Here is a 55,736-nt window from a genome sequence, read left to right as displayed (position 1 = left end):
GACATCGCCATCCCCGGCGATGTCGCCACCGGCCTGCGGACCCTGAGCGCGGCCCGCAGCACCTGCGAGGAGTGGCGCAAGCGCTGCGCCGGCAACCGCGAGCGGCATGGCTTCCGCTATGACGCACCGGGCAGCGACATCTATGCGCCGGCCCTGCTGAAGCGGCTGACCGAAGTGGCGCCCGCCGACACCATCGTCGCCTGCGACGTCGGCCAGCACCAGATGTGGGTCGCCCAGCACTGCAAGTTCGGCCACCCGCGCAACCACCTGACCAGCGGCGCGCTGGGCACCATGGGCTTCGGACTGCCGGCGGCGATGGGCGCGCAGTTCGCCTGCCCGGATCGCACCGTGGTGCTGGTCAGCGGCGACGGCAGCTTCATGATGAACGTGCAGGAACTGGCGACCATCGCCCGCTGCAAACTGCCGGTGAAGATCGTGCTGCTGGACAACAGCGCGCTGGGCATGGTCCGGCAGTGGCAGGAACTGTTCTTCGCCGAGCGCTACAGCGAAATCGATCTGTCCGACAACCCCGACTTCGCCGCGCTGGCGCAGGTGTTCGGGATTCCCGCCCGCCGCATCGAACTGCGCAACCAGGTCGACGACGCGCTGGCGGAACTGCTGGCCCAGCCCGGTCCAGCGCTGCTGCACGTCGCCATCGACATCAAGGCCAATGTGTGGCCGCTGGTGCCGCCCAACCATGCCAACAGCTCGATGCTGGACAGCAATCCCGCCAAGCAGAGCCCGGAGCCCTCCCCCCATGCGATACCGGCTTGACCTGGTGCTGAAACCGGCCGAAGGCGCGTTGACGCGCGTGATCGGCATGGCCGAGCGGCGCGGCTTCGCGCCGCGCGCCATCAGCGGCGAGCCCGCGCCCTCCGACGGGCGCTGGCGCGTGCAGTTGGTGGTCGATGGCCAGCGCCCGCCCGAAACCCTGCGCCTGCAGATGCAGAAGATCTACGACTGCGAATCGGTCGAGATCACCGCCGTCGACTCCGGGGAGGCCGCGTGATGAACACGTTGTCCGTCCACGCCGTCGACACCCACGTACGGAGGCGTCTTCTTCAACATCAGCCGCTCGCGTGCCGCAATGCCTGACGCCGGCCGCGCCGCCAGCAGCGAAGACCCGGACGTCGGTGACGTCCGGGTCAGCGTGGCCGATGTGCTGGCGGCACAGGCGCGCCTGCGCCGCTACCTGCCGCCGACGCCGCTGCATCACGCCGAACGCTTCGGGGTGATGCTGAAACTGGAAAACCTGCAGCGCACCGGCTCCTACAAGGTCCGTGGCGCGTTGAATGCCCTGCTGGCCGCGCGCGAGCGCGGCGACAGCCGTCCCGTCATCTGCGCCTCCGCCGGCAATCATGCCCAGGGCGTCGCCTGGGCCGCCTATCGCCTGGGCGTGCAGGCCATCACGGTGATGCCGCACGGCGCACCGGAAACCAAGATCGCCGGGGTCGCCCACTGGGGCGCGACCGTGCGCCAGCACGGCGCCAGCTACGACGAGGCCTTCGCCTTCGCCCGCGAGCTGGCCGAACAGAACGGCTACCGTTTCCTGTCCGCGTTCGACGACCCGGACGTGATCGCCGGCCAGGGCACGGTCGGCATCGAAATCGCCCCGCACGCGCCGGACGTGGTCATCGTCCCGATCGGCGGTGGCGGGCTGGCGTCGGGCGTCGCCCTGGCGCTGAAATCGCAGGGCGTGCGCGTGATCGGCGCGCAGGTCGAAGGCGTGGACTCGATGGCGCGCGCGATTCGCGGCGACACCGTCGCGCGCGATCCCGTCGCCTCGCTGGCCGACGGCGTGCGGGTCAAGATCCCCGGCTTCATCACCCGCCGGCTGTGCGCGAACCTGCTGGACGACGTGGTGATCGTGCGCGAAGCCGAACTGCGCGAAACCCTGGTGCGGCTGGCGCTGGAGGAACACGTCATCGCCGAGGGCGCCGGCGCGCTGGCGCTGGCCGCCGGCCGGCGCGTGGCCGGCAAGCGCAAATGCGCGGTGGTGTCCGGCGGCAACATCGACGCCACCGTCCTGGCCCGGTTGCTTTCCGAGGTGCGGCCACGGCCGCCGCGCAAGCCGCGTCGACGCAACCGCGAAGGCGAGCCTTCGCTTACCGGCGCGTCCCGCGGCTCCAACACCCCCCTTTCCATCGCAGTGCCGTCCCCGTCACGTCAACGCCGCACTGCCGCCGTCGCAGAGGAATCCAGCTGGTGAACACGAACATTCCCCAATCCCCCCCGTCCGATCACGTCCGCATCTTCGACACCACCCTGCGCGACGGCGAGCAGTCGCCCGGCTGCAGCATGACCCCGCAGCAGAAGCTGGTGATGGCGCGTGGCCTGGCCGATCTGGGCGTGGACATCATCGAGACCGGCTTCCCGGCCAGTTCGCAATCGGACCGCGAGGCGCACGCGCTGATCGCCCGCGAGCTGCGCGAGCCCACCCTGGCGGTGCTGTCGCGCTGCCTGGCCGCCGACATCGAAACCTCGCTGCGCACCGTGCAGGCCGCCGCCCGTCCGCGCCTGCACCTGTTCCTGTCGACCAGTCCGCTGCACCGCGAGCACAAGCTGCGCATGAGCCGCGAACAGGTGCTGGAATCGGTGCACAGGCATGTGACCCTGGCGCGCGCGCACATCGACGACGTCGAGTTCTCCGCTGAGGATGCGACCCGCACCGAGGAGGACTTCCTGCACGAAGTGGTCGCCGTCGCGATCGCCGCCGGCGCCCGCACCATCAACCTGCCCGACACGGTCGGCTTCACCACCCCGGAGGAAATCCGCGGCATGTTCCAGCGCGTGATCGCGCAGGTGCCCGGCGCGGACAAGGTGGTGTTCAGCACCCACTGCCACAACGATCTGGGCCTGGCCGTGGCCAACTCGCTGGCGGCCATCGAAGGCGGCGCGCGCCAGGTCGAGGGTTCCATCAACGGCATCGGCGAGCGTGCCGGCAACTGCGCCATCGAGGAAATCGTGATGGCGCTGAAGGTGCGCAACGCGTTCTACAACCTGGACACGCGGGTGGACACCCGCCGCATCGTGCCGACCTCGCAGCTGCTGTCGCGGCTGGTCGGCATGCCGGTCCAGCGCAACAAGGCGATCGTCGGCGCCAACGCCTTCGCCCACGAGTCAGGCATCCACCAGCACGGCATGCTGCGCCATCGCGGTACCTACGAAATCATGCAGCCGCAGGATGTCGGCTGGCCGTCCTCGCAGATGGTGCTGGGTCGCCACAGCGGCCGCGCCGCGGTCGAACAGCGCCTGCGCGCGCTGGGCTACTGGCTGGACGAGGAAGAGCTGAAGCTGGTGTTCGAGCAGTTCAAGGCGCTGTGCGAGAAGCAGCGCGTGGTCGGCGACGCCGACCTGCAGGCCCTGATGCAGGACGCCGCCGTCAGCGACGGCTACCGCCTGGCCTCGATGACCATCAGCGACGTCGGCAGCCGCGCCAACGCCCTGGTCGAACTGTCGGATCCCGACGGCAACCGGGTCGCCGAGACCGCGCAGGGCAATGGCCCGGTCGACGCGCTGTTTGGCGCACTGTCCGCCGCCACCGGCGTGCAGCTGCAGCTGGAAAGCTACCAGGTGCACAGTGTCGGCATCGGCGCCGACGCCCGTGGCGAAGCCAGCCTGTCGGTGCGTTGCGAAGGCGAGGAATACGAGGGCACCGGCACCAGCAAGGACATCATCGAAGCCTCCGCGCTGGCCTGGCTGGACGTGGCCAACCGCCTGCTGCGCCACCGCCGCGTCACCCGCCAGGAGGTGGCGGCCGCGTGAGCGCCGACCACGACATGAACTCTTCCAACCCATCGACCATGACCACCCAACCGCCTCGTACCCTGTTCGACAAACTGTGGGATGCGCACGTCGTCAGCCCCGAAAGCGACGCCGCGCCCGCCGTGCTGTACATCGACCTGCATCTGATCCACGAAGTCACCTCGCCCCAGGCCTTCACCGAACTGAAATCGCGCGGGCTGAAGCCGCGTCGCCCCGATCGCACCAAGGCGACGATGGATCACTCCACGCCCACCCTGCCCGCCGGCGCGGACGGCAAGCTGCCGTACTACACCGCCGCCGCGGAAACCCAGGTCGATACGCTGGCACGCAACTGCGCCGAGCACGGCATCGAACTGTTCGACATGGGTTCGGATCAACGCGGCATCGTCCATGTCATCGCCCCGGAGCTGGGCTTCACCCAGCCGGGCATGACCATTGTCTGCGGCGACAGCCATACCTCCACCCACGGCGCCTTCGGCGCGCTGGCGTTCGGCATCGGCACCAGCGAGGTCGGCCACGTGCTGGCCACCCAGTGCCTGCTGCAGCGCAAACCGAAATCCATGGCGATCACGATCGAAGGTGAGCTGGCGCCGGGCGTCGGCGCCAAGGACGTCATCCTGCACATCATCGGCGTGATTGGCGTCAACGGCGGTACCGGCCACGTGATCGAGTATCGCGGCTCGACCATCCGCGCGATGGACATGGAGCAGCGCATGACCCTGTGCAACATGTCGATCGAGGCCGGCGCGCGCGCCGGCATGGTAGCGCCGGACGACACCACCTTCGCCTGGCTGGCACGGGCGCCGCGCGCGCCCAAGGGCGCCGATTTCGAGCGGGCGAAACGCGACTGGTCGTCGCTGCGCGGCGACGACGGCGCGACCTACGACGCCGAGGTCCGGATCAACGCCGCCGACATCCGGCCGACGCTGACCTGGGGCACCCATCCCGGCACGGCGATCGCGATCGACGCCCCGATTCCCGCCGCCAACGACGCCGCCGCGCGCAAGGCGCTGGACTACATGGCGCTGGAGGCGGGACATGCCCTGGCCGGCACGCCGGTGGACGTGGTGTTCGTCGGCTCCTGCACCAACGGCCGCCTGAGCGACATGCGCGAGGTCGCCTCGGTGCTGCGCGATCGCACCATCGACCCGCGCGTGCGCATGCTGGTCGTGCCCGGCTCGGAGCAGGTTAAGCGCCAGGCCGAAGCCGAGGGCATCGACCTGGTCGTGCGCGCCGCCGGCGCGGAATGGCGCGAACCGGGCTGCTCGATGTGCATCGCCATGAACGGCGATCTGGTCGCGCCCGGCCAACTGGCGGTGAGCACCAGCAACCGCAATTTCGAGGGCCGCCAGGGTCCCGGTTCGCGCACCCTGCTGGCTTCGCCGTTGAGCGCGGCCTGGGCGGCGGTGAACGGACGGGTCAGCGATCCACGCGAACTGTTCGCCACACGCAAGGAGGTGGCCTGATGAGCGGTTTCCGTGAACTGCGGTCGCAGAGCGTCGTGCTGCGCCAGACCAACATCGACACCGACCAGATCATCCCGGCCCGGTTCCTGTCGACCACCGAGCGCGCCGGCCTGGGCCGCAACGCGTTCAACGACTGGCGCTGGCAGGCCGACGGCTCGCCCAATCCCGCGTTTCCGTTCAACCAGCCGGAAAACGCCGGGCGGAGCGTCCTGCTGGCCGGTCGCAACTTCGGCTGCGGCTCGTCGCGCGAACACGCACCGTGGGCGCTCACCGATCTGGGCCTGCGCGCCATCGTCAGCAGCGAGATTGCCGACATCTTCCGCAACAACAGCCTGAAGAACGGCCTGCTGCCGGTGGTGCTGGCCGAAGCCGACGTGCAGACGCTCATGGAGCGCCCGGACGATGAACTGGTCGTCGACGTCGCCGCCCGCGAACTGCGCGCCCCCGACGGTCGCGTCTACCCCTTTCCCCTGGATGCCTTCGCCCAGACCTGCCTGATCGAGGGCGTCGACGAAATGGGCTACCTGCTGGCCCGCCAGGCCGATATCGAACACTACGAGGAAACCCGCCATGCGCGCTGAAATCGCCGTCCTGCCCGGCGATGGCATCGGCCCGGAAGTCACCGCCGCCGCCGTCTCCGTCCTGCGTACCGTGGCCCGCCGCCACGGCCACGACTTCTCCTTCGCCGAACACGACATCGGCGGCATCGCCATCGATCGCCACGACGATCCGCTGCCGGCCGCCACCCTGCGCGCCTGCCAACAGGCGGATGCGGTGCTGCTGGGTGCGGTGGGTGGGCCGAAATGGTCCGACCCCAACGCGAAAATCCGCCCCGAACAAGGCCTCCTGGCGCTGCGCCGCGGCCTGGGACTGTTCGCCAACCTGCGGCCGGTCCGGCCGCATCCGGCCGCGCTCAACGCCTCGCCGATCAAGCCTCACCTGCTGACCGGCGTGGACATCATGGTCGTGCGCGAACTGACCGGAGGCATCTACTTCGGCGACAAGACCCGCGACGAGCGCGGCGCCAGCGATCTGTGCAGCTACAGCGTCACCGAGATCGAGCGGGTGGTGCGCAGCGCCTTCCGCCTGGCCCGCCAGCGCCGCGGTTACCTGGTGTCGGTGGACAAGGCCAACGTGCTGGAAACCTCGCGCCTGTGGCGCGACGTCACCGCGCGCATCGGTCGCGAGGAGTTCGCCGACGTCAAACTGGAACACGTGCTCGTCGACGCGATGGCCATGCACCTGCTGTCCCGACCGCGCGAGTACGACGTGATCGTCACCGAGAACATGTTCGGCGACATCCTGACCGACGAGGCCTCGATGCTGGCCGGCTCGCTGGGCCTGCTGCCTTCTGCCTCGCTGGGTGACGGCAAGGTCGGCCTGTACGAGCCGATCCACGGTTCCGCGCCCGACATCGCCGGCAAGGGCATCGCCAATCCCTACGCGACCATCCTGAGTTGCGCGATGCTGCTGCGCCATTCCCTGGGCCTGCACGAGGAAGCCGACTGCATCGAACGCGCCGTCGACGGTGCGCTCAACGCACAGGTATTCACCAACGATCTGGCCGCCGGCGGCCGCGGTGTCTCGACCCAGGTCGCCGCGCAGGCGGTGATCGAACAGTTGAACGAGCATTGCTACGTGGCCGAACTCAGGGACTGAGTCTGCTCTCTCTGGTGGGCGGGCTTCGGCCCGCCTTTTTTTTGGCCGCGCGTCCGTCCCTTCGCTTGCAGCCATCGCGGTGGACGGTCATGATCGCCTCGCCTTTGGCAGGAATGCGGACATGGCACCAGACAGGAAGCAGCGCCTGAAACTCGTGGTTTCCACTACGCTGGTCACCCTGTGGGGCATCGGCGCGCTTGCGGAATGGCCCGTCCTGGGCGGCATGCTGCCGCTCGCCCTGGTCTTCCTGCTCGACGCACGGACGGATCCGCTCGACCGCGCCGCATCCAGTGCCCTGGACTGGATGCAGCCGCGGCTGATTCCCCTCTTCGCGCTGCTGTTCTTCGGCGCGTTCCATCTGCTGGCAAACCACGGGTTTCCGGACCTCGGACTCGCGCATGTCTGGCGTGGATGGCTCGTGATTCCCACGTGGATCCTGCTGCTCGCGCAGCTCATCCTCCCGTCCGACCCGGCGCCGGCGGAGGAAACCCGGCAAGCCCCGGAACGCGTCGACTGATGCAGGGCCAGTAACGCCGCCGCTCCCCGCGCGCGGGTTCCTCCGCCACTACAATACCGACATGAAAACCATCGGAATGCTCGGCGGCATGAGCTGGGAATCCACCGTGCCCTACTACCGCCTCATCAACCAGCGGGTGCAGGAACGGCTCGGTGGACTGCACTCGGCCAGGATCCTGCTCTACAGCGTGGATTTCCATGAAGTTGAACAACTCCAGCACGCCGGAGAATGGGATCGCGCGGGCGCATTGCTGGCGGATGCCGCCAGGCGCCTGCAGGGCGCGGGCGCGGATTTCCTGGTGATCTGCACCAACACCATGCACAAGGTCGCGCCGACGGTGGAAGCCGCGACGGCGCTGCCGCTGCTGCATATCGCCGATCCCACCGCCCGTGCCATCGTCTCGAAAGGCTTCCGTCGCGTCGGGCTGCTCGGCACGCGTTTCACGATGGAGGAAGATTTCTACCGTGCCCGTCTGCAACGCGAACACGGCCTGGAGGTGCTCGTTCCCGAGGCGGGGGACCGCCTCGAAGTCCACCGCGTCATCTATGACGAACTCTGCCAGGGCCTCATCGATGAAACATCGCGCGCCCGCTATCGCGGTGTCATCGAACGCCTGGTCGCGCGCGGCGCGGAGGCGATCATCCTGGGCTGTACGGAAATCTCGCTGCTGGTCGGGTCGGCGGATTCACGTGTTCCGCTGTTCGACACGACCACGCTGCATGCCCGTGCCGCGGCCGACCACGCGCTCGACGGTTGAAGCCAACACGCATGCGCAAGGTGCTTTTCATCTGCAGCCAGAACCGGTTGCGCAGCCCGACCGCGGAACAGGTGTTCGCGGATTGGCCGGGGGTGGAAACCGCCTCGGCCGGCCTGAACAACGACGCGGAAAATCCGCTCACGCCTGAGTTGCTGGCCTGGGCGGACGTGGTGTTCGTCATGGAGCGCGCGCACCGCAACAAGCTGTCGTCTCGATTCCGTCGCCACCTGGGACGCCAGCGGATCATCTGCCTCGACATTCCGGACGACTACGACTACATGGATCCGGCGCTCGTCGCGCTGCTGCGCGCCAAGGTTCCGCGACATCTCGGGTAACCGCCAGCGGCGCCGCTGGCCTGTGGCGCCCAACGCCGAGCGGAAGGACCATGGCGGTGGACCGAAGCCCACCGCCGGCGATTGAAACGATCGGGCGTCAGACCGCGTCGCCTTCCTCCGGCTTGACCTTGAACCAGGCCGCGTACAGCGCGGGCAGGAACAGCAGGGTCAGCAGGGTCGCCACGGTCAGGCCCCCCATGATCGCCACCGCCATCGGTCCGAAGAACGCGCTGCGCGAGAGCGGGATCATCGCCAGCACCGCCGCCAGCGCGGTCAGCACGATCGGCCGGAACCGGCGCACGGTGGCATCGATGATCGCGTGCCAGCGATCATGGCCGGCATCGATGTCCTGCTGGATCTGGTCCACCAGGATCACCGAGTTGCGCATGATCATGCCGGCCAGCGCGATGGTGCCGAGCATGGCGACGAAACCGAACGGCACCCGGAAAATCAGCAGTGCCAAGGTCACGCCGATCAGCCCCAGCGGCGCGGTCAGCGCCACCAGCGCCATCCGCGGGAAGCTGCGCAGCTGCAGCATCAGCAGGGTCGCCACCACCAGCAGGAACAGCGGCATGCCGGCATTGATCGAATTCTGGCCACGCGCGGAATCCTCGACGGTGCCGCCGGTCTCCAGCAGATAACCTTCCGGCAATGCCTTGCGGATGTCCTCCAGGGTCGGCTGGATCTGTCCCACCACGGTGGGCGGCGTCAGCTCATCGGTATTGAGGTCGGCGCGCACGGTGACCGTCGGCAAACGGTTGCGGTGCCAGATGATGCCGTCCTCGAATGCGTATTCCAGGTTGGCGATCTGCGACAGCGGCACGCTGCCGCCGCCGCTGGTCGGCACCGCCAGGCTGCCGACCAGGTCCATGCGCGCGCGTTCCTGCTCCGGCCCGCGCAACAGGATCTCGACCAGCTCGTTGCCTTCCCGGTAGGTGCTCACATGCAGGCCCGACAGCGAACTGGTCAGGAAGTGCGATACCTGCGCGGTGCTGACGCCCAGCGCGCGCGCGCGATCCTGATCGATCACCAGGCGCACGATCTTGCTGGGCTCGTCCCAGTCCAGGTTGACGTTGGCGACATGCGGATTCGCACGCACCTTGTCCGCCACCTGGCGCGCCAACGCCTGCACGCGCTCGATATGTTCGCCGGAAACCCGGAACTGGACCGGATAGCCCACCGGCGGTCCGTTCTCCAGGCGGGTCACGCGGAACTGCAATTGCGGGAATTGCGGCGCGACCTCCTCGATCAGCCACTTGCGGGTCGCTTCGCGCGATTCGATGTCGCTGGCAAGCACCACGAACTGGGAGAAATTGGCCTGTGGCAGCTGTTGATCCAGCGGCAGGTAGAAGCGCGGCGATCCGGTGCCGATGTAAGCCACGTAATTCTGGATGCCCTCGCGCCTGGCCAGCAGCTTCTCCAGCTGGCGCGCCTGCGCGTCGGTGGACTTGAGAGAACTGCCTTCGGCCAGTTCCAGATCCACCATCAATTCCGGGCGCACCGAATCGGGGAAGAACTGCTGCGGAATGAACCGGAACATCACGATCGACAGCACGAACGCCAGCGCGGTCACCCCGATCACCAGCCAGCGGTGGCGCAGGCAGGCGTCCAGCAGCTTGCGGAACTTCTGGTAGAACGGACGCTGGTAGGGATCGTGTTCGTGCGCGTCGTGCGGCGCCGGTTCCAGCCAGCCGGCCAGGGCCGGATGGCGATCCGCCAGGCGGGCGCGCAGGCCATGCCAGCGCGCGGCCAGCGATCCCGGTTTCGGCGGACGCGGCTGGTCCAGATCCGGCAGCATCTTGTCGCCCAGATACGGGATGAACAGCACCGCCGCGATCCACGACACCACCAGCGCGATCGTCACCACCTGGAACAGCGAACGGGTGTACTCGCCGGTGCTGGAGGCGGCCGTTGCGATCGGCAGGAAGCCGGCCGCGGTGACCAGCGTGCCGGTCAGCATCGGGAATGCGGTCGACTCGTAGGCGAAGCTCGCCGCCTTCAGCCGGTCGTAACCCTGCTCCATCTTGATGGCCATCATCTCCACCGCGATGATGGCGTCGTCCACCAGCAGGCCCAGCGCCAGCACCAGCGCGCCCAGCGAGATCTTGTGCAGGCCGATGCCGAAGTAATGCATCACCGCGAAGGTCATCGCCAGCACGAGTGGAATCGAGACCGCCACTACCAGGCCGGTGCGCAGGCCCAGCGAGAAGAAGCTGACCACCAGCACGATGACCACCGCCTCGGTCAGCACCCGCACGAACTCGCCGACCGATTCCTCCACCGCGTGCGGCTGGTCGGACACCTTGCGCAGCTGCATGCCGACCGGCAGGGTCTTCTGCAGGCGCTGGAATTCGTGCTCCAGGGTATCGCCGAGCTTGAGGATGTCGCCGCCGTCCTTCATCGCCACCGCGATGCCGATGGCGTCCTCGCCCATGAAACGCATCTTCGGCGCGGACGGATCCGCGAACCCGCGTCGCACTTCGGCGATATCGCCCAGCCGGACCGTGCGGCCGCCGGCATGGATCGGGAATTCGCGGATTTCCTCGACCGAACTGAACTCGCCGCTGACCCGCAGTTGCACGCGGTCGCTCGGCGTCTCGAAGAAACCGGCCGACGTCATCGCGTTCTGCTCGTCCACCGCCTGCTGCACCGCCGACAGCGGAATGCCCAGGGTGGCGAGCTTGGTGTTGGACAGCTCGATCCAGATCTTCTCGTCCTGCAGGCCGACCAGTTCGACCTTGCCGACATCGGACACGCGTTGCAGCTCCAGCTGGACGCGGTCGGCGTAATCCTTCATCACCGCATAGTCGAAGCCGGGTCCGGTCAACGCGTAGATATTGCCGAAGGTATCGCCGAACTCGTCGTTGAAGAACGGGCCGACCACGCCTTCCGGCAGCGTGTAGCGGACATCGCCGACCTTCTTGCGGATCTGGTACCAGAGTTCGGGGATGTCCTTGGACTTGAGCGAATCCCGGGCCATGAAGATGACCTGCGATTCCCCCGCACGCGAGTACGAACGGATGAACTCGTACTTGCCCGTGGTCATCAGCGCCTTCTCGATGCGCTCGGTGACCTGCTTGGACACTTCATCCGCGGTCGCGCCCGGCCACACCGTGCGTACCACCATCGCCTTGAAGGTGAACGGCGGATCCTCGGACTGGCCGAGGTGCCGGTACGACCAGGCGCCGATCAATGCCAGCACGATCATCGCGAACAGCACCAGCGAGCGGTTGGTCAGCGCCCACTCGGAGACGTTGAAGCGGCGCATGGTCAGCGCTCCCCTTCAACGGGCATGACGCGAAGCGGCCGCGCGGACGCGTGCCCTATCCCGATCGTCGCTGCCATCAGCGTGCTTCCTTCGCGGGAGCCGCCAGCACGGGTCGGTTGTCCCGGTCCACCGGCGTCACCGTCGCGCCCTCGCGCAGCAGATGACCGCCACCGGCCACCACCCAGTCGGTCGCGGCGACGCCCGACAGCACCGGAACCTCGGTGTCGCCGTAGGCGCCCAGGCGAACCGGACGCAGCCCGACCTTGCCGGTCTTCGGATCCACCACCCAGACGGCGGTGCCACCCTGCGCACCGCGCTGTACCGCGGACAGCGGCAGCTTCAGCGCCGCTTTCGTGCCGTTTTCCTGCACGTAGACGCGCGCGCTCTGGCCCAGTTCGACCGCGCTGACCGCATCGCCGACCAGGCTGACCCGCGCGGCGTAGGTACGGGTCTGCGGGTCCGCTGCCGGGGCGATCTCGCGGATCGTGCCGGGCAGGCGTTCCCCCGGCGCGTTCCACAGTTCAACCAGCACCGGCTGATCGACGCTGAATTCGCGGATGCGGTTTTCGGGCAGGCCGATGGCCACTTCGCGCCCGCCATCGGCGGCCAGCGTATAGATTGTCTGGCCCGCCGCGACCACCTGCCCGGCCTCGGCCTGGCGGCTGGCGATCACGCCGTCACGCGGCGCACGCAGCTGCGAGTAGCCTGCCTGGTTGCGCATGACTTCCATCTGGGCGCGCGCGGCGCGCGCGCGGCCTTCGGCGGCCTTGAACGCGGCGACCTGCGCGTCGTAGGCCGACCGGCTGACCACCGCCTGCTCCACCAGCTTCGCGTAGCGATCGCGGTCACCCCGGGTACGTGCCAGTTCGGCTTCGGCGGCCGCCAGATCCGCGCGCGCGGCCTGTTCCTGCAGACCGAAATCGCCCGCGTCCAGCACCGCCAGGACCTCCCCGCGACGAACCCGTGCGCCGGCATCCACGTTCCGCCGGATCAGGTTGCCCCCGACCCGGAACGAGAGCGGGCTTTCCTCACGGGCGCGTACTTCGCCCGCGTAGGCGGTCAGCGCGGCTTCCACGCCTCCCGACGGATGCACCACCATCGCCGGCCGCGGCGTTTCCGCGGTTTCCCCGCCGTCCCCGCAGGCCGACAGCGCCAATCCGAGAAACAGACCCATTCCGATCCCGCGCAAGCCGTGCCCGTGCATGGCGACTCCGTTGTCATTCAGTAATTAATGGACTTGCCGGTATAGTATAAATATCGAACCGAGTAGTCTAGTATTGCCGAATGGCCAGCCCCGTTCCTCCCGCCAGCCGCCGTCCCGCCGCCAAGCCCGCCACCGGGCCCGGGCGTCCGAAGGATCTCGGCAAGCGCGCCGCCATCCTGGACGCCGCCAAGCGGCTGTTCGCCCGTGAGGGTTTTGGAGGCACGTCCATGGATCAGATCGCCGCCGAGGCGGGCGTTTCCAAACTGACCGTATACAGCCATTTCGGTGACAAGGAGGCCTTGTTCACCGAAGCGGTGCGGGCCAAATGCGAGGAAATGCTGCCCGACGACCTGTTCCAGATCGAGCTGAAGGGGCCGTTGCGCGATCAGTTGCAGGTCATCGCCCAGGCCTTTTTCGCCCTGATCAGCAGCGACGAGGCGATCAGCACGCAGCGGATGATGATGGTCCCGGGCAACATCGACGACAACCTGAAGCAGGTGTTCTGGCAGGCCGGCCCCCAGCGGACCCACGATGCCTTCGCCGCCCTGCTGCAGGCCCGGGTGGACGCCGGGGAGCTGGACATTCCGGACGTTCCCCGGGCCGCCGAACAGTTCTTCACCCTGATCAAGGGCGATCTTCACGGACGCATGATGTGCGGGTTCGGCGAGCGGCCGGGCCGGGGCGATGTGTCCAGCCATCTCGACGCCAGCGTGGACCTGTTCCTGCGGGCGTATGGCAGACATTAGGCCCATGCGAGCGCGGATGGCCGACGGAGGTCGCGGTGACTTCCGGCACTGCGCCGTGGGGGGGCCAGCCGCGATCCTTCCCAAGCGCGACCGGAGCCGTCCCGGTAAAATGCTCGGCCCAGTCCCACGCGCCGGATGACTTCCCCCATGACGATCGATTATTCCCTCGCCCGCGAAAACATGGTCGAACAACAGGTACGTCCCTGGGACGTGCTGGAAGTTCGCGTGCTGGACGTGCTGGCCACGCTGCCGCGCGAGGCGTTCGTGCCGGAAATCCACCGCGCGCTGGCCTATGCGGATCTGGAAATCCCGCTGGGCCACGGCCAGAAGATGATGAAGCCGGTCCTCGAAGGCCGTGCCCTGCAGGCGCTGAACATCCAGTCCGATGAGGAAGTGCTGGAAATCGGCACCGGCAGCGGTTACCTGGCCGCTTGCCTCGGCGCGCTCGCACGCGACGTGGTCAGCCTGGAAATCCAGCCCGAACTGGCCGCCGCCGCGCGCGAGCGGCTGGATCGCACCGGTCTGGGCAACAATGTCCGCATCGAGACCGCGGACGCGCTGCACTACGCCACCGATCGCCGTTTCGACGCGATCTGCGTGACCGGCGCGGTCGACAGCATTCCGGCGCGCTTCCTGGAATGGCTGCGTCCGGGTGGCCGCCTGTTCGTGGTCCGCGGCCAGTCGCCGGTGATGGAAGCCGTGCTCCAGCATGCCGATGTCAACGGCGGCCGCGTCGAATCGTTGTTCGAGACCGATCTCGCCTACCTTGTCGGTGCCGCCCCGGCGCCGAAGTTCGTCTTCTAAGGATCAATAAGGAAACCGCATGAGCCGTCGCCCCCTCGTACTCGCGCTCGCCCTTGCCCTGCCTGTCGGCGCCAGCGCCACCGATCTGCTCCAGACCTTCGATCTGGCCCGGACCGGCGACACCCAGCTGTCGATCGCCGAATCCAACACGCTGAACACCAAGGAAGGCAAGGTGCAGGCGCGTGCCGCGCTGCTGCCGCAGCTCGATGGTTCGGTGGGTTATGACCGCACCCACAGCAGCCGTCCCGGCAATTTCCAGACCGACGATTTCGGCAATGTCGTCTCGGTCGGCGATACCAAGGGCCGCTCGTACGGTGCCACCCTGAGCCAGTCGATCTTCGATTGGAGCCGCATCTCCAACCTGCGTGCCGAGCGCGCCAACAGCACCGCGGCCGACTACAACCTCAGCTCGTCGAACCAGGAACTGATCACCCGTACCTCGGCCGCCTACTTCGACGTGCTGATCGCCATCGAATCGCTGGCCGCCGCGCAGACCAACGAAGCCGCCGCCAAGAAGCAGTTCGACTACACCCAGAAGCGGCTGGAAGTCGGCCTGGCGCCGATCACCGACGTGCATGAAGCCCGTGCGCAGTACGACAGCGCCCGCGCCAATACCATCCTGCGTCGCAATGGTCTGGATGATGCCTACCGCGCGTTGACCGAACTGACCGGCCAGCCGATCAGCAATCTGCAGGGCCTGCCGGACGATTTCCGCCCCGAACTCCCGGCCGATCAGTCGGCGCAGGGCTGGGTGGATCGCGCGGTCGAGCAGAATCCGGCGCTGAAGGCCGCAGAGTTCCAGAAGCAGGCCGCCGACTTTGGCGTGTCCAGCGCGCGCGCCGGCCACTACCCGACCCTCAGCTTCCAGGGCAGCTACAGCAATGGCGCCAGCTGGGACTCCGTGCATGGCCCGGGCAGCCCCGGCACTTCGCGCGACAGCGAAGGCTACAAGTGGGGGATCTCCCTCAACGTGCCGCTGTTCTCGGGCGGCGCGACCCAGTCGCGCGTGCGCCAGGCCCTGGCCCAGCGCGACATCGCCGACGACACCGTCGAGCAGACCAAGCGCGCGCTGGTGCGCAACACCAGCAACGTCTACCAGGCGCTGGTCGCCGGCGTGAGCGAAGTCGAGGCCCGTCGCCTGGCGGTGGTGTCCGCGCAGAGCGCCTACGACGCCTCGGAAGTCGGCCTGGAAGTCGGTACCCGCACCGTGCTGGACGTGCTGCAGAACCAGCGCACGCTGTTCCAGGCGCAGGTCGAGTACGCCAGCGCCAAGTACCAGTACCTGCAGAACCGCTTGCTGCTGGAACAGGCCGCCGGCACGCTGGATCGCAGCGACGTCGAGGAGGTGAACCGCCTGTTGACGGTCGCCGCCGAAGCGCGCCTGGCCCCGGCCACCACGACCAACTGACGCGCCGATTGATCGGCGCAAGAAAACGGCGGGCCTTGGCCCGCCGTTTTTGTTTCCGCCGTCTGTCGCCCGGCCACGGGACATGCCGCGTCAGCCGATGACGCCCCGTTCGCGGAGGTCGTCGATCTCCCGGGGGGGCCAGCCGAATTCACGCAGGACCTCGTCCGTATGCTGTCCCAGCATCGGAGGCGCGCTGCGATAGCGCACCGGCGTCGCCGACAGCCGCAACGGACTGGCCACCATCGGCAGCGCATCCTGTTCCGGATGATCGATCGCCACCTGCAAGCCACGGGCGCGTACCTGCGGATCGGCGAAGACCTCGTCGATCGCATTGACCGGACTGCAGGGAATTCCCGCGGTTTCCAGCGCCGCCAGCCAGTCCCCGCGCGGGCGGTTGCGCATCACCGACGCGATCAGTGGCACCAGCGTTTCCCGGTTGCGCACCCGATCGGCGTTGCGCGCGAAGCGCGGATCGTCGCGCCATTCCGGGTGTTCGGCGATGACGCAGAAGCGGGCGAACTGGGCATCGTTGCCGACCGCGAGGATGACATGGCCATCGGCGGCTTCGAATGCCTGGTACGGCACGATGCTCGGATGGCCGTTGCCCATCCGCTCGGGCACGCTTCCGCCGACCAGATATTGGCTGCCCAGGTTGGCAAGCATCGCCACCTGCGCGTCGAGCAGGGCCATGTCGATGACCTGCCCCTCGCCGGTGGCGTCGCGATGCCGCAGTGCCGCCAGGATGGCGACCGTGGCGTACATGCCGGTGAACAGATCGGCGACCGCGACACCGACCTTCTGCGGTCCCGCGCCCGGCAGGCCATCGCGCTCGCCGGTCACGCTCATCAGGCCGCCCAGTCCCTGCACCGCGAAGTCGTAACCGGGACGGCGGGCATAGGGTCCATGTTGCCCGTAGCCGGTAATCGAACAATAAATCAGGCGCGGGTCGGCGGTACGCAGGCTTTCGGCGTCCAGCCCGTAACGCGCCATGTCGCCGACCTTGAAGTTCTCGACCACCACATCGCAGTCGCGCGCCAGCCGCCGGATCAGCGCCTGCCCGGCGGGCGATGCGATGTCGACCGCGAGCGAACGCTTGTTGCGGTTGGCGCACAGGTAATAGGAAGACTCCGCGGTTTCCCGTCCCTCCCGATCCCGCAGGAACGGCGGTCCCCAGCCACGGGTGTCGTCACCGTGGCCGGGCCGTTCGATCTTGATCACGTCGGCCCCCAGATCCGCCAACGTCTGGGTGCACCACGGGCCGGCCAGCACACGCGACAGATCCAGCACGCGCACGCCGGCCAGGGACTGGGGAGGCGATGGCGTATTCACCCGTCCGTCAATCCACTGCGGGGGGCAAATCGGGCTGGATCATCGCCAGCGTGCGCGCAAGGGCGCCGCGACCATGCTCGACCAGCGCGCGACCGTTGTCGGCCATGCGGCGGCGCTCATCCGGATCCGCCAGCAGGCGCCGCACGCCGGCGGCCACCGCCTGCGCGTCCTGGCCCACGATCAGCGCATCGGCTTCCTTGAGCAGCTTGGTGATCTCGACGAAGTTGTGCAGGTGCGGACCGGTCACCGCCGGTGTTCCCACCGCGGCCGGCTCCAGCAGGTTGTGGCCGCCGATCGGCTGCAGGCTGCCGCCGACGAAGGCGACATCGGCGCAGGCGTAGAACGAGGCCAGTTCGCCGAGCGTGTCGATCACGAACACATCGGTATCGGCCCCGGGCCAGCGCCGCCCGCGGCGCGTGCCGGTGCGCAGTTGGGCCGCTTCGGCAGCCTCCTGCACGCGCGCGAAGCGTTCCGGATGACGTGGCGCCCACAACAGCAGCAGGTCCGGCCACTGCTGGCGCAGATGGCGGTGCATGGCCAGCACGGCGGATTCTTCGTCTTCGTGGGTGCTGGCCGCGATCCAGACCGGCCGCTGGCCGACACTCTCGCGGAATCCGGCCACGAACGCCTCCAGCCCCTCCGGCACGCGCACGTCGAACTTGAGGTTGCCGATGTCCCGCACCTGTTCCGGCTCGGCGCCCAGGATCACGAAACGGCGCGCGTCGGCCTCGGACTGCGCGGCGATCCGGCGCAGCGTGCGCAGGGTGCGCGCGATCAGCGGACGCAACACGCTGTAGCCGCGCAGCGAGCGCGCCGACAGCCGGCCGTTGAGGATGTAGGTGGGAATGTGGCGGTCCCGGCAACCGAACAGCAGGTTGGGCCAGAGCTCGGTCTCCATCACCAGGCCGATGGCCGGACGATAGTGGTCGAGGAAACGCCCGACCGCGCCGGGCAGGTCATAGGGCGCATAGACATGCTCGACGCTGTCGCCCCACAGCGCCGCCACCCGCTCGGAACCGGTCGGGGTGATGGTGGTGACCACCCAGCGCAGATCGGGCCGCGCGCGGCGCAGCGCTTCCACCACCGGCGCGGCCGCATTGACCTCGCCCACCGATACCGCGTGCAGCCAGACGTCGGCCGGCTCCGGCTTGCGCTCGTAGCTGCCGAAACGCTCGTTCCAGCGCTGGAAGTACTCGGCGAAGCGGAAACCGCGCCAGATCAGGTGGTACACGGTGACGGGCGTCAACAGGTACAGCGCGCCCGAGTACAGGCCACGCAACAAACGCTCGGTGAAGTCCTTCCGCATCGGGAAAGGATAGGTAAGACGCTAGAATTAAGCCATGGCCGCCCCGCAGATGCCCCCCCGCCCCCCGTTCGCCCCACGCCTCTGGCTCAAGTGGTTCGGTCTGGGCGTCATGGTCGCGGGAGCATGGCTGCCCTGGCCGGTGCAGCGCGGACTGGGCTGGTGCATCGGCAAGCTGGCGCCGTACCTGGCGCCCTCCCGGCGGCGCGCGGCGGAGGTCAATCTGGCGCTGTGTTTCCCGCAGATGAGCGATGCGGAACGGCGGGAGCTGATGAAGGACAGCTTCCAGGCGCTGGGCGTGGGCCTGTTCGAATTCGCGCGCGCGTGGTGGGGCTCGATCGCGCCGATGCGGCGCGATGTCGTCGTCGAGGGACTGGAACACCTGCGGGCGCTGCAGGCGCAGGGCCGTGGCGTGCTGATGGTGTCAGGCCATTTCATGACCCTGGAGATGTGCGGACGGCTGATCTGCGATCACATCGAACTCGCCGGCATGTACCGACGCCATCGCAATCCGGTGTTCGAATGGGCGGTCAAGCGCGGCCGCCTGCGTTACGCCAGCCACATGTTCACCAACGACGAGATCCGCGGCGCGGTCCGCCATCTCAAGCAGGGCGGCTTCCTCTGGTATGCGCCGGACCAGGACATGCGCGGCAAGGATACGGTGTTCGCGCCGTTCTTCGGCGTGCCGGCGGCCACCATCACCGCCACCCACCAGCTCGCGCGCCTGACCGGCTGCGCGGTGGTGCCGTTCTTCCATCGACGCGAGGGCGGCCGCTACATCCTGCGGGTTGCGGCGCCGCTGGAGGATTTCCCGTCGCAGGACGCGGTGGCCGACAGCACCCGCGTCAATGCGCAGATCGAGGCGATGGTGCGGGAAGCGCCGGCCCAGTACCTGTGGATCCACCGGCGCTTCAAGCGCCAGCCCGAAGGCCGCAGCAAGTGGTACGACTGATCTGATCGATCAGCTCAGTCGTCGTTCCGCGAACCGCCCTCGCGGGCCAGCAGACTGCCGGTGTACAACGCCGCCAGCAGCAGGGTGAGCCCGCCCCAGAACGTCGAATAGAACGCCAGGTGGGTGTTGAACGGGAACACCGTGACCGCCAGCGCGAGCATCGCCGGGCGGGCACGCTCCTTCGCCTGCGGAGTCGCGTAGCGCCAGGCGCGCCAGGCCAGCGCCGCGCCCGCCAGCCACAGCAGCAGGCCGATGACGCCGGTTTCACTCAATACCTCCAGCACCAGCTGATGGGCATGCAGCGCCGGCCCGCTGCCCCAGGCCGGACGCCCGCCATGCAGCGGATCGCAGGCCGGGAAGGCCTTGCGGAAGCCGCGCACGCCCACGCCGTTGATCGGTTGCTCCTTGACCATGCACCAGGCCGCGCCCCAGATCTGGGCACGTCCGGACAGGGCCATGTCCACGCCGTCCTCATCGGCGGCCAGCGCATGGCTGGTGCGATCCAGGCGCTCGCGCAGCTGCGGCGAGGCCACGCCCAGCACCACCAGCGCGAGCGCGCCGAAGGCGAACACGGCCAGCAGCCGTTTCCAGCCCAGCAGCGGCAGGCCTGAGAAGATCAGGACCAGTGCGTAGGTGATCCACGCCGCGCGCGCGCCCGCGAGAATGATCACCACGCCCACCGCGGCGGCCGCCAGAACCCACCCCAGCGTACCGAAGCGTCGGCCCGCGCCGAACAGGACGAACGGCGAAAGACTCGCCAGCACCACGCCAAGCTTGAGATTGCAGGGGCCCAGGAAACCGCTGAGGCGATCCAGCACCGCCACGTCCTCGGCCGTGCACATCGGATGACCGCTGGTCAGCTGCTTGAGTTGATCCAGGCTCCAGAACAGGGGACTGGTGCCGAAGGCGACCTGCACCAGCGCATCGAGCGTCCACACCGTCACGATGATGGCCAGGCCACCGAACGTGGTTCGACGGCCGCGCTCGTTGGCCACCGCCGCGGCCACCAGCCACAGGAACGGCAGGTAGCGCAGATCCACCAGCGATTCGCGCAGCGCGCGCGCGGAATCGACCGCCTCGACCACCGAGATCAGTTCGGGCAGCCAGTAGGCCAGGAACATCACGCTGGTCAACGCCCAGGCAGGATTGCTGAGCAGGCGGGTGCCGCCGCGGAAACGCGCGATCAGCAGGTGGATGATCGCCGCCAGTGCGCCCAGCACCATCACGCCTTCGGCGAATCCGGGCATCGGCCACAGCGCGACGAACGTCAGCACCCAGGCCGGCGCCCAGCGCCAGCCGTACGGTGCGCGCTGCGCGTGGTCAGTGGGCGGCGATCCGGTGGCGGTCATGGGCGAGTTCAAGATAGGTGGCGAGCGTGGCGTCCTGCATCGCACGCAGGGTGTAGGCCGGCATCGTAGCCGCTGATGGCGCCGGATGCGACGCCAGCAGGGATTGGGTGGTGCGCAGCAGGGCATCTTCGTCGAAAGGCGCCACCGCGCCTTGCGGCTGCAGTTCGGCGAGCAGTTCGCCAACGCCGCCATGGGCCCAGCCCACGACCGGACGCCCCACCGACAGCGCTTCGATGACGGTGCGGCCGAACGCCTCCGGCTTGCGCGACAGCTGCAGCACCAGATCCGAAGCCGCATAGGCATCGGCGATGCGCGCGGTCGGCGGCGTGATGACGAGTGCCTCGCCGAATCCGCCTTGGCGGGCCTGCTGCTCCAGTTCGGCGACGTACTGCTCGCGTCCGGCTTCGCGCGCGCCCGGCATCCACAGCCGCGCATCCACGCCGCCGGCGCGCAGGCGGCCGAGCAGCGTCACCGCGTCGCCGTGACCTTTCAGCCGCGTGCCGCGTCCGGGCAGCAGCAGCAGCGGGCCGTCGCCGCCGAGGGCCGGATGCTCGTTGGCGAATTGCGCGCGCATGGCCGGATCAGGCCACGCCCGATGTGGGAAGCGTGTCGGATCGATGCCGCGCGGAATCACCCGCAGCTTGCCGGGATCGGTGCGCGGGTAGTGTTCCAGCACGTAGGCCCGCACCGTGTCGGACACGCAGATCACCCGCTCGCCACGGGTCATGATGCCGCTGTAGAGGCCCGGCGAATTGAGGCCGTGCACGGTGGTGATGAAACCGGGACGTCGCGCCGCGGGCATCGCGCCCAGCGCCTTCCAGCCCAGCCACGCCGGCAGGCGCGAACGCGCGTGCACCAGATCGGGGCCGATGCGCTGGAAAAGATCCCGCAGAGAGCGCACATGCCGCAGGGTCCGCAGCGATTTGCGGCCGATGTCGAGGGTGATGTGTTCGGCGCCTGCCTGTTCCAGCGTCGGCACCAGCCGCCCGCCCGCGGAGACGACGATGGCGCGGTGGCCGGCCTGGACCAGCGCCTCGGCGATCTCCAGCGTCGATCGCTCCACGCCGCCGGACTCCAGCGCCGGCAGCAGCTGCACCACGGTCAGGCGGGGCATCGTGGCCCGGCGGGTATCAGTCGGCGAGGACGAAATGCGAGCCGCAGTAGGGACACTGGACTTCGCCGCCCGGCGCATCCTCGATCGGCAGGTACACGCGCGGATGCGAGTTCCACAGGGCCATCGACGGCAGCGGGCAGCTCAACGGCAGGTCGGCGCGGTGCACGGTGTAGCGCTTCTCGGCGTTGGCGGGCGCGGTGGCGGTCTGGCTCATGGCGACGGATGCGGTTCGTAGGAAACGCGCGAAGTTTACCACCGGCGGCGAATCCGGGCCCGATGGCGCAAAAGAAACGCCGCCCGGGGGAGCCGGGCGGCGCGGGGGGACCGGTCGGGGGAGAGGGAGGGGTACCGGCCCCGAAGGGCTTACGGCTTCGGCACCAGCGCTTCGGTGGTGATGCGCAGCTTCACTTCGTCGCTCACCGCCGGCGCGTACTTGCCAACGCCGAACTCGGTGCGGCTGAGGGTCGTGGTGGCGTCGAAGCCGATCGCCGCGCGCTTGGCCATGGCGTGCTCGCCGGACTTGTTCAGGGTCACGTCCAGCACCACCGGCTTGGTGATGTCCTTGATGGTCAGGTTGCCGGTGACCTTCAGCTTGCCTTCGCCGGCGGCTTCCACCTTGGTGCTCTTGAAGGTGGCGGCCGGGAACTTGGCGGCGTCGAAGAAATCGGCGCTGCGCAGGTGCTCGTCGAAATCGGCGACGAAGCTGTTCAGGCCGGACAGCGGCAGGGTCACCTCGACCTTGGACGCGGACACGTTCTCGGCGTCATAGACGATGGTGCCGTCGGCCTTGCCGAAATGGGCGCTGGGATTGGAGAAGCCGAAGTGGCTCCACTGGGCGATCACGTCGGTGTGGTTGGGATCGATTTTGTAGGTGACCGGGGCGGCGAACGCGGAACCGGCGAACGCGAACAGGGCGGCAATCAACAGGGTCTTGCGCATGATGGAATCTCCGGGGGTGGTGGTCATTCGAATACGGCAGGCTTCGTAAAGGCCGGGTCGACGCGGACGGCGCGACCGGCGCTCCGCCGGCAGCCCGGAAGGGGTCTGTCCGAAAGAGGCGATATCGGGCGCATCGGATTCGCCCGGCCGGCCGAATCACAACCCGGCCAGTGTAGAGTGTCCCGACTTTGGCGATCATCCGGCTGCTCCGGAACGGATTGTTTTGACAGGTGGAACAAATGGACCGCCCCGCCCCCCTTTCCGAACCCTTCTGGACGCTCACCGACGGCCACGCCGGCAATGTCCGCCAGGCCGAGGCGCTGGCCGCCGCGCTGGCGATGGGCCCGCATGCGCCGCTGGCGCTGCGCTCACGCGCCCCCTGGCGCTGGTTCGCCCCACGCCGGCTGCCGGGCGACGCCGGCGCGTTCGGCCCGGGGTTCCGGCAGGCACTGGCGTCGCCGCCCCGGCTGGCCATCGGCTGTGGTCGTCAGGCCGCGCTGGCCACCCGGCTGCTGCGCGCGCGAGGCGCCCGGACGGTGCAGATTCTCGATCCGCGGCTGGAACCATCGCTATGGGACTGGGTGATCGCGCCGGCCCATGACGGATTGGCCGGACCCAACGTGCTTGCCGTGCAGGGCAGCCTGAATCCGGTCGACGACGCATGGCTGGCGCAGGCGCGCGCGGATTTCGCCACATTCGCCGATCTACCCGCACCGCGCACGGCGGTGTTGCTCGGCGGCAGCAGCGCGCACGCGCGCTTCGATCGCAACGCCTTCGAAGTGCTGGCCGGCCGTCTGGAAGCGATGCTGGCGCGGGATGGCGGCAGCCTGCTGATCACCGCCTCGCGCCGCACCGATGCCCAGGTGCGCGCCGCCCTGCGTCATCGTTTCGTGGAAACCCCGGGACTGACCTGGCTCGACGAAAGCGACGGCCCCAATCCCTATGCCGGCCTGCTGGCCTGGGCGGATCGGCTGGTGTGCTCGCCGGATTCGGTCAACATGATCTCCGAGGCCTGCGCCACCCGCGCGCCGGTGTTCGTCTTCGATCCACAGCGCGTCGGCGGACGCCCCCGTCGTTTTCTCGATGCCCTGCTCGCCAGCGGCCGGATCCGGGCGCTGGACCGCAGGCCGGCGCCGTTCGATGTCGAACCCCTGCGTGAAACCGCGCGGGTGGCCGCAGTGTTGCGGGAACGACTGAACGGCTAGCGGGGTGATCTCCCTGCGAGGGGACGTCCTCGTCCGCTATCTCGCCGCCTGCGGCGCGTTCGACATCGACGGCATGCTCGCGCCGTCGCCCACGACATGCGGTTCGCGCACCACGCCCGCGACGAACCTGCCGTCGCCATCCAAGGACGAGACGCGTTTCGCGCACTGGCCGAACCGTCGCGCGGCCTGTTCCACGAACAACGGGCGAACGGCTGGCAGTTCGATACGGACCGAGCCATCGTCGACATCGACGATCGCGGCACGCTCACCCAGAACCTTGACGGTGGCTCCACGACCCACACCATGCTGGAACTGAAGGCACGTTCCGAATCCGGATTCGCCGGCGATTGCATCGTGTTCCTGGCGGCCTACAGCTGAAGCCAGCAGCTGCCACCCTGTTCAAGGATGACCTGGCTTTAAACCCGTCATCCGCTGCGTGCATCCAAGAGGATTCCACCTCTTGGATGCGATGGTTACGGCATGCGCTACGTACACGCACTGGCTGCCTTGTTGCTCGGCCTGATGATCCTGGCGCTGCCCGGCCTGGGTCGGGGTGACGACGTCCGCGCGGTGGAATCCTCCGACATCGATCGCTTCTGGGTCGCCTATGACCGCATCGTCGCCACGCCGGACGACACGGAACGACGACGGATCCTCGAACAGGATTTCCTCGCGCCGGGGACGCCCGGTCTGAAGGCGTTCATGCAGGCCAAGGGTTATGACGCCGCCTGCTACCTGGACGCGATAAAACGCTATCCGAAGTTCTGGACCTCGATCCGCGCCGGCACGCTGGCGCTGAAGCAGCGCGGCGACGAATTCATGCCGGGAATCGCGCGTTTCCGGGAACTGTATCCGGCGCTGCGCCCGGCCGAGATCTACTTCACCATCGGCTGCCTGCGTTCCAGCGGCACCACCCTGGACGACAAGGTGCTGATCGGCGCGGAACTGGCGGGCGGCGATGCAGGCACCGATGTCTCCGAATTGCCCGAACGCATGTCCCGGGCGCTGGGCGTCTACTTCCGCAGCGAGCCGGGCAAGCAGCTGGTGCTGCTGAACATCCACGAGTACGTGCATACCCAGCAGAAAGGCCCCGGTCCCCATCTGCTGGCCCAGGCCATGTACGAGGGCGCGGCGGATTTCGTCGCCGAGCGGATCACCGGCCAGGTTCCGGCACAACCCTACATGAGCTACGGCCCGCGCAACGAAGCCACGCTGAAGCAGGATTTCAAGGCGAAGATGCGTGACCCGGACTGGAGCGGCTGGCTCTACAACGGTCCCGGCAACGCATATGGCGTCGGTGATCTGGGCTACTACATGGGTTACGCGATCATGCGCGACTACTATCGTCGCGCGCCCGACAAGTCACGGGCGCTGGCGGAGATCATCGAGCTGGATTACCGCGACGCCAAGGCGGTGGAGGCATTTCTGGCGCGCTCGGGGTTCTACGCCGCGGATTGACCCGCGCTCCCCTGCTGCAGGATCGACGTGAGTGGCGGCCGGAAACCCGTCGGATGCGGCAATCCACGGGCGCGGCTCATGTCGCTCCCACCGCCGGGCGAACATCGAAATCCAGATCATGCGCCGCCAGGACGTGGCGCACGGCGGCGCGCGCGGTGGCGATGGCCGCGTTCTCGGGCACCAGGCGCGGACGCCGATCCAGGGTGCAGGCCAGGCCTTCGGCGAGGAATACCGAATGGGCCTGGGTGAGCGCCTGGGCGGTGGGCTCGTCGATGCGCCCAGTCGCCTGCAGCGCGGCGATCAGAGAGGCGGTGTTGCGCGGCGTCAGCAATGCCGGCGCCGCGCCGGATTCGCGCAGCACGCGGTACTGCAGCAGGAATTCCAGATCGACCAGGCCGCCCTCGCCCTGCTTGAGATCGAAGCGCGCCGCATCGCTGCGATCCAGTTCCGCGCGCATCCGCTGGCGCATCCCGACCACGTCCTCGCGCAGCTTCGCCGGATCGCGCGAGCGGGACAGGGTGGCGTCGCGGATGTCCTCGAAGTCCTGCATCAACCCGTCGTCGCCGGCGACGCCGCGTGCGCGTACCAATGCCTGGTGTTCCCAGGTCCAGGCGCGCTCGCGCTGGTATTCGCGATAGCTGGCCAACGATGACACCAGCAGGCCCTTGGCGCCGTCCGGCCGCAGGCGCACATCCACGTCGTAGAGCCGGCCGGCGCCGGTTTCCGCACCCAGCAGGGCGACGATCTTCTGCGCGAGCCGCGCATACCAGCGCCCGGCCTCCAGCGGACGCGCGCCGTCGGACTGCGCATCGGCGGGCGCGTCGTAGAGGAACACCAGATCCAGATCCGAACCGAAGCCCAGTTCCTCGCCGCCGAGGCTGCCGTAGCCGATCACCGCGAAACGGCCCTCCGGTACCCGTCCATGCGCGGCGGCGACTTCATCCTCGGCGGTGCGCAGCACCACGCGCACCACCTCGTCGGCCAGCCAGGCCAGTTGGCGCGTGCTTTCACGCGCGGGCTGGCGGCGATCCAGCGCCGCCATGGCTATCCGGAAACTCAGCGCCAACCGGCGTTCGTTCAATTCGCGCAGGGTGGCTTCGGCGTCGCCGCCTTCCTGCGCGCGATGACACTCCGCATGCAGGCTCTGCCGATCCGGCAGCGGGCCGGACACGCGCGCGTCCAGCAGTTCGTCCAGCAGCAGCGGATACAGCGCCAGCCGTTCGGCCAGCAGCGCGCTGCGCGCCAGCACGTCGACCAGCCGCGCCAACGCGCTGGGCTGTTCGTCCAGCAGCGCCAGATAGCTGGCCCGGCGCAGGATCGCCTGCAGCAGCGCGAGTACGCGCTTGAGCGCGGCGTCCGGTTGCGCCGAGCTTGCCGCGGCGCCCAGCAGCGCCGGCACCACCCGATCCAGGCGCGCCCGCGACGCGTCCGACAGCGCGCGCACGCCGGAGAAGCGGGCGAAATCGCGCAGCGCGCCATCGGCGGTGGCCGCGTCGGCGAAACCCGCTTCGGCCAGCACGGATTCGTCGCCGCCTTCCGGCAGGGCGCGCCAATAGTGTTCCAGCGCGCCGGGCGCGGCCTGGCCGCGACGCGGCGCGAGCAGTTCGGCGAATTCCTGCGCCACCCGATCGCGCTGGCGCTGCAAGGCCACCCGCAGCGCCGACCAGTCCGGATAGTCGAGCCCGCGCGCGATGCGTTCGCGATCCAGCGGACTGTCCGGCAGCATGTGGGTCTGCGCGTCGCGCAGCATCTGCAGGCGGTTTTCCAGCCGGCGCAGATAGCGGTAGGCCTGGCCCAGCGCGGCGCCGTCGCCCTCGACGACCTGGCGGCTGGCGACCAGCGCGCGCAGCGCCGGCATCAGCCGGCGCTCGCGCAGCGACGGCTCGCGGCCGCCGCGGATGAGCTGCAACGCCTGCACCAGGAATTCGATTTCGCGGATGCCGCCGGGTCCGCGCTTGATGTCGTCGGCCAGTTCGCGGCGCGCGACTTCGGCGGCGATCGCGGCCTTCATCTCGCGCAGGCCGTCCAGCGCGGTGTAGTCCAGATAGCGGCGGTAGACGAACGGGCGCAGGCTCTCCAGCCAGCGCTCGCCGGCCTCGATGTCGCCGGCCACCGCGCGCGCCTTCAGCCAGGCATAGCGTTCCCAGTCGCGGCCTTCGCGCTGGAAATATTGATCCATGCCGGCGAACGACAGCGCGACCCGGCCGGCGTTGCCGAACGGGCGCAGGCGCAGATCCACGCGATGGCAGAAACCGTCGACCGTGGGTTCGTCCAGCAGCTTGGCCAGACGCTGGCCGAGCCGGGCGAAGTAGTCCTCGGCCGCCAGCGCGCGCGCGCCGTCGGACTCGCCGTTGTGCGGGAAGGCGTAGACCAGATCGACGTCTGAGGAGAAATTCAGTTCGCCGCCGCCCAATTTGCCCAGGCCGAACACCACCAGCCGCTGGATGCTGCCGTCGGCCGCGCGCACCACGCCGTGGCGCTGGACGAACTCGGCTTCCAGCGCCTCCAGGCCGAGGCGCAGGCAGTTTTCCGCCAGCCGCGTGCTGCCGGCGAGAGTGGCGTCGACATCGTCCAAGCCCAGCACGTCGCGCCAGATCAGGCGGGTGGATTCGGCGGTGCGATAGCGGCGCAGCTGTTCCTGCCAGCGGGCGGAATCGTCGGCCGCCAGGACCGGCGCGGGGGTCGGCGCGGCGCCATCGTCGCGCAGCAGGGTTTCCAGTCGATCCGGTTGCCGGCGCAGGGTTTCCAGGGCGAAATCGCTGGCCAGGATCACCCGCCCCACGCGCGCGGCGCGGGCCGGATCGGCCAGCAGTTCCGCCGCAACGGGCGAGGCCTCGCGCAGGCGGGCCAGGCCGCGTTCGATCAGGGAATCGAGATCAGTCTCGGAAACCGGTGCGTTGTCATCCATACCGCCGGATTGTGGCATGCCATCCGGCGGTTTGTAGGAGCGACGTCGGTCGCGAACGGAAAGCCGGCGTGCACGTCGCATTTCAATCGCCTGTCCCTCGTCTGCGCGCCGAAACGAGCGGATGCGTCGGGCGCATAGTCGCGACCGACGTCGCTGCTAAACGAGGCCAGACCGCGCGTCAGGCGGCCAGCGAGAGATCCGGCAAGGTGGTTTCGCGGTGCAGGTCCAGCTCGAACTGCGCGGCCAGTTTCTCCAGCAGCACCGGCTTGACCTGCTCCATGCCGGACGGACCGCCCAGATCGGCCAGGGTGGCGACCTGCAGGCCCTCGTAACCGCAGGGATTGATGCGATGCCACGGCGAGAGATCCATGGCGATGTTGAAGGCCAGGCCGTGGAAGGTGCGGCCATGGCGCACGCGGATGCCGAGCGCGCCGATCTTGGCGCCGGCGACGTACACGCCGGGCGCGCCTGCCTTGCGCTCGGCGTGGATGTTCCATTCGCCGGCGGTGTCGATCATCGCCTGCTCGATCTTGCAGACGTATTCGCGCACGCCGACCTTCATCCGCGGCAGGTCGAACAGCGGATACGCCACGATCTGGCCGGGACCGTGATAGGTCACCTGGCCGCCGCGATCCACCTGCACCACCGGGATGTCGCCGGGCGCGAGCACGTGCTCCGGCTTGCCGGCCTGGCCGAGGGTGAACACCGGATCATGCTCGACCAGCCACAGCTCGTCGGGCGTGTGTTCGTCGCGCGCGTCGGTGAAGCGCTGCATGGCCCGCCACACCGGCTCGTAGGGCTGGCGGCCCAGCTCGCGCACCACGCAGGGACGGCTCACAGCGTCCACTTCACTTCAGGGTGCGAACGCAGCGCTTCGTGCGCGGCGTCGAACTGTTCGCGGCTGGCCGCCTGGAAGGCGATGCGCACCGACACATACTTGCCGTTGGCCGAATGCTTCCAGGTGATGTCCTCGTGGATCACTTCCACGCCGGCCTGGGTCAGCAGTTTGGGGAGTTCGGTTTCCAGGCCCGCGTTGGCGGTGCCCATGGCGCTCAGCTCGAAGGTGCCGGGGAACTGGAAGCCGTGTTCAGGGTTGTCGGACTTGATTTCCATGGCACCGATTATTGGGCCGGTCCGGGTGAAAACCAAGCACGCGGCCGGCCGGGCCCGGAAACGCGGAAGGCCGCGGTTTCCCGCGGCCTTCCGGTCATGCGATGCGACGTGGCCTCAGCGGGCCAGCTGCGTCAGGGTGGAGGAGACCCAGCCCTTGTTGCCGAGTTCGTCCTCGACTTCCCACATCACGCCTTCCTTGTTGCCGGTGGGGTACAGCATCATGCCCACGTCCAGATCACGCACGGCCTTGCCGGTGCCCTTGGCATTGGCGAACAGGCGGCCCGGCTTGGTCATCTCCACGGCCTGCTGCGCGCTGGCGGCCGAGGCGTTCTCGGCCACGCCACCCAGCTGGGTGACCAGATCGGTGTAGGCCTGCAGGTACGCCAGGGTGATGACCTGGCCGATTTCGGTGTTGGCGTAACCGCCCACGCCGGCCGCGCCGACGCCGCTGCCGCCGAACAGGCCGCCGCCCGCGCCCCAGCCCATGTCGGTCTTCTTGGCGTTGCCTTCGGCCATCGCGACCTGCTCGGACGAGCGCACGTCGGTCAGGGTCAGGACCACGTCGGCGGTCTTGCTCTTGAAGTTCAGGCCGCCGACCACGGCGCCGGCGGTGCCGCCGATCAGGCCGCCCAGCAGACCGGTGATGGCGTTGCCGCTGGCATTGGAATTCTGCGAGATCAGATCCGGGACCAGCACGTAGTCGGCCGCCTTGATCTGGCCCTTGCCGATGTTGGAACGGTTGCGCAGCTCACCGTCGGCGGCCAGCGCGCGCTCGCCCATGGCGGCATTCAGGCCCGCGCCGCGGTCCACCAGGGTGAAGCAGCGCGACTTGTTGACGAACACCTTGATCAGGCGCGACGGCGCCGGCAGCTGCTGGCCGGTCCACCAGTTCACCACGTCTTCCGGCTCGATCACCGAGATGGTGCCCAGCGGCTTGGTGCAGGTCGGAATCTGCGCGACCTTTTCCTTGCGTGTGTCCTGGGCGCTCTTGGCGGCGAAGGCGGGCACGGCGATCATCAGCATCGAGGCCGCCAGCGCGGCCTGCTTCAAAGAAATCTTCAACATGAAAAATCAATCCCTGTTTGGTTGAAACATTGCGGGGCCGGTGGCCCCTCCCCTGCTCCGCCGCAACCATCCGAATGGCAGCTCGCGGAAGCCGCGATGATAAGCGAATGTGGACTTTCTTCCATGACCCGTAAGTACCGGGATCATTGACGTAAAACGCGAAACCGGCACCGTCCCGGCCAGCGGGAGATAATCCCCAACCCTTCCCTATCGGCCTCCGCATGTCTTTCTTGATCGTCAGCGTCCTGTTCAGCGTCCTGGTGGGGGTGCTGTTGAAGCTGGCCCAGCGGCGCGGACTGGGCATGACGCCGGTGATCCTGGGCAATTACGTGGCGGCGCTGGCGCTGTGCCTGCTGACCCTGGACCCACCTCTGGACCGCCTGCGCGAGCCGGGCACGCCATGGCTGGCGCTGGGGCTGCTGATGGTCCTGCTGCCCGGCATCTTCCTGGCGATGGCGGCCTCGGTGCGGGCCGCCGGCATCGCCCGCACGGACGTGGCCCAGCGGCTTTCGCTGGTGGTCTCGCTGGGCGCGGCGTTCCTGTTCTTCGGGGAAACCGCCGATACCGGCAAACTGGCCGGATTGCTGCTCGGCCTGATCGCCATCGTCGGCATCGTGTCCCGCCCGCGCGCGGGCGACGCGGAACCGACCGGCGCCGCCCGCGCGCGCTGGTTGCTGCCGCTGACCGTCCTGCTGGGCTACGCGGCGGTCGACATCCTGCTCAAGCGCATCGCCATCGCGGGGACACCGTTCGCGGCCTCGCTGACCGTCGCCTTCGGCGGCGCGCTGTTCGTCATGCTGGCGCTGCAAGGCCGGAGGCGGGTCCAGGGAAATTCCCGGCATGACATCGCCGCCCTGCTCGCCGGCCTGCTGGTCGGCGCCTGCAACTTCGCCAACATCCTGTTCTACATCAAGGCCCACCAGGCGCTGCCGGCGAATCCGGCGATCGTGTTCGCGACCATGAACCTGGGCGTGGTGGTGCTGGGCACGCTGGTCGGCACCTTCGCCTTCGGCGAGAAGCTGAGCCGGATCAACTGGCTGGGCATCGCGCTGGCGGTGGTGTCGGTGGGGCTGATTGCGATCAGCCTGGGACGCTGACGATGCCGTCGTCCTCGCAACCCGTGCCCGCGACATGGCAAGAACGCATCCATATGGATGCGCCGATCGACCTGGTCTGGCGCGCGCTCACCGATCCGGCGCACATGTCGCAATGGATGGGAGAGCCGGAAATGCGGGTGACCGTGGAGACCGACTGGCAGGTGGGCGGTTCCATCGCGATCCGCGGGTTCCACCACGTGGCGTTCGAGAACCGCGGCGTGGTGCTGGTGTTCGAGCCACCGCACACGCTGGGTTATCGCTATCTGAGTTCGCTGTCGCGGCTGGCCGACGAACCCGGCAACCACACGCACCTGCGTTTCGAACTGGCGGAAGAGGACGGCGGCACCACGCTCGCGCTGACCGCGCACGGATTTGCGACCGACGCGATCTTCCACCACACCGCCTTCTATTGGGCGGGCACGCTGCACGTGTTCAAGGCCTACGCCGAGCGCCCGGGCCGTGAATGAGCGGGACGGGCCACCCGCCCGTCCCGCCCACTCCGCCCACTCCGGTCCACCTACTCGCTGCGGTCGTAGGAGAACTGGATGCCGGCGGTTCCGCCGGTTTCGATGAACAGGTTCATGAAGGCCGGCACGGTCTGCTGGCGGTTCCAGTCGCGCTGCAGTTCGCAGAACAGCTGCGGCACGCTGATCAGCCTGCCGCCGGCCTGCTCGATGCGACGCAGCGCGGCTTCGTGCGCAACCAGCGAGGTACCGCCGACCGCGTCGGCGACCACGTAGACCTCGTAGCCTTCCTTCAATGCATCGAGCGCGGGGAAGGTCAGGCAGGCCTCGGTCCACAGCGCGGTCATGATCAGCTTGCGGCGTCCTGTGGCTTCCACCGCCTGGCGGAACTCCACGTCCTCCCAGGAATTGATGGTGGTGCGGTCGTAGGTGGGGAACTTGTCCAGCACCCTGCGCAGCTGCGGAATCGGCGGCTTGTTCAAGCCGGTCTTGACGTTGACGGTCGAATGCACGATCGGCAGGCCATAGGCCACCGCGGCCTTGGACGCGCCGACGATGTTGTTGACCAGCAACTGGCGATCCATCGAGGCGATGGAGTTCACCTGCACGGGCTGGTAGTCGATGATGATGAAGGCGGCGTTCTGCGGGGTGAGCAGGTGATCAGTCTTGGGATCACGGATGCGTTCACTGGCCATGGCAAAGCTCCTGTGGATGGTCCGGCAATGCCGGAGGGAAGCATCGCGCCGCCGCGGGGGAGGATGACGACGTCGCGATGCGGGAAACGGAACCGGACGTGCCGGCTCCAACGGGTTGCGGTGCTCAGGCGCGCTGGGAATCCAGCGCCTCGTGGTTCTTCTGCACGTCCTGGGCCTTCGTGTAGCTTTCGATCAGCAGTTGGTAGTTCGGGAAAATCTGCGTGTAGATCCCGGCCCATTGCCCGGCGTCGTCGCGGTGCCAGGTCTTCTGCAGTTCCGACGCCACCGCGGCGGTGTCCATCGGCACCACGCCGGCCTGCGCCACCCGCGCCAGGGTGATTTCCTCGGCCATCTTCGAGTAGGTGCCGGAAGCATCGATCACCGCGAACACCTGGTAGCCGTCGGCCACCGCGGCGATCGACGGGAACGCCATGCACACGCTGGTGATGGTGCCGGCGATGATCAGTTGCTTGCGGCCGGTCGCCTTCACCGCCGCGACGAAGTCCGGGTTGTCCCAGGCGTTGATCTCGCCCCGGCGCGCCACGTACTGCGCATGCGGCGCGGCGGCGTGGATTTCCGGAATCAGCGGGCCGTTCGGCCCCTGCGGCACGGACGCGGTGGTGATCACCGGCAGTCCGGCGAGGGTCGCCATCTTCGCCAGCGCGGTGGCGTGCGCGCGCACCCGGGTGAACGGCATGTCGCCGATGGTCTGGAACAGGCCGCTCTGGTGGTCGATGAGCAGCATCGCGGCGTTGGCGGGATCGATGATCGGCTTGGCGCCGTTGAAGTTGGCGGGAAGGCTCATGGGGAAACTCCATTGGGGGAGAGCGGGCGGTCATCGCCCGGCGAGGGAAGAGGCACCCGCGACGCGGGCGCCTCCGGGGTTCACTGCGCGATCCGGCCGAAGCGGCCACGGTTGAAGTCGTCGATGGCCTGGACGATCTGGTCCTGGGTGTTCATCACGAACGGGCCGTAGCCGACGATGGGCTCGTCGATGGGCTCGCCGCTCAGCAGCAGGAAGGTGGCGTCGGCCTCGGCTTCGACGAACACGTCGGCGCCATCGCGATCCAGCACCACCAGCTGCGCCTCGTGCGCGGTCTGCCTGCCGTTGACGCGCAGCGCGCCCTTGAGCACGACCAGCGCAAGCGTGCGGCCCTCGGCGACCTCGAACGTGGTGCCATGGCCCTGCCGCAGGCGCACGTCCCACACGTCCATCGGGGTGAAGGTGCGCGCCGGACCGTGGCGGTCGCCATGACGACCCGCGATGACCCGCACGCTGCCGGCGTCTTCCGGCAACGCCACCGTCGGGATGTCGGCATCGAGCAGGGTCTGGTAGCCCGGCGCGGACATCTTGGCGTCGGCCGGCAGGTTCACCCACAGCTGCACCATGTCCAGGGTGCCGCCGCTGCGGGTGAACTCCGGCGAGTGGTATTCCTCGTGGAGGATGCCGGAGGCGGCGGTCATCCACTGCACGTCGCCCGGGCCGATGCGGCCGCCGGCGCCGGAGGAATCGCGGTGCTCCAGCTCGCCCTCGTACACGATGGTCACGGTCTCGAAACCGCGATGCGGATGCTGGCCGACGCCGCGCGGGTGTTCCGCCGGTTCGAACCGGTACGGACCGGCGTAGTCGAGCAGCAGGAACGGGCTCAGGTGGCGGCCGTGGGTCTGGTAGGAGAACAGCGAGCGGGCCGGAAAGCCGTCACCCACCCAGTGCGGACGCGGGGCGCCGTAGACGCCGAGAACCTTCTTCATGGTGGACTCCCGCCCGGGGGCGCCGGGCATGATTTGCGATGGCGGCCACGTTAGTCCTGGGACGATGGACCCGGTAGTCGGCAGGATTTATCCTCAGCGTCCTATCGGGTGAACGATGACCGCCATGGTTCCGACCGACCTCAACGACCTGTTCTATTTCGCCCAGGTGGTGGACCACGGCGGTTTCGCCCCCGCCGGCCGCGCGCTGGGGGTGCCCAAGTCCAAGCTCAGCCGGCGCATCGCGCTGCTGGAGGAACGCCTGGGCGTGCGCCTGATCCAGCGATCCACCCGCCGCTTCTCGGTCACCGACATCGGCCAGGATTACTACCGCCACTGCAAGGCGATGATCGTGGAGGCCGAGGCCGCGCAGGAGGCGATCGAACTCACCCGCTCCGAGCCGCGCGGCGTGGTGCGCATCGCCTGCCCGGTCGCGCTGCTGCACGCGCGCGTCGGCGCGATGCTGGCCGATTTCATGGCGGAGAATCCCAAGATCACCGTGCTGCTGGACGCGACCAACCGTCGCGTCGACGTGGTCGGCGAAGGCATCGACGTGGCGATCCGCGTTCGCCCGCCGCCGCTTGAGGACAGCGATCTGATCATCCGCGTGCTGGCGCAGCGTTGCTGGAACGTGGCCGCCAGCCCGCGCCTGTTCGAGAACAGTCCCGTACCGGCGACGCCGGCGGATCTGGCGCTGTATCCCACCCTGGATCTCGGTCCGTTCCACCGCGATCACAGTTGGCAGTTCACTGATCGCCAGGGCACGCTGGCCACCGTCCACCACGAGCCGCGCCTGGTCACCGACGACATGGCCGCCATCCGCATGGCCGCGGTCGCGGGGGTCGGCATCATGATGCTGCCGACGATGATGATGTGCGACGAACTCGCCGACGGCCGCCTGATCCGCCTGCTGCCGGAATGGCAGCCCAAGCAGGGCATCATCCACGCGGTGTTTCCGTCGCGGCGCGGGCTGGTGCCGTCGGTGCGCAGCCTGATCGATCACCTGGCGCGGCGCTTCCAGGCGCTTGAGGAAGACTGATCCCTCTGGCGTGGACCTGCATAATCGCGCGGTCTTCCTTGTTCTCCGCACGCATGACGAATCCCACCGATCCGCGCGCCGCTCCCGCCGGCGCGACGAAGGCCGCGGTCGACGGCGACGCCGTCGCGCAGCTGGCCGATGCCTTTGCCGCGATCGCCGATGAACGGCCCGCCGCCGCCCTGCCTTCGCTGCGGCAGGCCGACGCGCGCGGGTCGCGCATGGCCGCCGCGCTGTTGCGGCGCCTGGCCGGCGAAGGTCCGGACAACGCCTACGAAGCCCACGCCGCATTCCAGGCCTTCATCCGTGGCGGCGACAACGTCCCGCTGTACGCCGCGGTCAGCCAGGCGATGGCCGAACGCTACCGCACCCCGCCCGTGCGGCGGCTGCTCGATATCGGCGCCGGCGACGGCATGGCCCTGCTGCCCGCGTTGCGCGCGGCCGCGCCCGTGCCCGCCGAGGTGGACGTGATCGAACCGCAGGAGGGCCTGCGTTCGGCGCTGGAGCAGGAATTCGCGCAGGCGGCGCCGGCCAGCCGGCTGTCGGTGCATGGCACCACGTTGCAGGCATTCACGGGCAATCTGGATTCCGCCGCGCACTGGGATCTGGCCCAGTCCAGTTTCGCCCTGCAGTCGCTGCGGCCGGGCGAGCGCATCGAAGCGCTGCGGGCGTTGCGCCCGCATGTGGACGCGCTGGTGCTGGTGGAGTTCGACGTGCCCGCGCTGGCGCACGGCAGCGATGCCTATTTCCATTCCATCGCCGGGCGCTACGAGCGCTGCCTGGCGCAGTACGGCGACGACGCGGATCTGATCGCGCGCGGTTTCCTGGCACCGATGCTGGCCGGCCAGTTGCGTCGCGATGTGGCGCCGTCCAACTGGGAGCAGCCTATCGCCGGTTGGCGACGCGAGTTCGAGCAGGCCGGCTACCGCCTGCGCGAAGCCCGGCATCTGTATGACTACAGCTGGTCGCCGGCCTGGTGGCTGGAAGTGTCCGCGCGTTGACGCAACGGGATTCCCGGCAGAAGCGACGTGAATCGCGGACGCCGGGAACGATGACGACAAGGAGAAACTCGCGACTCACGTCGCTCCCACGGGAGAAGGCCTGTGGATCCTGGCGTGGTGCCTGGGCGCGGCATGGCTGGCGGCGGGCCTGCCGTTCGCCTGACGCTTCGCGTCAGCGTTCCGGCGACGCCAACGGCAACCGGATCTCGGCGACCGTGCCGGCTTCGGGCGCGCGCGAGAGCAGTTCCAGGCTGCCCCGCTGCGCTTCCAGGATCTGCCGCGACAGCACCAGGCCGATGCCGGAACCGCCGGCCTTGGTGGTGAAGAACGGCACGAACAGGCTGTCGCTGGAAGGCAGGCCTTCGCCGCGATCCCGCACCTGCACGCGTGCCTGTCCGCCCTCGGGCCGCGCGAACAGTTCGACCGGCGCGTCGCCGCCCGCCTCGACCGCGTTGCGCAGCAGGTTGATCAGCACTTGTTCCAGTTGATCGGCGTCGGCCACCACCCGCAGTTCCGGATCGACATCGACCCGGATGCGCTCGTCGACCAGCCGGCGCACGCGTTCGCACAGCGGCGCCAGCATGACGATCACCGGCTGTGGCTCGGGCAACTTGGCCAGGCGCGCGTAGCCGCCGAGGAAACGCTGCAGGGCCAGGCTGCGTTTCTCGATCAGATCCAGCCCGCCCGCCAGGTCCGCGCGCGCCTCCGGATCGAATGAAGTTCCCGGTGCGGGCAGCACGCGGGTGAGCGTATCGGCCATCGAGGCGATCGGCGCCAGCGAGTTGTTGATCTCATGACTCAGCACCCGCAGCAGGCGCCGGAAAGCCTGCGCCTCCTCGTCGCGCAGCGCGCGTTCCATCGGCTGCACCACCAGCAGGCGGCCGGCCTGGCTGCGGCTGCGCAGCGAGGCGTGGCCGATCTGCCAGCGGCCCTGCTGGGCCGGAAACGCGTGCGGGTGAATGCGACCGTTGGGAATCGCGAACAACGGCGCCAGTCCCAGCGCATCCGCGCTCTGCCCCAGCAGTTCGGAGGCCGGTCGCCCGAGCAGGCGTTCGCCGGCCGGATTGATCAGACGCAGGCGCCCATCCTGTTCGAACGCGAACACCGCGCCATCCAGCGCGGCCAGGGTCTTGCTCAGCAGCTGCACGCTTTCGTGGGAATCACGCTGTTCGTCCTGCAGGCGCTGGGCGAGCGCGTTGAAGCGCCCCATCAACCGCGCCTGCGCGTCGTCGCCGCCGGACACCGCGCCGCGGACGCTGTAGTCGCCCTCGCGCAGGGATTCCAGCAGGCCGTCGAGGGTGCGCAGGCGGCGTCCGTCGGCGTAACGCTGCAAACGCCAGATGATCCCGGTCAGCCCCAGCACGCAGGCCAGCAGCAGGGCCGCCTCGCGCGGCGCCGGTGTTCCCAGCGCGAGCACCGCCGCCAGCGCCAGCAGGGCCGGCGCGACCAGCCAGGCCGCGCGCCAGCGCTCAGTTGCCTTCATCGCCGCGCAGGCCGTGTTTCTCCAGGCGCCGGTACAGGCTCTGGCGGGTGATGCCGAGCTGGTCGGCGGCGCGTTGCAGGTTGCCGCCCTGATCGGCCAATGCGCGCTTCATCAGCAGGGCTTCGGCCTCTTCCAGGGTCATGCGTTCGGACAGGCGGGGTTCGGCGGTGCCCGGCAGCCGCAGGGCGGCCGCGTCCAGCACGCCTTCGTCGGCCAGCAGCGCCGCGCGCTCCATCACATGCGAAAGCTCGCGCACGTTGCCGGGCCAGGCGTAGGCGAGCAACGCGCGTTCGGCATCGCGGCCGATGCGCGGGGCCGGCCGCCGGTAGCGCGTGCAGGCCGCGGCCAGGTAATGGCGGGCCAGCGGCAGGATGTCCTCGCCGCGCTCGCGCAGCGCCGGTACCCGCACCTGGAAGGTGTTGATCCGGTACAGCAGATCCTGGCGGAACCGCCCGGCCGCCACTTCGGCCTCCAGATCGGCGTTGGTCGCCGCGATCACGCGCACGTCCACCCGCCGCGTGCTGGAGGAACCCAGGCGCTCGAACTCGCCGTCCTCGATCGCGCGCAGCAGCTTGGGCTGTTGATCGATCGGCAGGTTGCCGATCTCGTCGAGGAACAGCGTGCCGCCGTCGGCCAATTCGAAGCGGCCGGCGCGATCCTGGCGCGCATCGGTATACGCGCCACGCACGTGGCCGAACAGTTCGGCCTCGAACAGGGTCGGCGCGATGCCGCCGATGTTGACCTTGACGAACGCCCGCGCCGCGCGTCGCGAGCCGCGGTGAACGAAGCCGGCGAGCAGGCTCTTGCCGGTGCCGTTCTCGCCCAGCAGCAGCAGGTTGGCGTCGCTCTCGGCGATCCGCGCCAGATCTTCCAGCAGTCGCCGCATCACCGGCGACTCGGCGATGAAGTCCGCGCCGCCTTCCTGCAGCAGCAGCGCCTGCGCCTGGCCCAGCCTTTGCTCGCTGCGGCGGCTGCGATCCAGGGCGATGCGGCTTTCCAGCACGTTCAGCACGCGCGCGTTCTGCCAGGGCTTTTCGATGAAGTCGACCGCGCCGCGCTGCATCGCGGTCACCGCCAGTTCGATGCTGCCCCAGGCGGTCATCGCCACCACCGGCAGGCCGGGCCACTGCGCGGTGATCGCTTCCACCAGCGCCAGTCCCTCCTCGCCGGAGGTGGTGTCGCGGCGGTAGTTCATGTCCACCACCACCGCGGCGAATTCGTCGCCGCGCAGGCAGCCCAGCGCGATCTCCGGCGACTCCGCGCCGACCATGCCATAGCCGGCGCTCTTGAGCAGCATGCGCAGCGCTTCGCGCACGTCGGGCTGGTCGTCGACGACCAGGATGCGGGCGCCGGGAGACGGTCGGGAAGTCGGCTGGGTGCTCATCGCCGCCAGTCTAGCGTCCGCGCCGCCAGCCGCGCGTCACTCATTGCGCAGCGCCTGCATCGGCGGCACCCGCGCCGCGCGCAGGGCCGGCGACAGCGCCGCCAGCAGGCCCGCCAGCGCCAGCGCGATCACCACCGCGCCGATGGCCCAGGGGTCGGCGACCCGTACCTCGAACAGATAGCGCTGCAGGAACCGCGACATCGCCATCGCGATGCCCAGCCCGACCAGCAGGCCGATCGCGATCTGCAGGCCGGCCTCGCGCAACACCTGCCGCAGCAGTCGCCCCGGCTCCGCGCCGAGCGCGGCGCGCACGCCGAACTCGTGCCGGCGCGCCGCCACCGCGGTGGCCATCACCGCGTACAGGCCCACCGCCGCCAGCAGCAGCGCCAGGCCCGCGAACAGCCCGACCAGCAGCAGGTTGAGCTTCTGGTCGCTGGTGGTGGAGGCGACCACCGCATCCATCGAATCCAGATCCGAGATGGGCTGCTGCGGCGCGACCTCGGCGATCGCCTCGCGCAGCGCGCGCTCCGCGTTGCCGCCGCCCGCCGCCTGCGACTGCAGCGCGTAGGTCAGTCCACCGAAGCCGCGGATGATCTGCCAGGCGGCTGGCGGCAACTGCGCCAGCGGCGTGTAGACGATCGGCGGTGGCGGTTCGGCCGGACCGAACTGGCGCACGTCGCCGACCACCCCGACCACCCGCATCGGCACGCGCCGGTTCTCGCCGTCGTCCTCAAGGGTGACGATCTTCCCCAGCGGCGCGTCGCCCAGGTACTGGCGCGCGAACGCGGTGCTGACCACGCAGATGCGTTCGGCGCCGGCGGTGTCCTGCTCGCCGATGCCACGACCGGCCAGCACCGGCATGCCGAACACGTTGAAGAAATCCGGCGTCATGAAACGATACTGCGCGGTGATCGAACGCCCGTCCTGCAGCAGGTAGCTCCAGTTCAACTGGGTGGCGGTGGGCGGATTGCTGCCGGCGCCAACATGGGCCACGCCGGGCATCCGTTGCAGGCGTTCGATGATGCGATCGGTCTGCGTGACCATCGCCTCCACCTCGGCGTAGCGCTCGCGGATGGGCGCCAGGCTGAAGAGGGTGACCGCGCGGCTTTCAAAGCCCATCGGCACTTCCGACAACCGCTGCAGGGTGCGGGTGAACAGCGCCGCGCCGATCAGCAGCACCACCGCCACCACCACCTGCGCGATCACCAGGCCACGGCCCAGCCGGCCGGCGCCGCGGCTCCAGCCGGCGCGGCCGCCGCCGACCAGTTCGCGGGTCAGTTGCAGTCCGCGCACGCGCAGCACGCCCAGCAGCGATGCGAGCAGCGCGGTGGCGGCGCCGGCCAGCAGCGCGAAGCCGACGCTGGTCGGCGTCAACGCGGCGGCCTCGCCGCGGATCCATTCCGCCGGCACCCAGCCGGCCATCAGCCGCAGGCCCAGCCAGGCCAGGGCGATCCCGACCAGCGCGCCGCACAGGCCGATCAACAGGCCCTCGGCCAGCGCCGGCAGGCCCAGCCGCACCAGCGGCGCGCCCAGCGCGACCCGCACCGCGCTGTCGTGGCTGCGGCCGAGCGCGCGCAGCAGCATCAGGCTGGCCAGGTTGATCGCGGCGATCAGCAGCACGCAACCGCCCGCGCCGAAGAACAGCCACAGGGTGTTGCCGGTGCGCGAGGCGAACACGCTGCCCTTCAGCGGCAGCGCATTGGGCGGGAACTCGCGCAGGTGGCGCTGCCATTCCTCGGTCATGCGCGGGTTCTGGCGCAGGACCGCGCCCAGCACGGTGCCGGCTTCGGCCGAGGCCTCGGCCACGCTGACGCCGGGCTTGAGCCGGGCGATGATCATTTCATTGGTGGAGAGATTGGTGCTGGCCAGGTCCGGCTGCATCGGCAGCAGGATGTCGAACTGCACCGGCCACTGGAACGCGGCCGGCAACACGCCGACCACCTGCGCCGCGCGTCCTTCCACCTGCAGGCTCTGGCCGATGGCGGCCGGATCGGCGCCGTAGTACTGCGACCAGAACGCATGGCTGAGGATGACCGCCTGCGGGCCGTTGGGCCGGTCCTCCTCGGCGTTGAAATTGCGGCCCAGCGCCATCGGCAGGCCCAGCGTGTCGAGGAAGCCGCGATCCACGCGCAGGGATCCCACCACCCGTCCCTCGTCGCCGCGCGCGATGTTGGCGTTGATCGCCCAGCTCCGCAGCATGCCGGTGGAGGCCAGGCTGCGCATGCGTTTGACCGGCGCGTAGTAGCCCGGCGCGGCCGAGTTGCGTTCGGCGTCGAAGTACTGGCCCAGCGTGACCAGCCGGTCGGACTGCGGAAACGGCAGCGGCCGCAGCAGCGCCTGGTCCAGCAGCGAGAACACCGCGGTGGTGGTCGCCACGCCCAGCGCCAGGGTCAGCACCGCCAGCAGCAGGTAGCCGGGCCGGCGCAGCAGGCCGCGCCAGGACTGGCGCGCCTCGTTCCACAGGATGGCGGCGCTCACGACACCGCCTCCAGTCCGGGCAGCACCATGTCGCGCTCGTGGCGCAGGCGTTCGAAGGTGTCCTCGTCGACGATGCGGCCGTCGAGCATGTGCACGATCCGCTGCGCGCGCCGCGCGAACGCCGGATCGTGGGTGACCATGCACAGGGTGGTGCCGTTCTCGTGCAGTTGTTCCAGCAACTGCATCACCGCCTCGCCGTTGTGGCTGTCGAGGTTGCCGGTCGGTTCGTCGGCCAGCAGGATCGCCGGGTTGCCGACCAGCGCGCGCGCCACCGCCACGCGCTGCTGCTGGCCGCCGGACAGCTGTCCCGGATAGTGGCGGGTGCGGTGGTTCATGCCGACCAGTTCCAGCACCTCGCGCACCCGCCGGGTGATGTCGGCGCGGCCGAAGCCGTCGCGGTAGGTCAGCGGCAGCGCGACGTTCTCCTCCACGGTCAGATCGGCGATCAGGTTGAAGGCCTGGAAGATAAAGCCGATCTCGCCGTTGCGGATGCGCGCGCGGCCGCGCGCGTCCAGGTCGGCGACGTTGCGGCCGTTGAGCCAGTACTCGCCGCGGCTGGGCGCATCCAGCAGGCCCAGGATCGACAGCAGCGTGGACTTGCCGCAGCCGGAGGGACCGGTGATGGCGACGAAGTCGCCCTGCGCGATGTCCAGCGCGATGTCCGACAACGCGTGGGTCTCGACCTCGTCGGTATGGAAGACCTTGCCCAGGTGCTGCAGGCGCAGCAGCGGCGCGGACGCGGCGGAGGAAGACGGAAGGGTGGCGGAAGTCATCGGGGCTCCTGGGGAAAGGTCAGCGTAAACGCAGGCGCGGGTACTGCGCCCACTGGCTGGTGTCGGAAAGCACGGCGCGGTCGCCGGGACGCAGGCCGCCGCGGATTTCGATGCGATCGCTGGAGGCCGCGCCGAAGCGCACCGCCGTCTGGCGCGCCTCGCCGCCATCGCCGTCCAGCACGAACAGGGTGCCGGGGCTGCCGGGCACGGCCAGCGCCGGGCGCGGAATGCTGACGACGTCGCGCAGCACGCCCAGGCGGATGCGGCCATCGACCGAAAGGTCGGGACGCGCGCCGGCCGGCAACTGGCGGCCCAGATCGGCGTCGATGGTCACGCTGCCGTTGCGCACCGCCGGATCGATGCGGGTGAGCCGGCCCTGCACCACGCCGTTGCGGGTATCCACGCTCACCGCGAGATCCAGCGACAGATCCTTGGCCAGCACTTCGGGCACCTGCAGCCGCGCGATCAGATCGTCCGGGCGCGCGACCCGCGCCAGCTTGGCGCCGACGCTGACCTGCTGTCCGGGTTCGACATCGATCTGCTGGAGGATGCCGTCGCTGCCGGCGCGCACTTCCAGCGACGCCACCTGCTGGCGCGCGATCGCCAGGGTGCTGGCGGCCTCGTCGCGCCGCGCCTGCGCCGCGCGCAGCTGCGCGGCCATGTTCTGGCGGAACGCGGACACCCGGCGGGTTTCGATATCCGCGCGTCCCTGCTGGGTGGTTTCGGTGATCTGCGCCTGGCGCAGTTCGATCTTCGACATCACCCCGGCGGCGTGCGCGCGTTCGTAGGCCTGCGCCTTGACCTCGGCGATGCGCCATTCCGATTCGGCCTGCGCCTGCTGCGCCTGCTGGTCCAGCAGTTGCGAGGCCAGCGAGGTGCGCACCGAGGCGACGTCCGCTTCCGCGCCGGCCAGCGCCGCTTCGGCCTTCTCCAGGTTGGCGGTCAGTTCCGGATTGACCATGCGCAGGATCACCGTGTCGGCGCTGACGCGGCTGCCGGGTTGCACCAGCACCTGTTCGAGGGTGGAGACCGCGCCGGCGGTGATCCAGCGGATGTCGCGCGGCACCAGCGTGCCGGTGGCGCGGATTTCGCGGACCATGTCGCCGCGTTCGGCGGCGCCGATCCACAGGCTGCCGCGCTCCACCCGCGGCGCGGCCTGGCCGACACCGAACACGGCGATCGCGGCGACCACCGCCAGGAACAGGATCGGACCGCCAATCACCAGCAGGCGGCGGCGGGCGGGGGAGCGCGAGGGGGTGCGGGCGATGTCCATGCCATGACTCGTGCAGACCGCGTGCCAAGCCCGTATCCGGCTCAAGCCTTTGATTTCAAATGCATGGGTGCCTCGTCCCCTGAAGGACGTCCGTCCGTTTCCGGACAATCGGCGTCCATATCCGGGCGCGTTGACCGCATCCGCCTCGACCGTTCGTCGGCAAGTTGGGCGATCCGGATTGCCATACTGTGTGACACAAAGTACTGTTCGCCAAACTTTACGGGGTGGGACATGGTGGAAGCGCGCGACAACCCGGGATCCAAGCTGGAACTGGAGCTGCGACGCGGGGTGCTGGTGCTGGCGGTGCTGTCGCAGTTGCGCGAGTTCCAGTACGGCTACTCGCTGCGGCAGGCGCTGGCCCAGCGCGGCATGCCGATCGAGGAAGGCACGCTGTATCCGCTGCTGCGGCGGCTGGAGGGCCAGGGGGTGCTGGCCTCGGAGTGGCGGATCGAGGACGGCCCGCCGCGCCGCTATTACCGCTTGAACGACGCGGGCGAGGCGATGCTCGCCGAACTGACGGCCTTCTGGAATTCCCTGGTCGGGACCATGGGCGGCCTGCTGCAAGGGGACGGGAAATGAATCCGAACGACGTGATCGATGCGTATGTGCTCGATGTGATGCGCCGCCTGCCCGCGGGCGAGCGCGATGAAATCGGGCTGGAGCTGCGCGGCCTGCTCGCCGAGATGCTGGCCGGGCGCGCGGACGATGAAGGCCGCGCCGCCGACGATGCGATGGTGCTGGCGATACTGCGCGGGTTCGGCACGCCGGCGGAAGTCGCCGCGCGCTACCGTCCGCCCGGCCTGGCCCTCATTCCGCCGGAACAGACCCGCGGCTTCACCCTGATCGCGATGATCGGCTTGGTGTTGCAGTGGGCGTTGAGCCTGCCGCGCGTGTTCGACGGCAGCCTGCCGCTGGCCGGCTGGTGGCTGGGTCCGGGCCTGGGCGCGTTCTGGTGGCCGGGCTTCATGATCATGTTCACCCTGCTTGCCGCCTGGCTGCAGCGGCACGGCTGGTTCAAGCCGCGCTGGCGGCCGCAGTCTGTCGATCCCGAGCGCATCAACCGGAGCGCGCTCGCGTTTGGCCTGGCGTGGTTCGCGATTGGCGCCGGGGTGGTGATCGCGCTGCCGTGGCTGACACCGCACCTGCCCGGCGCGCTGCCGCGGGTGCTGGCGCTGGATCCGGATTTCCTGCGGATACGCGCCTGGCCGGTGCTGCCGCTGTGGGCGGCTTCGTTCGCCCTCCTGGCCATGGTGCTGGTGCAGGGCCGCTGGTCGCCGCTGGCGCGCAGGCTGGAACTCGTGTCCAGCGCCGCCTTCGTCGCCTTGCTGGCCTGGTGGATCGCCGGTGGGCGCATGTTCCTGGCCACGCCGACCGACCAGGCCGCGCGCGGCATATTGGCGCTGATCGCGATCTACATCGTCGTGGATCTGGCGGTGCGCCTGCATCGCCGCCGCACCCGCATCCGCCTGCCTGCCCAGACCCGCTGATTGCGCTAATTGAGCACGCCGGCCGACTTCGCCGGTTGATTCCCCGGGCCGGTGGCGCCGGCCCGTTCCCTTCCTTCGCAAGGAGTCCCACCATGCTTCGCGCGTGTCTGCTTTCGCTCGCCCTGATTCCGGCTCAACTGGGCCCCGCCGGCATCGCTTTCGCGGATGAACCCGCCCCGCCGCCGGCCCCCTTCGTCGCGCCACCCGCGCCCGGCGAACGCATCGACATCGGCGGTCGCCACCTGCACCTGGACTGCAAGGGCGACGCGGCGGGTCCCACCGTGATCTTCGAGGCGGGCCTGTCGCAGTACACCGCCCGCTCCGCCTTCGCCAAGGTGCAGGACGCCGTCGCGCCGTTCGCCCACGCCTGCACCTACGATCGCGCCGGCCTGGGCTGGAGCGATCCGGTGGCCGGCGCGCGCACGCAGCAGGACATGGTGGCGGATCTGCATGCGCTGATCGCCGCGAAGAAACTGCGGACGCCGCTGGTGATCGTCGGCCATTCCGTCGGCGGGCTGCTGGCGCGGCTGTATGCGCGCGAGTATCCGGATGAAGTCGCCGGGCTCGTGCTGGTCGACGCCAGCCCCGAGCCGTACCTGTTCACCCCGGGCGCGGCGAAATTCCGCGCGAACCTGGCGGCGGAAATCGATGCCGGCCTGAAGAAAGCGCAGGGCGATGGTCCGGTCGTGCCGCTGCCGGCCGAAGTCGAGCCCGACATCGTGGTCGCCTTCCTGCCGCGCGTGCTCGCCACCGTGAAGCAGGAATACGAGGCGCTGGACCACGTGCCCGCCGCCATGCAGCAGGCGCGCGGCTACGGCACGCTGGGTGATCTGCCGCTGGTGGTGATCCGGCGCGGCAAGACCGGGACGCCGCCGAACGCCGAGGACATCCAATGGCGCCAGTGGCAGGAAGATCTGGCGACCCTGTCCTCGCGCGGCTCCCTGGTGGTGGCGGAAAACACCGGCCACGTCATCCCGTACGAGAATCCGGCGGTGGTCGCCGACGCGGTGCGCCGGATCCTCGACGAGATCCCGCGCGACCCGAAACGCCGGCCTTGATCGACCCCGTGCCGCGCGACGATCAGCGCGGCGCGCGCGCCTCGAACGCGGTGCGCGGCCGCGCATGCAGCTGCGCGCTGCGCAGCGCGCCGGGCGACTGGCCGATGATGCGCTTGAACGCGCGGCTGAAGGACGCCTCGGAGTCGTAGCCCAGCCGGTTGGCCGCCACCGCCACCCGCATGCCTTCCTGCGCGATCCAGCGCCGCGCCTGGAACATCTTGATGCGGGCGACGTAGCGCGCCGGGGTCTCGCCGAGCGTGCGGGTGAAGGCCTCGGCGAAGCGCGAGCGCGACGCGCCCATCAGGCCAGCCAGTTCCGGCACGCTCCAGTCGCGTTCCGGTTCGGCGTGGATGGCCGCGATCACGCGGCCGATCGACGGGCAATGCACGGCGGCGATCCAGCCCGAGGAATCGCTGCAACCGCATTCCACCCATGCGCGGATGATGCTGGCGGCCAGCACGTCGGCCAGCCGCGCCATGATGCCGCAGGCGCCGATGCGATCCAGCGAGACTTCGCGCTCCATCGCCTCCAGCATCGCCGGCACGGTGGGATCGCGTTGCGCCAGTTCACCGGCGCGCATCATGTCCGGCATCATCGCCAGCAGCGGATGCAGCGGATCCAGGTTGAAGCGCATGCTGCCGCAGAACATCACGCTGTGGTCGGCGGCCTCATCCGCATCCGGCTCGGGTTTGACCAGGTAGATGTTCTCCGACACCGGCACCCGCGCCAGCGCGTCGATGTCCACCGTCGGCACATCGGGATCGCTGGCCAGGACATGGAAGCTGCCGCGCGGAAGCAGCACGGCGTCGCCCGGGTTGAGCCGCACCCAGTCGGCGTCGCGCAGCTTCAGCCAGCACCCGCCCTGGGCCACGAAGTGGAAGCGCGCCTCGCGGCTTTCCGGGAAGGCCACCGCCCACGGCGCGCGCATCACGCAGCGGCCGTATTCCACACCGTCCAGGCGCAGGCCCAGCAGGACCTGGGTAAGCAGATCGCGGCCGTCGGCCGACGCGGGCCCGGTCTTCACGGGTGCCTTGGCGCGCAAGGCGCTGGACGAATGAGCAATCATTCCGGTCTTTCCGGCATGGAAACGCCAACATCATACGCCTAATCTGCCGGTCCGCCCCCCACAGGCCGCCCCCCCGTGTCCTCCCCCTCCTGTTCCGACTGCACCGCCGAGGCGCTCCTCGACGACGACGCGCTTTCCGACGAATCCCCGGCCTCCGCTCCCCCGGCCGCCACCGAAGTCCCCGCCCGCTGGGCCGCCGTGGCCTCGCTGGCGCTGGGCGTGTTCGGGCTGGTCACCGCCGAATTCCTGCCGGCCAGCCTGCTCACCACCCTGGCCGCCGACCTGTCCATCAGCGAAGGCGCCGCCGGGCAGACCGTCACCGCCACCGCGTTGATCGGCGCGATCGCCGCGCCATCGATTCCGCTGCTGACCCGGCGCCTGGATCGCAAGCACGTGATGCTGGCGCTGACCACGCTGCTGGTGCTGTCCAACGCGATCGCGGTCACCGCCGACAGCCTGTGGCCGCTGCTGGCGGCGCGGGTGATGCTGGGGGTGGCGCTGGGGGGGTTCTGGTCGATGGCCGCGGCGCTGGCGATGCGGCTGGTGCCCGAATCGAAATTCCCGCGCGCGATGTCGTTCATCCTCACCGGCGTCTCGGTCGCCACCGTGTGCGCCGCGCCGGTGGGCGCGTGGATGGGCGAACTGTGGGGCTGGCGCAGCGCGTTCGTCGCCGCCGGCGCGCTCAGCGTGATCACCCTGCTGGCGCAGGCGTTCACCCTGCCCTCGCTGCCGCCGATGGCCAATCCGGATCTGCGCGTGCTCGGCCAGCTGTTGCGCCGGCCGGGCGTGCGCATGGCGCTGCTGGCGGTGCTGCTGGTGATCTCCGGCCACTTCGCCGGTTTCACCTACCTGCGTCCGCTGATGGAGAACGTCACCCACCTGTCGGTCGGCGCGATCTCGGCGGTGCTGCTGGGCTACGGCGTCGGCGGTTTCTTCGGCAACTTCGCCGGCGGCTATCTGGCCGGGCGCAGCGAACGCACCGCGATCGTGTTCGGCGGCACCCTGATCGCGCTGCTGGCCATCGCCCTGCTGCTGGCCGGCCAGTCGATGGCGATCACCGCCATCGCGATCACGCTGTGGGGCTTCGCGTTCGGCGCGTTCCCGGTCGGCTTCCAGATCTGGATCATCCGCGCCGCGCCGGACCAGGCCGAAGGCGCCGGCGGCCTGCTGGTGGCGGCGTTCCAGATCGCCATCGCCACCGGCGCGATCGGCGGCGGCCTGCTGGTGGATCATGTCGGCGCGATCGGCGGACCGCTGTTCGCGGTCATCATGATGACCCTCGGCACCCTGCTGACCCTGCGCCACGGACCGCGCCCGGCCGCCTTCACCGCGGGCGAGGCGATGCCGTCGCGCCAGGGCTTCCACTGAGACAGACCGCCATGTCCACGATCGATCCCGCGCCCGATCCCGCGCCGCTCAATCGCCGAATCACCCTCGCCGCGCGTCCGCGCGGCCTGCCGGTGGCCACCGACTTCCGCCTGATCACCGAACCGGCGCCGGTGCCGGGCCAAGGCCAGGTGCTGCTGCGCACGCTGCACCTGTCGCTGGATCCGTACATGCGCAACCTGATGGACGAAGTCGGGCCGGGCTACGCGCCACCGCTGGCGCTGGGCGACGTCATCGTCGGCGGCACGGTCAGCCGGGTCGAGGCCTCGCGCCATCCGGATTTCCGCGAAGGCCAGATCGTGCTCGCCAACGCGGGCTGGCAGGACTACGCGCTGTCCGACGGCGCCGACCTGGCGTCGCTCGACGGCCTGCCGCGGCCTTCGCTCGCGCTCGGCGGCCTGGGCATGCCCGGCTTCACCGCCTACGTCGGACTGCTCGACATCGGCCAGCCGCGCGCCGGCGAGACGGTGGTGGTGGCGGCGGCCACCGGCGCGGTCGGCGCGGTGGTCGGCCAGCTCGCGAAGCTGAAAGGCGCGCGCGTGGTCGGCATCGCCGGCGGCGCCGACAAGTGCCGGTTCGCGGTGGAGGAACTGGGCTTCGACGCCTGCCTGGATCGGCGCGAAGGCGATCTGGCCGCGCGCCTGGCCGCCGCCTGCCCCGACGGCATCGACGTGTACTTCGAGAACGTCGGCGGCGAGGTGCTGGACGCGGTGCTGCCGCTGCTCAACCTGCATGCGCGCGTGCCGGTGTGCGGCTTCATCGCCCACTACAACGATCGCGACGCCGCCGGCCGGATCGATCATCGTCCGCAACTGCTGGCGACGATCCTGCAGAAGCGCGTGCGCATGCAGGGCTTCATCATCCTGGACCACTACGCGGATCGTTTCGACGCCTTCCGCCGCGACATGCGCGGCTGGATCGCCGAGGGCGCCATCCGCCTGCGCGAGGATGAAGCGCACGGACTGGAACAGGCGCCGGCCGCCTTCGCCGGCCTGCTGCAGGGCCACAACTTCGGCAAGCTGGTGGTGCGGGTCGCGGACTGAGGCGCCCGCCGTCGCCAATCCGCTATCATCCGCGCACTCCCAGGACAGGAATGCGCGCGTGGATTCGATTCGGGTACCGGTGTCGATCGGTGAACTGGCGGACAAGATCACCATTCTTGAGATCAAGTCCGAACGCATCGCCGACGCAGGCAAGCGCCGCAACGTGATCACCGAATTGCAGGATCTGCTGCCGCTGTGGGAACCGATTGCCGCCCGCCACGCGTCCATGGCCGATCTCAAGGTGCAGTTGAAGCAGGCCAACGAGCGCATGTGGGACGTGCAGGACGCGCTGCGCGCGAAGGAAGCCGCGCAGGTGTTCGACGATGAGTTCATCCAGCTGGCGCGCGCCGTCGCCCAGCACAACGGCCACCGGGTGGGCCTGAAGAACGCCATCAACCAGCAGGCCGGCTCGGCCTTCATCGAAGAGAAGGAATACCGCGCGGAGGGCTGACCTCCCGCGCCGCGACGCCCGCGGGCACGCCTGCCGGCGCGACGCATCGCCTTCTTGCGATGATTCGCCCCCGTCACCCGCGTCGGGTTAGCCTGTCGCGATGGATGCCCTGATCAACGCTTCCGCCCGCGCGCTCGCCACCGGCGACGCGCTGGGCGCGCTCAAGCGCATCGCCCTGCGGGAAGATCCGCCGGCGCTGGCGTTGCGCGGCATCGCCATGGCCCAACTGGGCGAACATCCGCGCGCGCGCGAACTGCTGCGCCGGGCCGCGCGCGGCTTCGGCGCGCGCGAACCGTTGCCACGTGCCCGCTGCGTGGTGGCCGAGGCGGAGGTGGCGCTGGCGATGCGGGATCTGGATGCCACCTCGCGCGCGCTGGAAAACGCCATCGCCACGCTGGAGACCCACGCCGATCACGTCAACGCCAGCCAGGGCCGGCTGATCGCAGCGCGCCGGCAGTTGCTGCTTGGCCGCCTCGACGCCGCCGCCGCCACCCTGGCGGCGTTGGCGCGCGGCCGCTTGTCGCCCGCGCTGGCCGCGATCGCCCAACTCGCCCGCGCCGAACTGGCGCTGCGCGGCCTGCGCACCGGCGTGGCCCGGGCCGCGCTGGAGCGCGCCGGACAGGCCGCCACGCAGGCGGGCATTCCGGCGCTGATGGCGGAAGTCGCCGATGCGCGCGGCCTGCTCGCGCGTCCCGCCGCGCGCCACCGGCCTGCCGGTGGCGAACAGGCGCTGCGGCTGGACGAAGTCGAAGCCCTGCTGGGCTCCGGCGCGCTGGTGATCGATGCCTGCCGGCGCGGGCTGCGCCGCGATGGCGCGTGGTATCCGCTGGCGCGGCGGCCGGTGCTGTTCTCGCTGGTGCGCGCGCTGGCCGAAGCCTGGCCGAACGACGTCGGCCGCGAGCGGTTGATCGAACAGGCGTTCCGCACCCGTGATCCGGACGAAACCCATCGCGCCCGCCTGCGCGTGGAAATCGGTCGCCTGCGCGCGCTGGCGGCGCCGCTGGCGCGCATCGAAGCGAGCACGCGCGGCTTCGTGCTGATTCCACACGACGCGCGCGAGGTCGTGTTGCTGGTGCCGCCGCTGGAAAGCGAACAGGCCGAACTGCTGGCGCTGCTCGCCGACGGCGCGGCCTGGTCGACCTCGGCGCTGGCGCTGGCGCTGGACACCAGCCAGCGCACGGTGCAGCGGGCGCTGGCCGAACTGGAGGCCGCTGGCCGGGTGCGCGCGGTGGGACGCGCCCGCGCGCGGCGCTGGGTGGCGCCGCCGCTGACCGGATTCACGACGATCTTGTTACTCCCCGCCGCGCTGCCGGCTGGCTAGAGTGGCCCCATCGCGCCACGCCCGGCGCATACCGCAGGAATCCAGGCCATGACCCGCACCGCCGTCCATTCCGCCGCCCCCGCCAGCACCGCCGAGATCGTCCGCGAGTATCCGCTCGACCGCGTCGAAGGCGTGCATGGCGTGACCTACGACGGCACCCGCATCTGGGCCGCCACCAACGAGCGCCTGATCGCCATCGATCCGGACAGCGGCGCACCGGTGCGCAAGCTGGAACGTCCCTGCGACGCCGGCACCGCGTTCGACGGCAAGTACCTGTACCAGATCGTCGATTCGCGCATCGAGAAGATCGATCCGGCCAACGGCGAAGTGGTGTCCTCGATTCCCGCCCCCGCCCAGGGCGGCAACACCGGACTGGCATGGGCCGAAGGCAGCCTGTGGGTCGGCCAGTACCGCGATCGCCGCATCCATCGCATCGATCCGGCCACCGGCGCGATCCAGCGCACCGTCGAGTCCAACCGCTTCGTCACCGGCGTCACCTGGGTGGACGGCGAACTCTGGCACGGCACCTGGGAAGGCGACGAAAGCGAAATCCGCCGCATCGATCCGGACAGCGGCGACGTGCTGGAGCGCCTGCAGATGCCGGCTGGCACTAATGTTAGCGGCCTGGAATCCGACGGCGCGGATCTGTTCTACGCCGGCGGCGGTTTCACCGGCAAGGTCCGCGCGGTACGCAGGCCGCGACGCGCCGCGTGACGCGCGGCGCGGACGGCCGACCACATTCCGCGCCGTCGCCTCGTAAACCTGATCGCAGATTGATGCTTTTGCCTTCCCCTTGATCAGCCATTCGGCGGTTGAGAAGCACTTGAGGAGATTTGCTTTTACCTCCCCCTTTGTAAAAGGGGGATCGAGGGGGATTCGCTCTCCGCGCGAAGAGCAAATCCCCCTGTCGCCTCCGGCGCCAACCCCTTTCTTCGAAGGGGGTTGGATCACCAGGCGAATTTGTTTCCACCTCCCCTCGATCAGCCATTCGGCAGTTGAGAAGCACTTGAGGGAGATTTGCTTTTACCTCCCCCTCGATCAGCCATTCGGCGGTTGAGAAGCACTTGAGGAGATTTGCTCTTACCTCCCCCTTTGTAAAAGGGGGACTGAGGGGGATTTGCTCTTCCGCGCGAAAAACAGATCCCCTTCGCCTCCGGCGCCCCCCCCCTTCTTCGAAGGGGCGAGCCACCCATCGCAACCGCCTTCCCCAGCGCTGCACCCACCAGGAGAAGAATCATGAACCTCATCGCAGACCTTCCCACCACCGCCCCCCGCATCGTCAACCGCGAACAATGGTTGAAGGAACGCTTGCAGTTGCTCGCGCGCGAGAAGGAACTCACCCGCCTGGGCGATCGCGTCGCCGCCGAACGGCGCGCCCTGCCGTGGGTGAAAGTCGAGAAGGACTATGTGTTCGATACGGTCGATGGCCCGCGCCGGCTGGCCGAACTGTTCGATGGCCGCCACCAGTTGCTGGTCCAGCACTTCATGTTCACGCCCGGCCGCGAACAGGGCTGCCGCAGTTGTTCCTACATGGCCGACCACAGCGACGGCGCGCTGCCGCACCTGGCCCAGCGCGACACCACCCTGCTGGCGATCTCGCGCGCGCCGCTTGCCGACATCCTGCGCTTCCGCGCGCGCATGGGCTGGAAGTTCCCGTGGGTGTCCTCGTTCGACAGTGACTTCAACTACGACTTCGGGGTGAGCTTCACGCCCGAGGACATGGCCACCGGCGCGGTCGACTACAACTACGCCCACCAGTACTTCCCGCATCCGGATGCGCCCGGCATCAGCGTTTTCCATCGCGACGACGACGGCACGGTCTTCCACACCTATTCGCGTTTCGGACGTGGCGTGGAAGTGATGATGGGCACCTACCCGCTGCTCGACCTCACTCCGAAAGGCCGCGACGAAGCCGGGCTGGAGGACACGATGTCGTGGGTGCGCCACCACGATCTCTACGAGCAGGCGGGCGCCAGAAGCGCCTGCTGCCACGGCTGATCGTCGGGATCGCGTCGCCATGACCACTCCCTGGCCCTGGCTGGTGATCGCCGGACTCGGCGCCCTGCACGGGCTGCATCCGGCCAACGGCTGGATGTTCGCCGCCGCCCGCGCGATCCATTCGGATCGCGCGGGCCCGGCCTGGCGCGCGCTGCTGCCGATCGCGGTGGGACACGCGGCGGCGATCCTGCTGATCGCCGGCGCGTTCGCCCAGGGATTGAAAGTGGATCCGGAACTCACCGCGCGCATCGCCGGCGCCGCTCTGCTCGGGCTGGCCGTCCATCGCCTGCTGCGCGGACACCGCGCGCATGGCGGCATCGCGACGCAACGGCTGGGCGCGACCGGACTGGCGCTGTGGTCGGCATTGATGGCCACCGCGCACGGGCTCGGCATGGTGCTGGTCCCGGCGCTGGTGCCGCTGTGCCTGTCCGCCGGCCCCTGGCGCGAATTCTCGGCTTCCGGCGCGTCTTTGCTGCTGCTGGCCGCCGTCGGCGTGCACATGACGGCCATGCTCGCGGTCACCGGCGCACTCGCGCATGCCGCGTGGCGCGGACTGCGCGCCGGAACCCGTCGCTGGCGAAGCGCGATCTACGCACGCCTGTGGACGCTGGCGCTGGGCGTGATCGGCGTGCTGCTGATCGTGCCGCCCCGATTCTGATCGGAGCGGCACGCGCGTTGGACGGGAACCGGTCCCGGCCCGCGAACGCCGTTACTGCTGGTCGCCTTTTGCTTTGGCGCGTTTGAGCTTCTTTCCCTTGTTCCCGCTCTTTTTCTGCTGGAGCGACACCCATCGGGCCCGGCTCAGGATGTGGCCGACCTGTTGTTCCAGCGCCTCGAAGCCGGCGTACCAGCGATGGATGGCCATGGTCGGTTCGCGGGTTTCATCGCCGGCGCAGGCGGCGCTGAGGTAGCCAATCAGCTTGAGCTGTTCACGCAGTTGCCGCAGTTGGTAGAAGGCCGGTTCGGGAAAAAGGAAGCCGGTCTGGTGCGCGGTGGGCGCGGGGGACGTCGAACTCATTGGCGGTACTCCATTCCGTAGAAAAAACCCCTCTTATGGCGGTGGGCACCACTGTTTGTGGAGGTTCTAGCTCCGGCGGCGAGTCTGCGGCCGCGATCGCACGCATTCAATGCTTTGACGTTCAATGTTAGGCGGATGACGACGCGGCACCGCGCGGCATCACGCGCGTGCGCCGCGCTCGTATGGAGTCGCGGCGCCGCTTCCCACTTGTCGATACCTGCCGTCGTCGATGCCTAGCCCGGATTGGCGCCCGCATCCGCACGCGATGTCCGCCTTCCCAGATACGGCAGCGCGAACAGATACAACCCGGTGATCATCAGCAGGATCAGCGGGAACAGCGCCATCAATCCCACCCAGGTGGATTGCTTCTGCATCGCCAGGGCGACGAGATTGGCGAGGACGGTCAGGGTGAAGATGATCGACAGCCAGCGGTGGAACTGGCGGATCCACTTGTTCATCGGGATTTCCTCTGGACGTGGCCCGAGACGCCTCGGGCGGGCATGCACAGGGCCGGACGATGCGGCGCCGCGCGGTGTCGCCGGACACCGCACGGGTCGAACGGGTTTCAGTGCTTGCCGCGTCGGGATTCGATCATCTTCCAGCCGTTGCCGGACGGATCACGGAAGCCGGCGTCGACTTGGCCGTAGCGGCTGATGGGTTCCTGGATGAATTCCACGCCCTTCGCGCTCAGCGCCTCGTACGTCGCACGACAGTCCTTCACCTGCAACACCAGGGGTGGCATGGCGCCCTTCGCCACCAGTCCGTGCAAGGCGTCGGCGGTGGCGGCGTCGTGCACCGGCGGGCCGGGCCG

At 69.2% G+C, this 55,736-nt stretch carries 55 protein-coding genes (1 of these 55 running past the window's edge); 31 read left to right on the top strand and 24 right to left on the bottom strand.

Features of this window, described 5'->3' with window-relative positions:
* The 10 genes from ilvG to ACTHN1_RS17255 all read left to right on the top strand — a co-directional run.
* Positions 1-774 carry the end of an acetolactate synthase 2 catalytic subunit gene (ilvG, locus tag ACTHN1_RS17300; protein WP_440472155.1) on the top strand. The gene continues 951 nt to the left of window position 1, outside the view, so the window shows 774 of its 1,725 coding nt (coding positions 952-1,725); its start codon lies beyond the left edge, outside the window; its stop codon occupies positions 772-774.
* On the top strand, positions 758-1,009 hold the full coding sequence (locus ACTHN1_RS17295; RefSeq protein WP_141455474.1) for an ACT domain-containing protein: 252 nt from the start codon (positions 758-760) through the stop codon (positions 1,007-1,009). Before ilvG ends, ACTHN1_RS17295 begins: the two co-directional genes overlap by 17 nt.
* 78 nt (positions 1,010-1,087) lie before the next feature.
* Positions 1,088-2,209 (top strand): threonine dehydratase, encoded by a 1,122-nt coding sequence (locus ACTHN1_RS17290; RefSeq protein WP_440472154.1) that lies wholly within the window; start codon positions 1,088-1,090, stop codon positions 2,207-2,209.
* Positions 2,206-3,765 (top strand): 2-isopropylmalate synthase, encoded by a 1,560-nt coding sequence (locus ACTHN1_RS17285; RefSeq protein WP_440472153.1) that lies wholly within the window; start codon positions 2,206-2,208, stop codon positions 3,763-3,765. Before ACTHN1_RS17290 ends, ACTHN1_RS17285 begins: the two co-directional genes overlap by 4 nt.
* Before the next feature lie 38 nt (positions 3,766-3,803).
* Positions 3,804-5,231 (top strand): 3-isopropylmalate dehydratase large subunit, encoded by a 1,428-nt coding sequence (gene leuC / locus ACTHN1_RS17280; RefSeq protein ID WP_440472164.1) that lies wholly within the window; start codon positions 3,804-3,806, stop codon positions 5,229-5,231.
* Entirely contained in the window at positions 5,231-5,812 is a 582-nt protein-coding gene (gene leuD, locus ACTHN1_RS17275; protein ID WP_440472152.1) for a 3-isopropylmalate dehydratase small subunit, read from the top strand. The genes leuC and leuD overlap by 1 nt, the downstream gene beginning before the upstream one ends.
* A complete protein-coding gene (leuB, locus tag ACTHN1_RS17270; protein ID WP_440472151.1) occupies positions 5,802-6,890 on the top strand; it encodes a 3-isopropylmalate dehydrogenase in 1,089 nt (362 codons plus the stop codon). The genes leuD and leuB overlap by 11 nt, the downstream gene beginning before the upstream one ends.
* Positions 6,891-7,011: 121 nt before the next feature.
* The gene (locus tag ACTHN1_RS17265) at positions 7,012-7,407 is read left to right on the top strand and encodes a hypothetical protein (RefSeq protein ID WP_440472150.1); all 396 of its coding nucleotides are present in this window, start codon (positions 7,012-7,014) and stop codon (positions 7,405-7,407) included.
* A 61-nt stretch (positions 7,408-7,468) separates the two neighbouring features.
* Positions 7,469-8,164, top strand: a complete 696-nt coding sequence (locus ACTHN1_RS17260; protein ID WP_440472149.1) for an aspartate/glutamate racemase family protein — start codon at positions 7,469-7,471, stop codon at positions 8,162-8,164.
* 11 nt (positions 8,165-8,175) lie between these two features.
* Positions 8,176-8,499, top strand: a complete 324-nt coding sequence (locus ACTHN1_RS17255; protein WP_440472148.1) for a low molecular weight protein tyrosine phosphatase family protein — start codon at positions 8,176-8,178, stop codon at positions 8,497-8,499.
* A 97-nt stretch (positions 8,500-8,596) separates the two neighbouring features.
* Here ACTHN1_RS17255 and ACTHN1_RS17250 read toward each other — a convergent pair whose 3' ends face one another.
* Together ACTHN1_RS17250 and ACTHN1_RS17245 are read right to left on the bottom strand one after the other, a co-directional pair.
* Complete coding sequence (locus tag ACTHN1_RS17250) at positions 8,597-11,767, bottom strand: efflux RND transporter permease subunit (protein ID WP_440472147.1); 3,171 nt, start codon at positions 11,765-11,767, stop codon at positions 8,597-8,599.
* Positions 11,768-11,843: 76 nt separating this feature from the next.
* Positions 11,844-12,941, bottom strand: coding sequence for an efflux RND transporter periplasmic adaptor subunit (locus tag ACTHN1_RS17245; protein WP_440472146.1), 1,098 nt, complete (start codon positions 12,939-12,941; stop codon positions 11,844-11,846).
* A gap of 110 nt (positions 12,942-13,051) precedes the next feature.
* On the opposite strand from ACTHN1_RS17245, the gene ACTHN1_RS17240 reads away from it, so the two are divergent.
* From ACTHN1_RS17240 to ACTHN1_RS17230, 3 genes are all read left to right on the top strand, one after another.
* A complete protein-coding gene (locus ACTHN1_RS17240) occupies positions 13,052-13,717 on the top strand; it encodes a TetR/AcrR family transcriptional regulator (RefSeq protein ID WP_440472145.1) in 666 nt (221 codons plus the stop codon).
* Between the two features lie 147 nt (positions 13,718-13,864).
* Positions 13,865-14,521, top strand: coding sequence for a protein-L-isoaspartate O-methyltransferase family protein (locus ACTHN1_RS17235; protein WP_440472144.1), 657 nt, complete (start codon positions 13,865-13,867; stop codon positions 14,519-14,521).
* 19 nt (positions 14,522-14,540) lie between these two features.
* Positions 14,541-15,929, top strand: coding sequence for a TolC family outer membrane protein (locus tag ACTHN1_RS17230; RefSeq protein ID WP_440472143.1), 1,389 nt, complete (start codon positions 14,541-14,543; stop codon positions 15,927-15,929).
* A gap of 90 nt (positions 15,930-16,019) precedes the next feature.
* Here ACTHN1_RS17230 and ACTHN1_RS17225 read toward each other — a convergent pair whose 3' ends face one another.
* On the bottom strand, positions 16,020-17,258 hold the full coding sequence (locus ACTHN1_RS17225) for a CaiB/BaiF CoA transferase family protein (protein WP_440472142.1): 1,239 nt from the start codon (positions 17,256-17,258) through the stop codon (positions 16,020-16,022).
* Positions 17,259-17,265: 7 nt separating this feature from the next.
* Positions 17,266-18,564 carry a lipid IV(A) 3-deoxy-D-manno-octulosonic acid transferase gene (waaA, locus tag ACTHN1_RS17220; RefSeq protein WP_440472141.1) on the bottom strand — a complete coding sequence of 433 codons (1,299 nt, stop codon included), beginning with the start codon at positions 18,562-18,564 and terminating at the stop codon, positions 17,266-17,268.
* 49 nt (positions 18,565-18,613) lie between these two features.
* On the opposite strand from waaA, the gene ACTHN1_RS17215 reads away from it, so the two are divergent.
* Positions 18,614-19,513 carry an LpxL/LpxP family Kdo(2)-lipid IV(A) lauroyl/palmitoleoyl acyltransferase gene (locus tag ACTHN1_RS17215; RefSeq protein ID WP_440472163.1) on the top strand — a complete coding sequence of 300 codons (900 nt, stop codon included), beginning with the start codon at positions 18,614-18,616 and terminating at the stop codon, positions 19,511-19,513.
* Positions 19,514-19,527: 14 nt separating this feature from the next.
* Here the strand turns inward: ACTHN1_RS17215 and ACTHN1_RS17210 are convergent, their stop codons facing one another.
* The 4 genes from ACTHN1_RS17210 to ACTHN1_RS17195 form a co-directional block, all read right to left on the bottom strand.
* A complete protein-coding gene (locus tag ACTHN1_RS17210) occupies positions 19,528-20,862 on the bottom strand; it encodes an O-antigen ligase family protein (protein ID WP_440472140.1) in 1,335 nt (444 codons plus the stop codon).
* Positions 20,834-21,976, bottom strand: coding sequence for a glycosyltransferase (locus ACTHN1_RS17205; RefSeq protein ID WP_440472139.1), 1,143 nt, complete (start codon positions 21,974-21,976; stop codon positions 20,834-20,836). Before ACTHN1_RS17205 ends, ACTHN1_RS17210 begins: the two co-directional genes overlap by 29 nt.
* A 16-nt stretch (positions 21,977-21,992) precedes the next feature.
* Positions 21,993-22,190 (bottom strand): zinc-finger domain-containing protein, encoded by a 198-nt coding sequence (locus ACTHN1_RS17200; RefSeq protein WP_141455457.1) that lies wholly within the window; start codon positions 22,188-22,190, stop codon positions 21,993-21,995.
* Between the two features lie 149 nt (positions 22,191-22,339).
* Positions 22,340-22,915: a YceI family protein gene (locus ACTHN1_RS17195; protein ID WP_440472138.1), complete on the bottom strand. Its 576-nt coding sequence runs from the start codon at positions 22,913-22,915 to the stop codon at positions 22,340-22,342.
* Positions 22,916-23,154: 239 nt separating this feature from the next.
* Here ACTHN1_RS17195 and ACTHN1_RS17190 point away from each other — a divergent pair, with 239 nt between their 5' ends.
* The 3 genes from ACTHN1_RS17190 (at position 23,155) to ACTHN1_RS17180 (ending at position 25,578) form a co-directional block, all read left to right on the top strand.
* Positions 23,155-24,120 (top strand): mitochondrial fission ELM1 family protein, encoded by a 966-nt coding sequence (locus ACTHN1_RS17190; RefSeq protein WP_440472137.1) that lies wholly within the window; start codon positions 23,155-23,157, stop codon positions 24,118-24,120.
* A 96-nt stretch (positions 24,121-24,216) separates the two neighbouring features.
* Positions 24,217-24,498, top strand: coding sequence for a hypothetical protein (locus tag ACTHN1_RS17185; RefSeq protein WP_440472136.1), 282 nt, complete (start codon positions 24,217-24,219; stop codon positions 24,496-24,498).
* Positions 24,499-24,600: 102 nt separating this feature from the next.
* A complete protein-coding gene (locus ACTHN1_RS17180) occupies positions 24,601-25,578 on the top strand; it encodes a hypothetical protein (RefSeq protein ID WP_440472135.1) in 978 nt (325 codons plus the stop codon).
* Positions 25,579-25,654: 76 nt separating this feature from the next.
* Here ACTHN1_RS17180 and glnE read toward each other — a convergent pair whose 3' ends face one another.
* From glnE to ACTHN1_RS17160, 4 genes are all read right to left on the bottom strand, one after another.
* Positions 25,655-28,486 carry a bifunctional [glutamate--ammonia ligase]-adenylyl-L-tyrosine phosphorylase/[glutamate--ammonia-ligase] adenylyltransferase gene (gene glnE, locus ACTHN1_RS17175; protein ID WP_440472134.1) on the bottom strand — a complete coding sequence of 944 codons (2,832 nt, stop codon included), beginning with the start codon at positions 28,484-28,486 and terminating at the stop codon, positions 25,655-25,657.
* A gap of 178 nt (positions 28,487-28,664) precedes the next feature.
* Positions 28,665-29,324, bottom strand: coding sequence for a lipoyl(octanoyl) transferase LipB (gene lipB / locus ACTHN1_RS17170; RefSeq protein WP_440472133.1), 660 nt, complete (start codon positions 29,322-29,324; stop codon positions 28,665-28,667).
* Positions 29,321-29,599, bottom strand: coding sequence for a DUF493 family protein (locus tag ACTHN1_RS17165; RefSeq protein ID WP_183639346.1), 279 nt, complete (start codon positions 29,597-29,599; stop codon positions 29,321-29,323). The genes lipB and ACTHN1_RS17165 overlap by 4 nt, the downstream gene beginning before the upstream one ends.
* A 114-nt stretch (positions 29,600-29,713) precedes the next feature.
* Positions 29,714-30,664: a CsgG/HfaB family protein gene (locus ACTHN1_RS17160; RefSeq protein WP_440472132.1), complete on the bottom strand. Its 951-nt coding sequence runs from the start codon at positions 30,662-30,664 to the stop codon at positions 29,714-29,716.
* Between the two features lie 221 nt (positions 30,665-30,885).
* Between ACTHN1_RS17160 and ACTHN1_RS17155 the strand changes: the two genes are divergently transcribed.
* Entirely contained in the window at positions 30,886-31,761 is an 876-nt protein-coding gene (locus ACTHN1_RS17155) for an EamA family transporter (RefSeq protein WP_440472131.1), read from the top strand.
* A gap of 2 nt (positions 31,762-31,763) precedes the next feature.
* Positions 31,764-32,228, top strand: coding sequence for an SRPBCC family protein (locus ACTHN1_RS17150; protein ID WP_440472130.1), 465 nt, complete (start codon positions 31,764-31,766; stop codon positions 32,226-32,228).
* A 50-nt stretch (positions 32,229-32,278) separates the two neighbouring features.
* Here the strand turns inward: ACTHN1_RS17150 and ACTHN1_RS17145 are convergent, their stop codons facing one another.
* The 3 genes from ACTHN1_RS17145 to ACTHN1_RS17135 all read right to left on the bottom strand — a co-directional run bounded on the left by ACTHN1_RS17145 (position 32,279) and on the right by ACTHN1_RS17135 (position 34,672).
* The gene (locus tag ACTHN1_RS17145; protein ID WP_440472129.1) at positions 32,279-32,920 is read right to left on the bottom strand and encodes a hydrolase; all 642 of its coding nucleotides are present in this window, start codon (positions 32,918-32,920) and stop codon (positions 32,279-32,281) included.
* A 124-nt stretch (positions 32,921-33,044) separates the two neighbouring features.
* The gene (locus ACTHN1_RS17140) at positions 33,045-33,725 is read right to left on the bottom strand and encodes a hydrolase (RefSeq protein ID WP_440472128.1); all 681 of its coding nucleotides are present in this window, start codon (positions 33,723-33,725) and stop codon (positions 33,045-33,047) included.
* Between the two features lie 80 nt (positions 33,726-33,805).
* Positions 33,806-34,672 carry a pirin family protein gene (locus ACTHN1_RS17135; RefSeq protein ID WP_440472127.1) on the bottom strand — a complete coding sequence of 289 codons (867 nt, stop codon included), beginning with the start codon at positions 34,670-34,672 and terminating at the stop codon, positions 33,806-33,808.
* A 124-nt stretch (positions 34,673-34,796) separates the two neighbouring features.
* On the opposite strand from ACTHN1_RS17135, the gene ACTHN1_RS17130 reads away from it, so the two are divergent.
* Together ACTHN1_RS17130 and ACTHN1_RS17125 are read left to right on the top strand one after the other, a co-directional pair.
* Positions 34,797-35,708, top strand: coding sequence for a LysR family transcriptional regulator (locus ACTHN1_RS17130; RefSeq protein ID WP_440472126.1), 912 nt, complete (start codon positions 34,797-34,799; stop codon positions 35,706-35,708).
* A 53-nt stretch (positions 35,709-35,761) separates the two neighbouring features.
* A complete protein-coding gene (locus ACTHN1_RS17125) occupies positions 35,762-36,706 on the top strand; it encodes a hypothetical protein (RefSeq protein WP_440472125.1) in 945 nt (314 codons plus the stop codon).
* A gap of 172 nt (positions 36,707-36,878) precedes the next feature.
* Here ACTHN1_RS17125 and ACTHN1_RS17120 read toward each other — a convergent pair whose 3' ends face one another.
* From ACTHN1_RS17120 to ACTHN1_RS17100, 5 genes are all read right to left on the bottom strand, one after another.
* Entirely contained in the window at positions 36,879-37,361 is a 483-nt protein-coding gene (locus ACTHN1_RS17120) for a sensor histidine kinase (RefSeq protein ID WP_440472162.1), read from the bottom strand.
* An 814-nt stretch (positions 37,362-38,175) separates the two neighbouring features.
* Complete coding sequence (locus ACTHN1_RS17115; protein ID WP_440472124.1) at positions 38,176-39,573, bottom strand: sigma-54-dependent transcriptional regulator; 1,398 nt, start codon at positions 39,571-39,573, stop codon at positions 38,176-38,178.
* Positions 39,574-39,609: 36 nt separating this feature from the next.
* Entirely contained in the window at positions 39,610-42,051 is a 2,442-nt protein-coding gene (locus ACTHN1_RS17110) for an ADOP family duplicated permease (RefSeq protein ID WP_440472123.1), read from the bottom strand.
* Positions 42,048-42,824, bottom strand: coding sequence for an ABC transporter ATP-binding protein (locus ACTHN1_RS17105; protein ID WP_440472122.1), 777 nt, complete (start codon positions 42,822-42,824; stop codon positions 42,048-42,050). Before ACTHN1_RS17105 ends, ACTHN1_RS17110 begins: the two co-directional genes overlap by 4 nt.
* A gap of 19 nt (positions 42,825-42,843) precedes the next feature.
* Entirely contained in the window at positions 42,844-44,097 is a 1,254-nt protein-coding gene (locus ACTHN1_RS17100; protein WP_440472121.1) for an efflux RND transporter periplasmic adaptor subunit, read from the bottom strand.
* A 231-nt stretch (positions 44,098-44,328) separates the two neighbouring features.
* Between ACTHN1_RS17100 and ACTHN1_RS17095 the strand changes: the two genes are divergently transcribed.
* The 3 genes from ACTHN1_RS17095 to ACTHN1_RS17085 all read left to right on the top strand — a co-directional run bounded on the left by ACTHN1_RS17095 (position 44,329) and on the right by ACTHN1_RS17085 (position 46,642).
* Complete coding sequence (locus ACTHN1_RS17095; protein ID WP_295382817.1) at positions 44,329-44,676, top strand: PadR family transcriptional regulator; 348 nt, start codon at positions 44,329-44,331, stop codon at positions 44,674-44,676.
* Positions 44,673-45,584, top strand: a complete 912-nt coding sequence (locus tag ACTHN1_RS17090; RefSeq protein ID WP_440472120.1) for a hypothetical protein — start codon at positions 44,673-44,675, stop codon at positions 45,582-45,584. Before ACTHN1_RS17095 ends, ACTHN1_RS17090 begins: the two co-directional genes overlap by 4 nt.
* Before the next feature lie 92 nt (positions 45,585-45,676).
* Entirely contained in the window at positions 45,677-46,642 is a 966-nt protein-coding gene (locus ACTHN1_RS17085) for an alpha/beta fold hydrolase (protein ID WP_440472119.1), read from the top strand.
* A 22-nt stretch (positions 46,643-46,664) separates the two neighbouring features.
* On the opposite strand, the gene ACTHN1_RS17080 is transcribed toward ACTHN1_RS17085, so the two are convergent.
* Positions 46,665-47,708, bottom strand: a complete 1,044-nt coding sequence (locus ACTHN1_RS17080) for an AraC family transcriptional regulator (protein ID WP_440472118.1) — start codon at positions 47,706-47,708, stop codon at positions 46,665-46,667.
* Positions 47,709-47,783: 75 nt separating this feature from the next.
* Here ACTHN1_RS17080 and ACTHN1_RS17075 point away from each other — a divergent pair, with 75 nt between their 5' ends.
* The 7 genes from ACTHN1_RS17075 (at position 47,784) to ACTHN1_RS17045 (ending at position 54,565) form a co-directional block, all read left to right on the top strand.
* A complete protein-coding gene (locus tag ACTHN1_RS17075) occupies positions 47,784-49,076 on the top strand; it encodes an MFS transporter (protein WP_440472117.1) in 1,293 nt (430 codons plus the stop codon).
* An 11-nt stretch (positions 49,077-49,087) separates the two neighbouring features.
* Positions 49,088-50,137 (top strand): NADP-dependent oxidoreductase, encoded by a 1,050-nt coding sequence (locus ACTHN1_RS17070; protein ID WP_440472116.1) that lies wholly within the window; start codon positions 49,088-49,090, stop codon positions 50,135-50,137.
* Positions 50,138-50,195: 58 nt separating this feature from the next.
* A complete protein-coding gene (locus ACTHN1_RS17065; protein ID WP_440472115.1) occupies positions 50,196-50,588 on the top strand; it encodes a DUF6165 family protein in 393 nt (130 codons plus the stop codon).
* Between the two features lie 100 nt (positions 50,589-50,688).
* Positions 50,689-51,909: a helix-turn-helix domain-containing protein gene (locus ACTHN1_RS17060; protein ID WP_440472114.1), complete on the top strand. Its 1,221-nt coding sequence runs from the start codon at positions 50,689-50,691 to the stop codon at positions 51,907-51,909.
* Between the two features lie 48 nt (positions 51,910-51,957).
* Positions 51,958-52,623: a glutamine cyclotransferase gene (locus tag ACTHN1_RS17055; protein WP_440472113.1), complete on the top strand. Its 666-nt coding sequence runs from the start codon at positions 51,958-51,960 to the stop codon at positions 52,621-52,623.
* A gap of 522 nt (positions 52,624-53,145) precedes the next feature.
* Positions 53,146-53,907: a DUF899 domain-containing protein gene (locus ACTHN1_RS17050; RefSeq protein WP_440472112.1), complete on the top strand. Its 762-nt coding sequence runs from the start codon at positions 53,146-53,148 to the stop codon at positions 53,905-53,907.
* Positions 53,908-53,926: 19 nt separating this feature from the next.
* On the top strand, positions 53,927-54,565 hold the full coding sequence (locus tag ACTHN1_RS17045; protein WP_440472111.1) for a hypothetical protein: 639 nt from the start codon (positions 53,927-53,929) through the stop codon (positions 54,563-54,565).
* Positions 54,566-54,616: 51 nt separating this feature from the next.
* Here ACTHN1_RS17045 and ACTHN1_RS17040 read toward each other — a convergent pair whose 3' ends face one another.
* The 3 genes from ACTHN1_RS17040 to ACTHN1_RS17030 form a co-directional block, all read right to left on the bottom strand.
* Positions 54,617-54,925, bottom strand: a complete 309-nt coding sequence (locus ACTHN1_RS17040) for an XAC0095 family protein (protein ID WP_440472110.1) — start codon at positions 54,923-54,925, stop codon at positions 54,617-54,619.
* A gap of 233 nt (positions 54,926-55,158) precedes the next feature.
* Positions 55,159-55,383, bottom strand: a complete 225-nt coding sequence (locus ACTHN1_RS17035) for a hypothetical protein (RefSeq protein WP_295382459.1) — start codon at positions 55,381-55,383, stop codon at positions 55,159-55,161.
* A 107-nt stretch (positions 55,384-55,490) separates the two neighbouring features.
* Positions 55,491-55,736 (bottom strand): VOC family protein (locus ACTHN1_RS17030; RefSeq protein ID WP_440472109.1); only part of this gene is annotated, 246 nt, incomplete at its 5' end.

The sequence above is a fragment of the Pseudoxanthomonas sp. genome (genome assembly GCF_051953815.1).
Taxonomy (GTDB): domain Bacteria; phylum Pseudomonadota; class Gammaproteobacteria; order Xanthomonadales; family Xanthomonadaceae; genus Pseudoxanthomonas_A.
The sequence above is the reverse complement of the archived record's forward strand: the minus strand, read 5'-3'. Positions and strand labels throughout refer to the sequence as shown.

Bases quoted from the DNA above. Each gene is read 5' to 3' on its own strand.
- ACTHN1_RS17050 (WP_440472112.1), top strand. From the start codon at position 53,146: ATGAACCTCATCGCAGACCTTCCCACCACCGCCCCCCGCATCGTCAAC.
- ACTHN1_RS17090 (WP_440472120.1), top strand. From the start codon at position 44,673: ATGAATCCGAACGACGTGATCGATGCGTATGTGCTCGATGTGATGCGC.
- ACTHN1_RS17130 (WP_440472126.1), top strand. From the start codon at position 34,797: ATGGTTCCGACCGACCTCAACGACCTGTTCTATTTCGCCCAGGTGGTG.
- ACTHN1_RS17195 (WP_440472138.1), bottom strand. From the start codon at position 22,915: ATGCGCAAGACCCTGTTGATTGCCGCCCTGTTCGCGTTCGCCGGTTCC.
- ACTHN1_RS17180 (WP_440472135.1), top strand. From the start codon at position 24,601: ATGCGCTACGTACACGCACTGGCTGCCTTGTTGCTCGGCCTGATGATC.
- ACTHN1_RS17230 (WP_440472143.1), top strand. From the start codon at position 14,541: ATGAGCCGTCGCCCCCTCGTACTCGCGCTCGCCCTTGCCCTGCCTGTC.
- ACTHN1_RS17140 (WP_440472128.1), bottom strand. From the start codon at position 33,725: ATGAGCCTTCCCGCCAACTTCAACGGCGCCAAGCCGATCATCGATCCC.
- ACTHN1_RS17210 (WP_440472140.1), bottom strand. From the start codon at position 20,862: ATGACCGCCACCGGATCGCCGCCCACTGACCACGCGCAGCGCGCACCG.
- ACTHN1_RS17260 (WP_440472149.1), top strand. From the start codon at position 7,469: ATGAAAACCATCGGAATGCTCGGCGGCATGAGCTGGGAATCCACCGTG.
- ACTHN1_RS17080 (WP_440472118.1), bottom strand. From the start codon at position 47,708: ATGATTGCTCATTCGTCCAGCGCCTTGCGCGCCAAGGCACCCGTGAAG.
- ACTHN1_RS17150 (WP_440472130.1), top strand. From the start codon at position 31,764: ATGCCGTCGTCCTCGCAACCCGTGCCCGCGACATGGCAAGAACGCATC.
- ACTHN1_RS17200 (WP_141455457.1), bottom strand. From the start codon at position 22,190: ATGAGCCAGACCGCCACCGCGCCCGCCAACGCCGAGAAGCGCTACACC.
- ACTHN1_RS17105 (WP_440472122.1), bottom strand. From the start codon at position 42,824: ATGACTTCCGCCACCCTTCCGTCTTCCTCCGCCGCGTCCGCGCCGCTG.
- ACTHN1_RS17155 (WP_440472131.1), top strand. From the start codon at position 30,886: ATGTCTTTCTTGATCGTCAGCGTCCTGTTCAGCGTCCTGGTGGGGGTG.
- ACTHN1_RS17135 (WP_440472127.1), bottom strand. From the start codon at position 34,672: ATGAAGAAGGTTCTCGGCGTCTACGGCGCCCCGCGTCCGCACTGGGTG.
- ACTHN1_RS17070 (WP_440472116.1), top strand. From the start codon at position 49,088: ATGTCCACGATCGATCCCGCGCCCGATCCCGCGCCGCTCAATCGCCGA.
- ACTHN1_RS17085 (WP_440472119.1), top strand. From the start codon at position 45,677: ATGCTTCGCGCGTGTCTGCTTTCGCTCGCCCTGATTCCGGCTCAACTG.
- ACTHN1_RS17060 (WP_440472114.1), top strand. From the start codon at position 50,689: ATGGATGCCCTGATCAACGCTTCCGCCCGCGCGCTCGCCACCGGCGAC.
- ACTHN1_RS17240 (WP_440472145.1), top strand. From the start codon at position 13,052: ATGGCCAGCCCCGTTCCTCCCGCCAGCCGCCGTCCCGCCGCCAAGCCC.
- ACTHN1_RS17095 (WP_295382817.1), top strand. From the start codon at position 44,329: ATGGTGGAAGCGCGCGACAACCCGGGATCCAAGCTGGAACTGGAGCTG.
- ACTHN1_RS17035 (WP_295382459.1), bottom strand. From the start codon at position 55,383: ATGAACAAGTGGATCCGCCAGTTCCACCGCTGGCTGTCGATCATCTTC.
- leuC (WP_440472164.1), top strand. From the start codon at position 3,804: ATGACCACCCAACCGCCTCGTACCCTGTTCGACAAACTGTGGGATGCG.
- ACTHN1_RS17250 (WP_440472147.1), bottom strand. From the start codon at position 11,767: ATGCGCCGCTTCAACGTCTCCGAGTGGGCGCTGACCAACCGCTCGCTG.
- ACTHN1_RS17185 (WP_440472136.1), top strand. From the start codon at position 24,217: ATGCGGTTCGCGCACCACGCCCGCGACGAACCTGCCGTCGCCATCCAA.
- ACTHN1_RS17255 (WP_440472148.1), top strand. From the start codon at position 8,176: ATGCGCAAGGTGCTTTTCATCTGCAGCCAGAACCGGTTGCGCAGCCCG.
- ACTHN1_RS17295 (WP_141455474.1), top strand. From the start codon at position 758: ATGCGATACCGGCTTGACCTGGTGCTGAAACCGGCCGAAGGCGCGTTG.
- ACTHN1_RS17125 (WP_440472125.1), top strand. From the start codon at position 35,762: ATGACGAATCCCACCGATCCGCGCGCCGCTCCCGCCGGCGCGACGAAG.
- ACTHN1_RS17205 (WP_440472139.1), bottom strand. From the start codon at position 21,976: ATGCCCCGCCTGACCGTGGTGCAGCTGCTGCCGGCGCTGGAGTCCGGC.
- ACTHN1_RS17145 (WP_440472129.1), bottom strand. From the start codon at position 32,920: ATGGCCAGTGAACGCATCCGTGATCCCAAGACTGATCACCTGCTCACC.
- ACTHN1_RS17055 (WP_440472113.1), top strand. From the start codon at position 51,958: ATGACCCGCACCGCCGTCCATTCCGCCGCCCCCGCCAGCACCGCCGAG.
- ACTHN1_RS17040 (WP_440472110.1), bottom strand. From the start codon at position 54,925: ATGAGTTCGACGTCCCCCGCGCCCACCGCGCACCAGACCGGCTTCCTT.
- ACTHN1_RS17160 (WP_440472132.1), bottom strand. From the start codon at position 30,664: ATGTTGAAGATTTCTTTGAAGCAGGCCGCGCTGGCGGCCTCGATGCTG.
- leuD (WP_440472152.1), top strand. From the start codon at position 5,231: ATGAGCGGTTTCCGTGAACTGCGGTCGCAGAGCGTCGTGCTGCGCCAG.
- ACTHN1_RS17165 (WP_183639346.1), bottom strand. From the start codon at position 29,599: ATGGAAATCAAGTCCGACAACCCTGAACACGGCTTCCAGTTCCCCGGC.
- ACTHN1_RS17245 (WP_440472146.1), bottom strand. From the start codon at position 12,941: ATGGGTCTGTTTCTCGGATTGGCGCTGTCGGCCTGCGGGGACGGCGGG.
- glnE (WP_440472134.1), bottom strand. From the start codon at position 28,486: ATGGATGACAACGCACCGGTTTCCGAGACTGATCTCGATTCCCTGATC.
- ACTHN1_RS17235 (WP_440472144.1), top strand. From the start codon at position 13,865: ATGACGATCGATTATTCCCTCGCCCGCGAAAACATGGTCGAACAACAG.
- leuB (WP_440472151.1), top strand. From the start codon at position 5,802: ATGCGCGCTGAAATCGCCGTCCTGCCCGGCGATGGCATCGGCCCGGAA.
- ACTHN1_RS17100 (WP_440472121.1), bottom strand. From the start codon at position 44,097: ATGGACATCGCCCGCACCCCCTCGCGCTCCCCCGCCCGCCGCCGCCTG.
- ACTHN1_RS17045 (WP_440472111.1), top strand. From the start codon at position 53,927: ATGACCACTCCCTGGCCCTGGCTGGTGATCGCCGGACTCGGCGCCCTG.
- ACTHN1_RS17190 (WP_440472137.1), top strand. From the start codon at position 23,155: ATGGACCGCCCCGCCCCCCTTTCCGAACCCTTCTGGACGCTCACCGAC.
- ACTHN1_RS17115 (WP_440472124.1), bottom strand. From the start codon at position 39,573: ATGAGCACCCAGCCGACTTCCCGACCGTCTCCCGGCGCCCGCATCCTG.
- ACTHN1_RS17290 (WP_440472154.1), top strand. From the start codon at position 1,088: ATGCCTGACGCCGGCCGCGCCGCCAGCAGCGAAGACCCGGACGTCGGT.
- ACTHN1_RS17265 (WP_440472150.1), top strand. From the start codon at position 7,012: ATGGCACCAGACAGGAAGCAGCGCCTGAAACTCGTGGTTTCCACTACG.
- ACTHN1_RS17215 (WP_440472163.1), top strand. From the start codon at position 18,614: ATGCCCCCCCGCCCCCCGTTCGCCCCACGCCTCTGGCTCAAGTGGTTC.
- waaA (WP_440472141.1), bottom strand. From the start codon at position 18,564: ATGCGGAAGGACTTCACCGAGCGTTTGTTGCGTGGCCTGTACTCGGGC.